At 39.9% G+C, this 57,671-nt stretch carries 55 protein-coding genes (2 of these 55 running past the window's edge); 23 read left to right on the top strand and 32 right to left on the bottom strand.

Annotation, left to right across the window (positions count from 1 at the left end):
- The 16 genes from dnaE to rpsB form a co-directional block, all read right to left on the bottom strand.
- On the bottom strand, positions 1 to 1,135 hold the beginning of the coding sequence (gene dnaE, locus ACRRSQ_RS01950) for a DNA polymerase III subunit alpha (protein WP_440874004.1). Its footprint begins 2,423 nt before the window's first position; only the first 1,135 of its 3,558 coding nucleotides appear in the window; it begins with the start codon at positions 1,133 to 1,135; the stop codon falls past the left edge of the window.
- Complete coding sequence (gene rnhB, locus ACRRSQ_RS01945) at positions 1,135 to 1,806, bottom strand: ribonuclease HII (RefSeq protein WP_440874003.1); 672 nt, start codon at positions 1,804 to 1,806, stop codon at positions 1,135 to 1,137. Before rnhB ends, dnaE begins: the two co-directional genes overlap by 1 nt.
- Entirely contained in the window at positions 1,803 to 2,975 is a 1,173-nt protein-coding gene (gene lpxB, locus ACRRSQ_RS01940) for a lipid-A-disaccharide synthase (RefSeq protein ID WP_440874002.1), read from the bottom strand. The genes rnhB and lpxB overlap by 4 nt, the downstream gene beginning before the upstream one ends.
- 31 nt (positions 2,976 to 3,006) lie before the next feature.
- Positions 3,007 to 3,777, bottom strand: coding sequence for an acyl-ACP--UDP-N-acetylglucosamine O-acyltransferase (gene lpxA / locus ACRRSQ_RS01935; protein ID WP_440874001.1), 771 nt, complete (start codon positions 3,775 to 3,777; stop codon positions 3,007 to 3,009).
- Positions 3,778 to 3,779: 2 nt separating this feature from the next.
- Positions 3,780 to 4,232 carry a 3-hydroxyacyl-ACP dehydratase FabZ gene (fabZ, locus tag ACRRSQ_RS01930; RefSeq protein WP_440874000.1) on the bottom strand — a complete coding sequence of 151 codons (453 nt, stop codon included), beginning with the start codon at positions 4,230 to 4,232 and terminating at the stop codon, positions 3,780 to 3,782.
- A 13-nt stretch (positions 4,233 to 4,245) separates the two neighbouring features.
- Positions 4,246 to 5,283 (bottom strand): UDP-3-O-(3-hydroxymyristoyl)glucosamine N-acyltransferase, encoded by a 1,038-nt coding sequence (lpxD, locus tag ACRRSQ_RS01925; RefSeq protein ID WP_440873999.1) that lies wholly within the window; start codon positions 5,281 to 5,283, stop codon positions 4,246 to 4,248.
- 125 nt (positions 5,284 to 5,408) lie between these two features.
- Positions 5,409 to 5,930: an OmpH family outer membrane protein gene (locus ACRRSQ_RS01920; protein ID WP_440873998.1), complete on the bottom strand. Its 522-nt coding sequence runs from the start codon at positions 5,928 to 5,930 to the stop codon at positions 5,409 to 5,411.
- A 51-nt stretch (positions 5,931 to 5,981) separates the two neighbouring features.
- Complete coding sequence (bamA, locus tag ACRRSQ_RS01915; RefSeq protein ID WP_440873997.1) at positions 5,982 to 8,450, bottom strand: outer membrane protein assembly factor BamA; 2,469 nt, start codon at positions 8,448 to 8,450, stop codon at positions 5,982 to 5,984.
- A gap of 40 nt (positions 8,451 to 8,490) precedes the next feature.
- Complete coding sequence (rseP, locus tag ACRRSQ_RS01910) at positions 8,491 to 9,846, bottom strand: sigma E protease regulator RseP (protein ID WP_440873996.1); 1,356 nt, start codon at positions 9,844 to 9,846, stop codon at positions 8,491 to 8,493.
- 1 nt (position 9,847) lies between these two features.
- Complete coding sequence (ispC, locus tag ACRRSQ_RS01905) at positions 9,848 to 11,074, bottom strand: 1-deoxy-D-xylulose-5-phosphate reductoisomerase (protein ID WP_440873995.1); 1,227 nt, start codon at positions 11,072 to 11,074, stop codon at positions 9,848 to 9,850.
- A gap of 2 nt (positions 11,075 to 11,076) precedes the next feature.
- On the bottom strand, positions 11,077 to 11,943 hold the full coding sequence (locus tag ACRRSQ_RS01900) for a phosphatidate cytidylyltransferase (protein WP_440873994.1): 867 nt from the start codon (positions 11,941 to 11,943) through the stop codon (positions 11,077 to 11,079).
- Positions 11,944 to 11,965: 22 nt separating this feature from the next.
- Positions 11,966 to 12,700, bottom strand: a complete 735-nt coding sequence (locus ACRRSQ_RS01895; RefSeq protein WP_440873993.1) for an isoprenyl transferase — start codon at positions 12,698 to 12,700, stop codon at positions 11,966 to 11,968.
- A 90-nt stretch (positions 12,701 to 12,790) separates the two neighbouring features.
- The gene (gene frr / locus ACRRSQ_RS01890) at positions 12,791 to 13,348 is read right to left on the bottom strand and encodes a ribosome recycling factor (protein WP_440873992.1); all 558 of its coding nucleotides are present in this window, start codon (positions 13,346 to 13,348) and stop codon (positions 12,791 to 12,793) included.
- Between the two features lie 48 nt (positions 13,349 to 13,396).
- Positions 13,397 to 14,140, bottom strand: a complete 744-nt coding sequence (gene pyrH / locus ACRRSQ_RS01885) for a UMP kinase (protein ID WP_440873991.1) — start codon at positions 14,138 to 14,140, stop codon at positions 13,397 to 13,399.
- Positions 14,141 to 14,297: 157 nt separating this feature from the next.
- Positions 14,298 to 15,134: a translation elongation factor Ts gene (gene tsf / locus ACRRSQ_RS01880; RefSeq protein WP_440873990.1), complete on the bottom strand. Its 837-nt coding sequence runs from the start codon at positions 15,132 to 15,134 to the stop codon at positions 14,298 to 14,300.
- A 94-nt stretch (positions 15,135 to 15,228) separates the two neighbouring features.
- Positions 15,229 to 15,957, bottom strand: coding sequence for a 30S ribosomal protein S2 (rpsB, locus tag ACRRSQ_RS01875; RefSeq protein ID WP_440873989.1), 729 nt, complete (start codon positions 15,955 to 15,957; stop codon positions 15,229 to 15,231).
- Positions 15,958 to 16,388: 431 nt separating this feature from the next.
- Here rpsB and ACRRSQ_RS01870 point away from each other — a divergent pair, with 431 nt between their 5' ends.
- The 3 genes from ACRRSQ_RS01870 to ACRRSQ_RS01860 all read left to right on the top strand — a co-directional run bounded on the left by ACRRSQ_RS01870 (position 16,389) and on the right by ACRRSQ_RS01860 (position 18,189).
- Positions 16,389 to 17,162: a TSUP family transporter gene (locus tag ACRRSQ_RS01870; protein ID WP_440873988.1), complete on the top strand. Its 774-nt coding sequence runs from the start codon at positions 16,389 to 16,391 to the stop codon at positions 17,160 to 17,162.
- Between the two features lie 26 nt (positions 17,163 to 17,188).
- Complete coding sequence (gene priC / locus ACRRSQ_RS01865; protein ID WP_440873987.1) at positions 17,189 to 17,806, top strand: primosomal replication protein PriC; 618 nt, start codon at positions 17,189 to 17,191, stop codon at positions 17,804 to 17,806.
- Positions 17,807 to 17,922: 116 nt separating this feature from the next.
- Complete coding sequence (locus tag ACRRSQ_RS01860) at positions 17,923 to 18,189, top strand: late competence development ComFB family protein (protein ID WP_440873986.1); 267 nt, start codon at positions 17,923 to 17,925, stop codon at positions 18,187 to 18,189.
- Between the two features lie 95 nt (positions 18,190 to 18,284).
- On the opposite strand, the gene ACRRSQ_RS01855 is transcribed toward ACRRSQ_RS01860, so the two are convergent.
- The 7 genes from ACRRSQ_RS01855 to ubiU form a co-directional block, all read right to left on the bottom strand.
- Complete coding sequence (locus ACRRSQ_RS01855; protein ID WP_440873985.1) at positions 18,285 to 19,565, bottom strand: uracil-xanthine permease family protein; 1,281 nt, start codon at positions 19,563 to 19,565, stop codon at positions 18,285 to 18,287.
- 46 nt (positions 19,566 to 19,611) lie between these two features.
- The gene (gene upp / locus ACRRSQ_RS01850; RefSeq protein ID WP_440873984.1) at positions 19,612 to 20,238 is read right to left on the bottom strand and encodes a uracil phosphoribosyltransferase; all 627 of its coding nucleotides are present in this window, start codon (positions 20,236 to 20,238) and stop codon (positions 19,612 to 19,614) included.
- A 324-nt stretch (positions 20,239 to 20,562) separates the two neighbouring features.
- Positions 20,563 to 22,170, bottom strand: coding sequence for a methyl-accepting chemotaxis protein (locus ACRRSQ_RS01845; RefSeq protein WP_440873983.1), 1,608 nt, complete (start codon positions 22,168 to 22,170; stop codon positions 20,563 to 20,565).
- A gap of 125 nt (positions 22,171 to 22,295) precedes the next feature.
- Complete coding sequence (gene rsuA, locus ACRRSQ_RS01840) at positions 22,296 to 22,985, bottom strand: 16S rRNA pseudouridine(516) synthase RsuA (protein WP_440873982.1); 690 nt, start codon at positions 22,983 to 22,985, stop codon at positions 22,296 to 22,298.
- Between the two features lie 199 nt (positions 22,986 to 23,184).
- Positions 23,185 to 24,333 (bottom strand): JmjC domain-containing protein, encoded by a 1,149-nt coding sequence (locus ACRRSQ_RS01835; RefSeq protein ID WP_440873981.1) that lies wholly within the window; start codon positions 24,331 to 24,333, stop codon positions 23,185 to 23,187.
- A gap of 8 nt (positions 24,334 to 24,341) precedes the next feature.
- Positions 24,342 to 25,226: a U32 family peptidase gene (locus tag ACRRSQ_RS01830; RefSeq protein WP_440873980.1), complete on the bottom strand. Its 885-nt coding sequence runs from the start codon at positions 25,224 to 25,226 to the stop codon at positions 24,342 to 24,344.
- 34 nt (positions 25,227 to 25,260) lie between these two features.
- The gene (gene ubiU / locus ACRRSQ_RS01825; RefSeq protein ID WP_440873979.1) at positions 25,261 to 26,256 is read right to left on the bottom strand and encodes a ubiquinone anaerobic biosynthesis protein UbiU; all 996 of its coding nucleotides are present in this window, start codon (positions 26,254 to 26,256) and stop codon (positions 25,261 to 25,263) included.
- Between the two features lie 240 nt (positions 26,257 to 26,496).
- On the opposite strand from ubiU, the gene ubiT reads away from it, so the two are divergent.
- From ubiT to ACRRSQ_RS01810, 3 genes are all read left to right on the top strand, one after another.
- Positions 26,497 to 27,057 carry a ubiquinone anaerobic biosynthesis accessory factor UbiT gene (gene ubiT / locus ACRRSQ_RS01820; protein WP_440873978.1) on the top strand — a complete coding sequence of 187 codons (561 nt, stop codon included), beginning with the start codon at positions 26,497 to 26,499 and terminating at the stop codon, positions 27,055 to 27,057.
- A gap of 182 nt (positions 27,058 to 27,239) precedes the next feature.
- On the top strand, positions 27,240 to 27,686 hold the full coding sequence (locus ACRRSQ_RS01815; protein ID WP_440873977.1) for a hypothetical protein: 447 nt from the start codon (positions 27,240 to 27,242) through the stop codon (positions 27,684 to 27,686).
- Between the two features lie 79 nt (positions 27,687 to 27,765).
- On the top strand, positions 27,766 to 28,062 hold the full coding sequence (locus tag ACRRSQ_RS01810) for an antibiotic biosynthesis monooxygenase family protein (RefSeq protein ID WP_440873976.1): 297 nt from the start codon (positions 27,766 to 27,768) through the stop codon (positions 28,060 to 28,062).
- A gap of 67 nt (positions 28,063 to 28,129) precedes the next feature.
- Here the strand turns inward: ACRRSQ_RS01810 and ACRRSQ_RS01805 are convergent, their stop codons facing one another.
- Genes ACRRSQ_RS01805 through ACRRSQ_RS01795 form a run of 3 tightly spaced genes read right to left on the bottom strand, consistent with a single transcriptional unit; the run spans position 28,130 to position 32,574 of the window.
- A complete protein-coding gene (locus ACRRSQ_RS01805; RefSeq protein ID WP_440873975.1) occupies positions 28,130 to 31,000 on the bottom strand; it encodes a response regulator in 2,871 nt (956 codons plus the stop codon).
- A 55-nt stretch (positions 31,001 to 31,055) separates the two neighbouring features.
- Complete coding sequence (locus ACRRSQ_RS01800; RefSeq protein ID WP_440873974.1) at positions 31,056 to 31,880, bottom strand: ion transporter; 825 nt, start codon at positions 31,878 to 31,880, stop codon at positions 31,056 to 31,058.
- 49 nt (positions 31,881 to 31,929) lie between these two features.
- Complete coding sequence (locus ACRRSQ_RS01795; RefSeq protein ID WP_440873973.1) at positions 31,930 to 32,574, bottom strand: MBL fold metallo-hydrolase; 645 nt, start codon at positions 32,572 to 32,574, stop codon at positions 31,930 to 31,932.
- A gap of 374 nt (positions 32,575 to 32,948) precedes the next feature.
- On the opposite strand from ACRRSQ_RS01795, the gene ACRRSQ_RS01790 reads away from it, so the two are divergent.
- A complete protein-coding gene (locus tag ACRRSQ_RS01790; RefSeq protein ID WP_440873972.1) occupies positions 32,949 to 34,286 on the top strand; it encodes a sodium-dependent transporter in 1,338 nt (445 codons plus the stop codon).
- A gap of 63 nt (positions 34,287 to 34,349) precedes the next feature.
- On the top strand, positions 34,350 to 34,754 hold the full coding sequence (locus ACRRSQ_RS01785; protein ID WP_440873971.1) for an MAPEG family protein: 405 nt from the start codon (positions 34,350 to 34,352) through the stop codon (positions 34,752 to 34,754).
- 8 nt (positions 34,755 to 34,762) lie between these two features.
- Here the strand turns inward: ACRRSQ_RS01785 and ACRRSQ_RS01780 are convergent, their stop codons facing one another.
- Complete coding sequence (locus ACRRSQ_RS01780; RefSeq protein WP_440873970.1) at positions 34,763 to 35,947, bottom strand: diguanylate cyclase; 1,185 nt, start codon at positions 35,945 to 35,947, stop codon at positions 34,763 to 34,765.
- Between the two features lie 185 nt (positions 35,948 to 36,132).
- On the opposite strand from ACRRSQ_RS01780, the gene ACRRSQ_RS01775 reads away from it, so the two are divergent.
- Both ACRRSQ_RS01775 and ACRRSQ_RS01770 read left to right on the top strand, forming a co-directional pair.
- Positions 36,133 to 37,212: a GGDEF domain-containing protein gene (locus tag ACRRSQ_RS01775; protein WP_440873969.1), complete on the top strand. Its 1,080-nt coding sequence runs from the start codon at positions 36,133 to 36,135 to the stop codon at positions 37,210 to 37,212.
- A 41-nt stretch (positions 37,213 to 37,253) separates the two neighbouring features.
- Positions 37,254 to 37,610 carry a VOC family protein gene (locus ACRRSQ_RS01770; RefSeq protein WP_440873968.1) on the top strand — a complete coding sequence of 119 codons (357 nt, stop codon included), beginning with the start codon at positions 37,254 to 37,256 and terminating at the stop codon, positions 37,608 to 37,610.
- Positions 37,611 to 37,668: 58 nt separating this feature from the next.
- On the opposite strand, the gene ACRRSQ_RS01765 is transcribed toward ACRRSQ_RS01770, so the two are convergent.
- The 5 genes from ACRRSQ_RS01765 to ACRRSQ_RS01745 all read right to left on the bottom strand — a co-directional run bounded on the left by ACRRSQ_RS01765 (position 37,669) and on the right by ACRRSQ_RS01745 (position 45,458).
- Positions 37,669 to 39,018 (bottom strand): DNA recombination protein RmuC, encoded by a 1,350-nt coding sequence (locus tag ACRRSQ_RS01765; RefSeq protein ID WP_440873967.1) that lies wholly within the window; start codon positions 39,016 to 39,018, stop codon positions 37,669 to 37,671.
- 151 nt (positions 39,019 to 39,169) lie between these two features.
- Complete coding sequence (locus tag ACRRSQ_RS01760) at positions 39,170 to 41,281, bottom strand: prolyl oligopeptidase family serine peptidase (protein WP_440873966.1); 2,112 nt, start codon at positions 41,279 to 41,281, stop codon at positions 39,170 to 39,172.
- A 176-nt stretch (positions 41,282 to 41,457) separates the two neighbouring features.
- Complete coding sequence (locus tag ACRRSQ_RS01755; RefSeq protein WP_440873965.1) at positions 41,458 to 42,468, bottom strand: glycosyltransferase family 2 protein; 1,011 nt, start codon at positions 42,466 to 42,468, stop codon at positions 41,458 to 41,460.
- The gene (locus ACRRSQ_RS01750; protein WP_440873964.1) at positions 42,458 to 43,768 is read right to left on the bottom strand and encodes an oligosaccharide flippase family protein; all 1,311 of its coding nucleotides are present in this window, start codon (positions 43,766 to 43,768) and stop codon (positions 42,458 to 42,460) included. Before ACRRSQ_RS01750 ends, ACRRSQ_RS01755 begins: the two co-directional genes overlap by 11 nt.
- Positions 43,769 to 43,991: 223 nt before the next feature.
- Entirely contained in the window at positions 43,992 to 45,458 is a 1,467-nt protein-coding gene (locus ACRRSQ_RS01745; RefSeq protein ID WP_440873963.1) for a sigma-54-dependent transcriptional regulator, read from the bottom strand.
- A gap of 316 nt (positions 45,459 to 45,774) precedes the next feature.
- Between ACRRSQ_RS01745 and ACRRSQ_RS01740 the strand changes: the two genes are divergently transcribed.
- The 13 genes from ACRRSQ_RS01740 to ACRRSQ_RS01680 form a co-directional block, all read left to right on the top strand.
- Positions 45,775 to 46,338: a response regulator gene (locus ACRRSQ_RS01740; protein WP_440873962.1), complete on the top strand. Its 564-nt coding sequence runs from the start codon at positions 45,775 to 45,777 to the stop codon at positions 46,336 to 46,338.
- 58 nt (positions 46,339 to 46,396) lie between these two features.
- On the top strand, positions 46,397 to 47,689 hold the full coding sequence (locus ACRRSQ_RS01735; protein WP_440873961.1) for a response regulator: 1,293 nt from the start codon (positions 46,397 to 46,399) through the stop codon (positions 47,687 to 47,689).
- A gap of 42 nt (positions 47,690 to 47,731) precedes the next feature.
- Positions 47,732 to 48,277: a heme NO-binding domain-containing protein gene (locus ACRRSQ_RS01730; protein WP_440873960.1), complete on the top strand. Its 546-nt coding sequence runs from the start codon at positions 47,732 to 47,734 to the stop codon at positions 48,275 to 48,277.
- A 2-nt stretch (positions 48,278 to 48,279) separates the two neighbouring features.
- Positions 48,280 to 49,236: a sensor histidine kinase gene (locus ACRRSQ_RS01725; protein ID WP_440873959.1), complete on the top strand. Its 957-nt coding sequence runs from the start codon at positions 48,280 to 48,282 to the stop codon at positions 49,234 to 49,236.
- 364 nt (positions 49,237 to 49,600) lie between these two features.
- Positions 49,601 to 50,377, top strand: coding sequence for a hypothetical protein (locus ACRRSQ_RS01720; RefSeq protein WP_440873958.1), 777 nt, complete (start codon positions 49,601 to 49,603; stop codon positions 50,375 to 50,377).
- 132 nt (positions 50,378 to 50,509) lie between these two features.
- Positions 50,510 to 50,959, top strand: a complete 450-nt coding sequence (locus ACRRSQ_RS01715) for a GNAT family N-acetyltransferase (protein ID WP_440873957.1) — start codon at positions 50,510 to 50,512, stop codon at positions 50,957 to 50,959.
- The gene (locus ACRRSQ_RS01710; protein WP_440873956.1) at positions 50,929 to 51,504 is read left to right on the top strand and encodes a gamma-glutamylcyclotransferase family protein; all 576 of its coding nucleotides are present in this window, start codon (positions 50,929 to 50,931) and stop codon (positions 51,502 to 51,504) included. Before ACRRSQ_RS01715 ends, ACRRSQ_RS01710 begins: the two co-directional genes overlap by 31 nt.
- A gap of 151 nt (positions 51,505 to 51,655) precedes the next feature.
- On the top strand, positions 51,656 to 51,985 hold the full coding sequence (locus ACRRSQ_RS01705; RefSeq protein WP_440873955.1) for a hypothetical protein: 330 nt from the start codon (positions 51,656 to 51,658) through the stop codon (positions 51,983 to 51,985).
- A gap of 80 nt (positions 51,986 to 52,065) precedes the next feature.
- The gene (locus tag ACRRSQ_RS01700) at positions 52,066 to 52,443 is read left to right on the top strand and encodes a septal ring lytic transglycosylase RlpA family protein (RefSeq protein ID WP_440873954.1); all 378 of its coding nucleotides are present in this window, start codon (positions 52,066 to 52,068) and stop codon (positions 52,441 to 52,443) included.
- 464 nt (positions 52,444 to 52,907) lie between these two features.
- Complete coding sequence (locus tag ACRRSQ_RS01695) at positions 52,908 to 54,185, top strand: WecB/TagA/CpsF family glycosyltransferase (protein ID WP_440873953.1); 1,278 nt, start codon at positions 52,908 to 52,910, stop codon at positions 54,183 to 54,185.
- Entirely contained in the window at positions 54,185 to 54,862 is a 678-nt protein-coding gene (locus tag ACRRSQ_RS01690) for a sugar transferase (RefSeq protein WP_440873952.1), read from the top strand. The genes ACRRSQ_RS01695 and ACRRSQ_RS01690 overlap by 1 nt, the downstream gene beginning before the upstream one ends.
- A 331-nt stretch (positions 54,863 to 55,193) precedes the next feature.
- A complete protein-coding gene (locus ACRRSQ_RS01685; protein WP_440873951.1) occupies positions 55,194 to 56,468 on the top strand; it encodes a polysaccharide biosynthesis/export family protein in 1,275 nt (424 codons plus the stop codon).
- A gap of 7 nt (positions 56,469 to 56,475) precedes the next feature.
- Positions 56,476 to 57,671, top strand: the 5' portion of a protein-coding gene (locus ACRRSQ_RS01680; RefSeq protein WP_440873950.1) for a GumC family protein. It continues 196 nt past the right edge of the window; only the first 1,196 of its 1,392 coding nucleotides appear in the window; it begins with the start codon at positions 56,476 to 56,478; the stop codon falls past the right edge of the window.

Below are 57,671 nucleotides of genomic sequence, written 5' to 3'. Positions count from 1 at the left end.
CAACAGGAATATTATTATCTTTACTCCACTGAATAAACTCCATTACGATCAAGAAGTAACCGGGGAAACCCATGTTGTTTATTACTTCTAACTCTATGGCTAAACGCTCGTCGTACGGTTTTCTTTTTTCGGCAAAATCTGGCGCGTCTTTATCAAATAAAAACTCTAGTCGCTCTTGCAGTCCCTCTTCAGAAACCTTAACCAGATAATCTTCAATCGGTAAACCTTCGGTGGGGAAATCAGGTAACACATATTCGCCTAGGGTGACGGTAACGTTACAACGTTTAGCGATTTCAACAGAGTTGGCTAATGCTTCTGGAATATCTGAAAATAATTCACACATTTCTTCGCTGCTGCGAAGGTATTGTTCACGGCTGTATCTTTTAGGGCGACGTTTATCGTCGAGGGTAAAACCATCGTGTATGGCAACGCGAATTTCGTGCGCTTCAAAATTCTCGGGGGTTAAAAATACCACTTCGTTGGTGGCAACAACGGGCAGATCGTACTTAACTGCCGCTTCAACCGCTAAGTGAAGGTAGTTTTCTTCATTTTCACGACCAGTTCGAATTAATTCCAGATAATAACAATTAGGGAAATATTGCTGGTAAAACGCCACCATAGTGTCGGCTAATTCAGTATTGCCTTTTATCAATACCTTACCAACGTCGCCTTCACGGCCACCAGACAATAAAATAAGTCCTTTGGCATATTCAATGAGCCATTCTTTATCGATAACGGCGCGCCCTTGAATATGACCACGCAGATACGCTTTTGAAATTAACTCGGTGAGGTTTTTATAACCAACATTATCACTGGCAATCACCACTAAGCGTGACAGTTCATCGCCTAGTTCTTCACTTTTCACCCAAAAATCACAGCCGATAATAGGCTTAATACCCGCACCATGGGCGGCATGATAATATTTAACTAAGCCACATAGGTTGGTTTGATCAGTTAAGGCAATAGCAGGCATATTTAGGTCAGCCGCTTTAGCAATAATCGGCTTAACTTTATTTAGCCCATCACACATTGAAAAATCGCTATGCACGCGCAAGTGCACAAACTTAGGTGAGTTTTCACGCTCGCAAGTTGTGCTCTGTTCAGATGATTCGCTAATAACGTTAAGCTGGGACATTAACCTTGGCCTTGAGTCGAAGAAGCGATCACCGCGGCAACAGGTTTAAAGCTCTTGCGATAGCAATCAAGCACACCATGTTCGATAATTTTTTCTAAATGTAGTTTGGTTGGGTAACCTTTATGTTTGGCAAAACCATATTCAGGGTGACGACTATCTAATGCGATCATTTCCTCATCGCGTGCCACCTTAGCTAGAATTGACGCGGCACTAATTTCAGCAACGCGATCATCACCTTTAACCACAGGTTCACAGGCTATTTGGCCATTATCGCCAATAAAAGTTGGACAACGATTACCGTCAACCAAGACATAATCTGGGCAAACATTAAGCCCCAATACCGCGCGTTGCATAGCAAGCATAGTTGCATGCAATATATTTAAGGTATCAATTTCTTCTGGTGTCGCGCGACCTATAGCCCAAGAAATCGCATGTTGCTTTATTTCTTGTGCTAATAATTCACGTTTTTTTTCTGACAGCTTTTTTGAATCCATCAGTCCTTCAATCGGATGCTCAGGATCTAATATCACCGCTGCAGTCACTACATCACCCACTAATGGCCCACGCCCTACTTCGTCAACACCCGCGATGCAATAGGCAACTGGGTATTCAAAGGTAGGTAAAATTTTCTTTGCTTTTTTTACCTTGGTCGTAGTTTTGGTAGTACTCATGAATTCATTAATTCCATAACAGCTTGTGCAGATTTTTTACTGGCGTCTTGTTTTAAAGCTAGGTGAATATCGGTAAAGGTTTGATTAAGAGACTCTTGATTTTGATACAAGCGTTCTTTCACTAATGGGATAATATTTTCAGGCGTCACTTGCTGTTGCAATAATTCAGGCACTAACGATTTTTTCACTAATAGGTTCGGCAGAGAGAACCACTCTAGCTTAACTAAACCTTTAAACAAGTTGTACGTTAAGGCACTAAATTTATAGGTGATCACCATAGGGCGCTTAATTAACGCCGCTTCTAATGTCACTGTGCCTGAAGCAGTTAATAGGCAGTCAGCTGCGGCCATGGCTTGTTGCGTTTGATTAATCAGTAGAGTAAAGGGTAACTCTGGTGCTATTTTGCTAGCGAGTTCAGTAAATTGCGCAGCACGCTTGTCACTGATCATCGGCACAATAAATTGTAAATCGGCATCATCTTCGAGCAATGCTTTAGCTGACAATAAAAAAGGCTCAATCAAACGAGATAACTCGCCACCGCGACTGCCCGGCATTAAGGCGAGAATTTTTTTATCAAGCGGTAAGTTAAGCGCTTTTCGCGCGTCATTTTTATCTGACACCATAGGAATGTCATCGGCTAGCGGGTGACCAACAAAGGTACATGGCACATCATGTTTGTCGTAAAATTCTTTTTCAAAAGGTAATAATGACAACACCATATTGGTGGCACTTTCAATTTTAAAAATACGCTTTTCACGCCACGCCCAAACCGATGGGCTCACATAATGAACCGTTTTAATGCCAATATCTTTTAATGATTGCTCAAGACGTAAATTAAAATCGGGCGCATCGATACCAATAAAAATATCGGGTTTATTATCAGTAAAATATTGGGTTAGCTGTTTTTTTACTGACAATAACCGAAAGATCCGGCCAAGCACTTCAAAAATGCCCATCACCGCTAACTCTTCCATATCAAATAAGCTATTAAAACCTAAGGCTTGCATTTTAGGGCCGCCAATACCAACAAACTTAGCATTGGGGTATTGTATTAATAACTCTGACATCAAGCCTGCCCCTAGGGTATCGCCTGAGTGCTCGCCAACAACCATTGCAAATGTTGGCGCTGTATCTTTACGTGCAATTGAAGTGTCGATATTGGTAACCACTAATACTTGTTAACAGTGCTAAAGAATAATGCTAGCGAATAATGCCTCGGCTAGAATTTTCGATGAAGTCTGAAAATAATTTCAATTCAGGCATCTCATTGGCCTGTTCAGCGATATTAGCTAATGCTTCTTCAACTGATAAGCTCTTACGATAGACTTCTTTGTAAGCTCGCTTAATCGATAAAATAACTGATTTATCAAATCCGCGACGCTTCATGCCTTCTGAGTTTAAACCAAATGGTTTAGCTGGCTGACCTGAAGCCATTACATAAGGTGGTACGTCTTTTAAAATAAGTGCATTCGCAGCAACAAAACTGTGTGCACCGATATGACAAAACTGATGAACGCCACTCATACCACCTAAAATGGCATGATCGCCAACATGAACATGACCGGCAATTGAGGCGTTATTCGCCATGATGCAGTTACTACCAACCATGCAATCGTGCGCAATATGGGTATAAGCCATAAACAAGTTATTGCTACCAATTTGGGTAAGGCTGTTATCTTGAATAGTTCCGCGATGAACGGTACAACTTTCTCGAAAAGTATTATTGTCGCCAATAACTAACTCGGTTGGTTCGCCGTCATACTTTAAGTCTTGGCAGTCTTCACCAATACTGGCAAATTGAAAAATACGGTTGCCATTGCCAATTTTGGTTGGCCCGTTGATCACTACATGAGAGCTGATTTCGCAGTTATCACCGATAACAACATCTTTGGCTATATAGGTCCAAGGACCAATTTTAGTGTTTTTGCCAATGACAGCACCGGCTTCAATAATCGCTTGTTCGTGGATCACGTTTATAATACTCTTCTTGCACACATTAAATCGGCAGTACAAACTACTTTGCCGTCAACTTTTGCTTCGCCATAAAACTTCCACATACCACGGCGCTCTTTAACAAACTCAACATGCAAATGCATAGTATCGCCTGGCACTACGGGCTGTTTGAACTTAGCGTTATCAATTGAGGCGAACAAGTACATTTCATTGTCTTTGCGGCCATCGGTTGTTTTAAAACCTAAAATACCAGTTGCTTGCGCTAACGCTTCTAAAATCATTACACCTGGAAAAATTGGCATATCAGGGAAATGACCGTTGAACACTGGCTCGTTAAAGGAAACATTTTTAATTGCATGTAACCACTTGCCGGCTTCGTAGTCTAAAACACGATCAACAAGTAGCATTGGGTAACGATGCGGAATTAAAGTTTGAATTTCCTGAATTTCAATTACGTTATTTTGTGATTCCAAGTCACTATTCCTTCTATTTTTCTAGGTTAGTGGTAAATTGCTTTAGTTGTTTTTCTAGTTCTGCAATTTGTTTAGCCATGCCATCTAGCTTTCTTAAGCGGACATTCATTTTACGCCAATCTTTATTATTAGTCACTGGTATACCTGATGAATAAACGCCTGATTCTTTGATCGATTTTGTTACCATCGACATACCGGTGAATACACAATTATCAGTAACATTAATATGGCCATTAATGCCAACAAGGCCGGCAATGGTACAGTTTTTACCAATAACCGAACTACCGGCGATTACGCTACATGCGGCCATTGCGGTATTTTCACCAATCACAACGTTGTGGGCTATTTGGATTTGATTATCTAAAATAACACCATCTTTAATTTCTGTATTTTCTAATGCACCACGATCAATAGTGGTACTTGCCCCTATTTCAACACGGTCACCTATAATTACCGTGCCTAGTTGCGGTATTTTATTCCATTGCCCTTGGTGTGGTGCATAACCAAAGCCGTCGGAGCCAATAACTGTATTTGCTTGAATAAGGCAGTCAGCACCAATAACTACATCATGGTATACACTAACATTAGCCCATAACCCAGTATTTGCACCTATCTTGGCATTTTTACCGATAAAACAACCCGCACCTATCGATACATTTTCACCAAGTACAACACCTGATTCAATAACCGCATTCGCGCCGATGCTGACATTTTCAGCAATAGTTGCGTCATCCGCAATGACAGCACTAGGGTGAATATTCGTCGCAGGCGCAGGCGTTGTATTAAGAAGTTGCGCAACCATAGCATAGCCCATATAAGGGTTCGCCATGACCAATGCATTGGTAGGGCAAGATTCAACACAATCTTGCGCAAGAATAACGGCACTAGCTTTGGTGTCGTCTAATTGCTGTCTGTATTTACTATTGGCTAAAAAAGCGATTTGCCCTGCTTTTGCCTGATTTAAAGTGGCAAGAGATGTGACAACTACAGTCTCATCACCTTGCACCGTTGCACCAATAATATTGGCAATTTCTGCGAGAGTATACGGCATTATTTATGATTCACTTTTTAAAAGCCCAAACAGCAAAAATTGATAGCCAAGCTATCAATTTTATAAAGTATAAAGCTCATTTAACGTTATCGCTAAATGAGCTTTGTTTAAACTAAGTTTAGAAACTACTTAAGTTTGCTAACTTGTTCGACAACTTCTTCAGTAATGCTGTGTTCTGGCTTAGCAAATACAACAGCTTTTTGTTCTAACACAAAATCATACTTTTCTTTTGCAGCGATGTTATCAATTGCTTGACGAACTAAAGCGATAATTTTGTTAGTTTCTTCGTTTTGACGAGCACCAGTTTTTTGTTGGAACTCTTTACCTTTTGCTTGGTATTCTTGAAAAAGTGTACCAATTTTAGTATCAAGCTCTTCTTTTTCTTTTTCGCTCATTAAAGAACCGTCACGCTTTTTCTTTTCTTGATAGTACTTAATGTCTTTTTCAAGTTGCGCGATTACAGCACGGTCATCTTTAAATTCCGCTTCTAAACTTTGCATAACAGTCGCTGTTTGAGGGATTTTACCCATCACTTCTTGGAAATTAACGACTGCGATTTTTTGATCAGCTGCCATTGCTGTGCTTGCAAGTAATAAGCCTGATGCAGCAGTTGTCATCACCATAGATTTAATAAATTTTTTCAACACGAACTCCTATTTTTTTCGTTTATAAGCCTGATATATGGGCTATTTATATAATTAAAAGGTTTTACCAATATTAAAGCTGAAAAATTCGGTATCATCTCCAGGCTCTTCTTTAATAGGTTTAGCAAAACTAAACAACATAGGTCCCATTGGTGATATCCACTGAATAGATAAACCACCTGACGCTCTAAAGCGGCCAATGTCTGAAAAGTCTGCAATTTTCTCAAGCTCAGCTTCATCTAAGCCTTCATAATAATCCATATTAAATTCAGTATCCCAAACGTTACCCGCATCGACAAAGAAACTGGTACGAACGCTGTTTGAAAAACTCTCATCTAAAAATGGTGTTGGTACAATCAATTCAAGACCGGCTAATACTTTCGCATTGCCACCAACAGATTGTTCAGATAAAACAATGTAATCTTCGTCTTCACCTAAACAAATTCCGCCACCGCCACTTGGATCTGGGCTACCCGGTATACATGTTGGGTAACGATATATCGCTTTTGGACCAACAACGTTGGTTTCAAAACCACGTAGTGTACCAGTACCACCTGCTCTAAAGTTTTCCCAAAATGGTAGTAATTGGTCGTTACCATTTACTGTGCCATAACCATTACCATAACCGGCTTCAAAACGGGTTAAGAAAGTCCAACGTTGATCACGAGTGATCGGGAAATACCATTTAGTATCTAAATTAAATTTAAAATACTGTACGTCAGAATTTGGCGTTGTAACTTTTAGCGATAAACTTTGCTGCGAACCTGCCGTTGGGAAAGTACCACGGTTTAAGGTTGAACGAGATATCGATGCATTCAAGTCAAACGTTTTAAATTCTAAACCGCCATCTGGATCATTAGGATCTGAGTATATCTCATAAAACTGTTGAATTTGTTCATAGGTTTGTAAACGGGTAATACCGTTATGCTTATAACCCACACCAAAATTCAAACGAATATATTCATCAATTGGGAAACCTAAGTTGGCACCAATACCGTAAGTTTTATTGTTATATTCAACTAAGTTTGCACTACCTGCGTCAAATTCGTTGTAGTACAACTGACCACCTAACGACACACCATCAACAGTAAAGTATGGGTCGGTAAATGACACACTGGCACTACGCGAATAACTGATAGTATTGACATTAAAACCTAAACGGTTACCTGTACCTAAAAAGTTATTTTGCTGAATACCGGCATTTAAACTTAGTTTAGTGGTTGAACCATAACCAACACCTGCGGTAAATGAACCTGACGGTTGCTCTTTAACAGTAAAGTCGATATCAACTAAATCATCTTCGCCCGGTAATTGTTTGGTTTCAAACTCAACATTCTCCATATATGGCAAACGCATTAACCAAGCTTTAGAGCCTTCCACTAAGCTATTTGATAGCCACGCGCCTTCCATTTGTCGTAATTCACGACGTAATACATAATCGGCTGTAACATGGTTACCAATGAAGTTAACGCGATTAACATAAATACGTTTACCCGGGTCAACTGAAATGGAAAGTTTAACGGTTTTATCTTCATCGTTAATTTCAGGAATGGTAGTTACTTTTGGATAAGCGTAACCATAGCGCCCTAAGAACTTACTGATAACTTCTTCGGTATAAGTTACCGCAGCACCATTATATAACTCGTCAGCACGTAAAGGGTTAATCGCACGAATTGCGCGGTCAAAACCGGCCATGTCGCCAACAAAGTCAACTTCACTAACAGTGTATTGCTCACCTTCAGTAACATTTAATGCGATATAAACACCTTTTTTGTCAGGTGTCATTGAAACTTGGGTTGAGTCAACTTTGTATCTTAGGTAACCACGGTCAAGGTAATGACTTTTAATGGTTTCCATATCCCCTTGTAAGGTTTGCTTTTGATAGCGATCTTGCGCCATAAAGTTCCACCAAGGAGAGTCATACGTTAACTCAATATTCTTAAGTAGCTCACCGTCGCTAAAAACTTCATTACCGACAATGTTAATTTGTTGAATGGCTGCTGCATCACCCTCTTCGAAAACAAACTTCAAGTTAACGCGATTACGCGGTAAGTGGGTAATTTCTGCGGCAACATCAGCATTATACTTACCGACACTGTGATAAAAGTCTTCTAAACCAGTTTCGATACCAGAGATAACAGTTTTATCTAACGTTTCACCAACACGGATATTACTACCGTCTAAGCTTTCGGTTAACTGCTCGTCTTTTAAGTCGCTGTTACCTTCGAAAGTAATATCGGCAATAGTTTCGCGTTCACGTACTCGGTAGATAACGCGATTGCCTTCTCTTAGCACTACGATATCGTTAAAGTGCCCTGACTTATACAAGGCTTTAATTGATTGGGAAATACGAAACTCATTAAGAGTATCGCCGATATTAAAAGGGATATGTGTTAGTGCAGCACCTAACGCTACACGCTGTAAGCCTTTAACTTCAATATTTTCAACTTGAAATTCTTCAGCAGCTACGTTAGTAGCTAATGTGCCCATTAATACAGCTAAGGCGATTTTTTTTATCATCATAAATATTAACTTTATATACTTCTTATTCTTAATATATTCACTAAAGTCGCGATAAATCGTTAAATATCGCAAGACCCATTAGCCCTAGTAATGCCATAGCTCCAAACTTAAATCCTATTTCTTGCACCTTTTCTGGCACAGGCTTACCTGTGCAAAGCTCTATAAGATAATAGAGTAGGTGCCCGCCATCAAGTACTGGCAGCGGTAAAAGGTTAATTATCCCTAAATTAATACTAATTAGTGCTAAAAAGCCTAGAAAGTAAACAACTCCATGACCAGCACTATTCCCTGCCCCTTGCGCAATAGAAATAGGACCGCTTAAATTTTTAACCGAGACATCACCGGTAATTAACTTACCGATCATGTCAAAACTTAATGTCACCATTTGCCAGGTTCTATTAATACCTTCACCAATAGCATCAATGGGTCCATAACTAATTTGTATCTTGTACTGCTCAGGCCACGGGTGAACTTTTGGCGAAACACCTAAATATCCAACTTGTTTGCCCGCAATATTTTTCGCCTGAGGTTTTACGGTTAACTCAAGCTCTTGCCCTTGTCTTGACACCAACAAAGACACCTGCTGATTAGGGTACTTTTTAATTTCAGTCGAAAAACTGTGCCAATCATCATTTAAACGTTCGCCATTAATCGCTAAAAGCTTATCGCCTTCTAACAAGCCACCTTTATTTGCTGGACTGTCTTTGGCAACTGCGGCAACTATATTATCAACTTTAGGTCGATAAGGCTTAATACCTAAGCTTGTTAATGCCGACTGCGATTCAGGTTTAAATTGCCAATTTTCAGTATTTAATTGATAAGACTTAACATAATCACTACCAACTTCTTTAGCTTTAACTTCAATGGTTGCGCTGCCAATTTCACCGACTAAGGCCAAGTTAACATCTTGCCAGTCTTTTGTCGCTTTACCAGCAACTTCAACTAGCTCACTATTATTGGGCAAGCTTGCTTGTGCAACAATTGATTGCGGCTCAACTTCACCAACAATGGGCTTTACTGTAGGAATACCAATTAAAAACATTAAATAGAATGCAAATATGGCAAACAAAAAGTTGGCAAAAGGTCCCGCTCCCACAATAGCAATACGGCGATAAACCGACTTCTTGTTAAAGGCTTTGTGCTTATCTTCCTCTTTAACGTCGTCAACACGCTCATCAAGCATTTTAACGTAACCGCCTAGTGGAATTAAGGCAATAACAAACTCTGTGCCCCATTTATCTGTTTTTCGCCATAGTGGCTGACCAAAACCAACAGAAAAACGCTGTACTTCAACACCACATTTTCTTGCCACCCAAAAGTGACCATATTCATGCACTGTAACTAAAATACCCAGCGCAAAAACAAACGACAATAAATTCCAAATAAAATCAAACACGCTATTTAGCATCCTTAGTTGCTATCGATATCGCTGACAGCAGCTCACGAGCAAACACCCTTGCTTGCTGATCAAGTAAAATGACATCTTCAATGCATGTTACCCTTTGTGAGACAAATTTTTTCATAGAAGTTTCATTTATTTCTGCAATTTGCGTAAATTTAATTTGATTGTTCAAAAAAGCTTCAACAGAAATCTCATTGGCGGCATTAAGCGCAGTGCAAGCACCTTGCCCATATTCACATGCATCTATTGCTAACTTTAGGTTTGGATATTTATCAAAATCGACGTCTTGAAATTCTAATGCGCGAATGGCAAAAAAGTCTAACGGTGCAACGCCAGCATCAATTCGTTCAGGATAAGCGAGCGCATGAGCAATCGGTGTGCGCATGTCAGGATTACCCATTTGCGCCAATACTGAGCCGTCTTTATACTGCACCATGGAATGAATGGTGCTTTGAGGATGCAGCACCACTTGAATGTCTTTAGGCTCAAGATTAAATAGCCATTTGGCTTCAATAAACTCAAGGCCTTTATTCATCATAGTCGCTGAATCAACCGATATTTTTCTGCCCATATCCCAATTAGGATGAGCACAAGCTTGATCTGGGGTCACATCGACAAGCTCATCTTTCGCTAAATGTCGAAACGGACCGCCAGAGCCGGTCAATAAAATTTTACTGACACCGCTGTCGGCTAATTGACAAAACCCTGGTTTGCGTTGTTCAGCTTCCGGTAAACATTGAAATATGGCATTATGCTCGCTATCAATTGGCAATAATTGCGCGCCAGATGCTTTAACCGCATTGATGAATATTTCACCTGAGGTAACTAATGCTTCTTTGTTTGCCAGCAATACACGTTTACCTTGTTTAACAGCAGCCAAGGTAGGCATTAAACCTGAAGCGCCAACAATAGCAGCCATAACCGTATCGCTGCGACTGTCTTGTGAAATATCGATAAGTGCTTGTGTACCAGAATATACGGCAATTGATTCAAGCTCTGCCTGTTGCAGCTTTTGTTTTAATTTCTCAGCAGCGTCAACTGCGACTAACACCACTTTTTCAGGCATAAATTCGACACATTGTTCAAAAATAGCATCAACGCTTGAATTTGCCGATAAAGAAATCACTTGGTATTTATCAGGGTGTCGTCGAACCACATCTAACGTGCTTTGACCAATTGACCCCGTTGAACCCAATATACAAAGCTGTCGTTTATTTGCCATAGTTACCAACCAACCAAGGCATAACAAAGTGCAAAAATAGGTGCGGTTGCGGTTAAGCTGTCAATTCTGTCTAAAATGCCGCCATGACCGGGTAATATTGAACCACTATCTTTGACTCCAGCTTGGCGCTTAAACATACTTTCGTTTAAGTCACCTAAAACTGAAATAGTGGTAATAATTACGGTCACGCCTAGGGCTAATTGGTATTGGCTTGCAGACCAGTGAAGTAAATAGCCTGAAATTACAACTAATAAACACGCAAATACCACACCACCGAAAAAGCCTTCCAAGGTTTTACCTGGGCTAACATTAGGCATAAGTTTGCGTTTACCAATTGACTTACCAACAAAGTATGCGCCAACGTCAGCACTCCATACCATAATAAATAACGCCATCATTAACTGCGCGCCATGATATGGATCTGCTTGATATTCATTGCCACGAATCACGATAAATGCCAACCACGTTGGCACCAGTGTCAACCAACCAAAAATACCGCGAACAGAGCGATGTGCAGACCAGAATTTACTGCATTTTGGGTAAGCAAAAGTAAGCACTGCTGAGAGCAGCCACCAAGCGACCGCTAGCCATAAAATATAAAGTGCAGGTTCACTTAACGATTCATGGGTCAGCCATAATGTTTCTGGTGGTAGGAAAAACCATAAACCAGCAATAAGTAATATATTGGTGGCTACAAAAGCGAGTCGACGCCTTTTGTTGGCAAAGCCCATTAAAGGCCCCCACTCCCATGCACCAATTGCCATTACCGCTAATAATAAACCCGCAAAGTATGGCAGTGGTAAATAAAAAATTGCAGCAATAGCAGCTGGTGCCAAAATTACCGCGGTCAGAATTCGTTGTTTTAGCAAGTCAAAACCCTTTTTTTGATTATCATTTTTTGGTGACTTGTTCACCTGTTTGACCAAAGCGACGCTCTCGCTGATCAAACACTTCAATAGCCTTCATAAACTGTTGTTCATTAAAGTCAGGCCATAATGCGTCTGTGAAGTAAAATTCAGCGTATGCTGCTTGCCACAGTAAAAAGTTACTAATGCGTAAATCACCACCAGTTCGAATCAATAAATCTAATTCTGGAAGGTCAGCCAAACTGGTATAGTCGTTTAAGGTAGATTCCGTAATATCTGCAACGGTTATTTCATCATTAGCCACTTTTTCAGCCAATTGACGCGCTGCATACGTAATATCCCAACGACCACCATAATTGGCCGCTATAGATAACACCATACCACTATTTTGCAAGGTTAACTGCTCGGCAGCATGAATATTTTTTTGTAGCTTTTCAGAGAACCGGCTTAAGTCGCCAATCACCTGAAAACGGATGTTGTTTTTATGTAAGCGTTTAACTTCACGTGTTAAGACAAACATGAATAAATCCATGAGTACCGTCACTTCTTTTTCAGGTCGACGCCAGTTCTCACTACTAAAAGCAAATAACGTTAACGCTTTAACCCCAAGTTTTGCCGCAGTTGTAACGGTTGAACGCACAGTTTCAACACCGGCTTTATGGCCGGTTACGCGCGTTTTCCCTTGCAGGTTTGCCCAACGACCATTGCCGTCCATTATAATGGCAACATGCTCAGGAATGTTTATTTCAGATTTTGACATGATTGACCGAATCACAAATTTTCTAACTTACAAAAAAGCCGTAGCAATTATATGAAATAACAAACTACGGCATTCATTAACGTATAAACGTTAAATTTCCATTAATTCAGCTTCTTTAGCTGACAATAACTCATCGACTTGCTTAACAAAAGTATCAGTAATTTTTTGAATTTCATCTTCACTTTGATGACATTCATCTTCACTAATTTCTTTCTCTTTTAACAAGCTCTTAAAGTCAGAATTGGCATCGCGGCGAATATTACGAATGGCAATTTTACCATTTTCAGCTTCATTGCGAACAACTTTAACTAAGTCTTTACGACGCTCTTCAGTTAATGGTGGTAAAGGAATACGAATAAGCGTGCCATTAGATTGCGGGTTTAAGCCTAGATCTGACTTTAAGATCGCTTTTTCTACCGCTGAAATCATGCCCTTATCAAATACGGTGATCGCTAAATTACGCGCATCTGGTACGGTAATGTTGCCCACTTGATTAAGTGGCGTATCCATTCCGTAATACTCTACAGAAATGTTATCTAATAAAGAGGCATGTGCACGACCTGTTCTAACTTTAGTTAGGTTATTTTTAAGCGCTTCAATGCTTTTGCCCATACGATCTTGAGCATCTTCTAAAATTTCATCTATCACGTTAGTATTCCTTAATAAATCTTCAATTCTTAATTATGTCGCGTACAATTATTTTGCTAAATTTTCAGCGTGGTCGATAATTGTGCCTTCATTTTCACCCATAACCACCGCTTTTAACGCACCTGGTTTATTCATGTTAAATACACGAAGTGGCATGCTGTGATCGCGTGCTAATGTAAAGGCAGCTAAGTCCATCACCTGTAACTCTTTTTCTAATACTTCTTGGTAAGTTAGATGAGGGTATAATTCTGCGTCAGGGTTTTTCACAGGGTCATCTGAATAGATGCCGTCAACTTTAGTGGCTTTAATTACGGCGTCAGCTTCAATTTCAATGCCGCGTAAACACGCCGCTGAATCTGTGGTAAAAAATGGGTTACCTGTACCGGCACTAAAAATGACAACACGACCAGACTTTAATAAGCCAATAGCATCTGCCCAGTTGTAACGGTCACAGACACCCGCTAAATCAATCGCCGACATCAAACGCGCGTTAACAAAAGCACGGTGAAGTGCGTCACGCATTGCTAAGCCGTTCATAACAGTTGCTAACATGCCCATTTGGTCGCCAACAACACGGTTCATGCCCGCATCAGCTAAGCCTTTACCACGGAACAAATTACCACCGCCAATAACAAGGCCAACTTGAATGCCCATTTCAATAAGTTCTTTAATTTCTTGTGCCATACGATCAAGCACTTTAGGGTCGATGCCAAATCCTTCCGCCCCCATAAGGGCTTCACCACTAAGTTTTAAAAGAATACGTCGATATGTTGGTTTTGGGTTGATGCTCATAAAATAAACATTCCTGTAGATAAAAAAAAGCCGTGGTCGAATTTGACCGCGGCTATTTTAATACGTTTAGCAGACTATCGAAAGTCTAAATAGAAAAAAGAATGCTTTCGCCGTCTTTTATTCACTAATTGCTGAAATAATATTCAAAAATAAGTGATTAAGACTTAGCAGCAGCAATTTGTGCTTCTACTTCAGCAGCAAAATCTTCTTCTTTCTTCTCGATACCTTCACCTACTTCTAAGCGAACGAAACCAGTAACAGTTACGCCTTTCTCTTTAAGCACGTCACCAACAGTTCTCTTTGGTTCCATGATGAAAGCTTGACCAGTTAAAGAAACTTCACCAGTGAATTTCTTCATACGGCCAGTAACCATTTTCTCAGCGATTTCTTGAGGCTTACCTTCGTTCATCGCGATATCGATTTGAATAGCTTTTTCTTTTTCAACAACGTCTGCAGGTACATCTTCAGGGTTGATGAATTCTGGCTTGCTTGCAGCAACGTGCATTGCAATGTGCTTAAGTGTTTCAGCATCACCTTCACCAGCAACAACAACACCGATTGTAGCACCGTGCTTGTATGAAGCTAATGCAGCGCCGTCTACGTATGCTACGCGACGTACGTTGATGTTTTCACCAATTTTAGTAACAAGTGCAATACGCTCTTCTTCGAATTGTGCTTGTAATTCTTCAATTGAAGGCTTTGACGCAGCAGCAGCTTCAGCAACTTTGTTAGCAAATGCTAAGAAGTTGTCATCTTTAGCTACGAAATCAGTTTGACAGTTAACTTCAACTAAAACGCCATCTTTAATGATGATTTGACCTTCAGCAGCGATGTTACCCGCTTTTTTAGCAGCTTTCGCTTGGCCTGATTTACGCATGTTTTCGATTGCTAGTTCCATGTCACCGTTAGCTTCTTGCAAAGCTTTTTTACAGTCCATCATACCAGCAGCGGTACGTTCACGTAATTCTTTAACTTGTGCAGCAGTAATTGCCATGTGAGTATTCCTCAAAAATTCAAATAATGTTTTATCTAAGATGCAGAAGTTTACACTTCTGCATCAAATGCTAAATTAGGATTAACTAAAGCGATTACTCAGCTTCAACAAAACCGTCTTTTTCAGCTTGAACTACGATGTTTTGCTCACGACCTTCAAGAACAGCGTTTGCTGCTGAATCTAAGTATAAAGTCACAGCGCGAATCGCATCATCGTTACCAGGAACAATGTAATCAACACCATCTGGGTTTGAGTTAGTATCAACAACAGAAATTACTGGGATACCTAAGTTGTTTGCTTCTTTAATTGAGATGTGCTCGTGATCAGCATCGATGATAAATAAAGCATCAGGTAAACCACCCATGTTTTTGATACCACCAAGACTTTTGTCAAGTTTTTCCATTTCACGAGTACGCATCAAAGCTTCTTTCTTAGTTAGCGCATCGAATGTGCCATCTGTGCTTTGAGCTTCTAAATCTTTTAAACGTTTGATTGATTGACGAACTGTTTTCCAGTTAGTCAACATACCACCTAACCAACGGTGATTAACGTAGAATTGATCACATTTTTCTGCAGCAGCTTTTACCGCATCACTTGCAGCACGTTTAGTACCAACAAATAATACTTTACCTTTCTTAGAAGAAACGTTGTTTAAGAAAGCTAATGCTTCGTTAAACATAGGTACAGTTTGTTCAAGGTTGATGATATGAACCTTGTCACGAGCGCCAAAAATGTAAGATTTCATTTTTGGGTTCCAGTAACGGGTTTTGTGACCGAAGTGAACACCGGCTTTAAGCATATCGCGCATAGAAACGTTTGGCATTTTTTTTCCTTTATGGGGTTAAGCGTTCATACATCCAATATACACGACCCTTGGCCTGAATTTTCAAGCGGAGCACCCCGGTATATCTTAAAAAGATGTATGTGAGTTTATAGTTAAAATATTGCAATTTTTGCAATACCGTTTAGTCGCTGATAAATGTTTATTTAACTTAGTAAACAAGACGATTTATTCAGCGGCGCACTTTATACCACAAAAGCGCGATATTCACCAGCATTAAATCGCATGATTTAGCAAACTAGGCGCTCCAGCAACTAACGGTCAGGGTTTACATTTTGGCAATTTTTTCTACCAACAAAATCGCTATTAGATAGTTTAAAAAGATTAGTCTCATTACAAAAGAAAACCATTGTCAGCATTGGTAATACCAGTGGTTATGTTACACTGCCGCTTTTATTTTCTCGGTAGATTTTATGGAACTAACTTTAGATATCACATTATGGATTGCCTTATGTGGTGTCGGCTTTATTGCTGGTTTCATCGACGCGATTGTAGGTGGCGGCGGTATGTTAACTGTGCCTACATTGCTAACCATGGGCTTACCCGCTCATGTTGCATTAGGTACCAATAAACTTGCCGCATCTTTTGGTTCTTGTACGGCTTCTATTACCTTTTACCGAAGAAAATTATTCGACCCTGCTTTTTGGCGCTACGCCATCATCTTTACCGCTATAGGTGCCGTTATCGGCACATTGGTGGTTAATTACCTTAGTACCGACTTTCTCGAAAAGGTACTGCCTATTCTTATCGCGTTAACGGCTGTGTATACCTTATTAGTGAAAACCGCAGTAGACAACGATGCAGGCTTACCTTTGCCAACGCCGCTTATTAAAGCCAAGCAAATCATTCAAGGTTTAATACTCGGCTTTTATGATGGCATCGCGGGCCCTGGAACAGGCGCTTTTTGGATGGCATCAAGCAATGCGTTGTATAAAATTAATATTTTGTTGAGTTGCGGATTAGCGCGTTCAACAAATTTTGTTAGTAATTTTTGCAGCTTACTTACCTTTATTTACTTAGGACATGTTAACTTTCTGCTTGGTATTTCAATGGGCATATTTATTATGCTTGGCGCTTGGATCGGCGCACGTTCTGCAATAAAGTACGGCGGCAAATTTATTCGTCCAATTTTTATTGTCGTTGTTATCATAATGTCGGTAAACTTAGCTTATCAAGCCTGGTCTTAAGCCACTTAACAATCGAGCATCATTGAATGAGCCTTTTAGCGTTACAACGTTTGCAGACAGTCGTCGATCAACTGGCTGAGCAAGCAGCACGTGTTGACAAAAAAAATGCCCACACCAAAGCGCATCGATTGCTCACCGATAATGCCCTGTTTTCAGATGACTTATTTGTAACTTACAGTGATAAGTTCATGCCTTATATTGACGAGATCAATCGTAAAATACATGAACTGAATCGGTTAATTGACAAAAACAAAAAAGAGTTTGCGTTTAACCAACTGCCGCTTGTAGAACGCCAAATCAGCTCATTAGTCACGGCACTAAATGCCAATAAAAGCATGCACGTTGAAGCGCAATACCGACTGAATGCGTTCAAATCAAAGCGCTTTAAAAAAGCAGCACAATCGGTGATGCAATCTAGTCATGAACTGCATCAAAAGCTTGCCGAAACACGAGAGTTTGAGCGCAGGCTTGCCCAAATGATCACCGACCGCGAACATCAACGTACACAAAACAGCCAAAGCGTTGCCCAACAAAACCTAACCAAAGAAATACTCGCCTTACACCAGCGTATTGGTCGTTGTCGGCAAGCAATTTCAAAAATTGAACGTCAAATCGAGCTTTCCGAGAAACGCTATACGCGTTAATGCGCTCAATCGCGTGATTATTATCAACAAAGCTTTATTAACAATACTGAAAAGTTAGCAATTTGCCTTTTCTCAGGTTAGGCTTAAGTTATTGTAATTATAAGCAAGGACAATCCATGAGAATTTCTGATGACATTCATAATTATTATGAAAACCTAGTGGTCGCTCAATTTCAACAATTAAAGCTCGAAGACAATTATGATGACGACTTTATCGCCGATCTTACCTGCGTGGTACTGAACCAGTTACCGACACGTTATATTCGTCATGAAGTAGATATGTCTTTTTACTTACCCGCATCAGAGCGTTTTGAAATGGAAAGTAAGGTAAAAATCGCCATTAATAAAGCGCTTGAATTTATGAAAAACAATCACATTAAATAATGCAAAAAATACCATAAAAATTTAGGGCAGAAAAAAGCAAGTAACGAGTGGAACACATCAGTTACTTGCTTTTTTGTTTTAAAAATAATGTGATGTTAGTGATTTACCACGTCTTTGACGATTTCATCTTCAACATCGAGATTTTCATTGGTATCACCTTTTGGCAGTACCGCATTTAAAACAATTGCAACTAAACCACATAAGCTAATACCTTGAACACTCCAATCAGCATTGCCAATCACCATGCCGCCAATACCCAAGACAAGTGTCGTTGAAACAATCACTAAGTTGCGTTGCTCTGTAAGATCAGTCTGTGCTTTGATTAAAATGTTCATACCAACACTACCGATAGAACCAAACAATAGAATAAGAATACCGCCCATCACCGGTGCTGGAATGGTTTGTAGTGCAATACCAAACTTGGCCACAAAGGCTAAACCTATCGCAAAAAATGCCGCCCATACCATGATCATAGGGTTAAACATTTTAGTTAGCATTACCGCACCAGTAACTTCTGAGTAAGTCGTATTAGGCGGCCCACCAAATAGTGAAGCGGCTGATGTTGCTACACCATCGCCTAAAAGCGTGCGGTGTAGGCCTGGTTTTTCGACAAAGTTTTTATTGGCGACATTGCTGATCGCTAAAATATCTCCAACATGTTCAATCGCCGGGGCAATAGCCACAGGGATCATGAATAAAATAGCGCCTAGATGAAATTCAGGTGTGGTAAACGCTGGTACTGCAAACCAAGTGGCATTACCGATGGCAACGGTATCAATCATATTGGTGAAGTAAGCCATGATATAACCAACAAAAACACCGGCTAAAATTGGGACTAAACGAAAAATCCCTTTTGCTAAGGTTGCTACCAATAACGTGGTTAATAATGCAGATAAAGAAACGATTAACGCATCGACGTAAGGGAATAACTCAACAGCACCATCGCCTGATTTCCCCATCGCCATATTAACCGCTAACGGCGCTAAACTAAGACCAATAACCATGATAATTGGCCCGGTAACCACAGGTGGCATTAGCTTGTGTAAAAAGCCAGCACCTTTTATCGCCACTATCGCCGACAAACACATATAGAATAAGCCAGCAGCAAATAATGCGCCCATTGTTGCCGGTAGTCCCCACGTTTGTACTGAGTAGGTAATAGGCGCAATAAACACAAATGAAGACGCAAGAAAAACCGGTACTTGGTTTTTAGTGATAATTTGAAATAATATCGTACCAATGCCTGCAGTAAACAAAGCGACACTAGGATCTAGTCCTGTAATAAGTGGCATTAAGACTAAAGCACCAAACGCAACAAAAAGCATTTGCAGGCCAGCTAAAACTGTTCGCCAGTCTTGCTTAAATGGATTGTTCATAAGAACCCTTAAATAAAAACGTTAGAAATATCAAACGATAGAAAAATTAATTAGTGCCGAATATTTTATCGCCGGCATCGCCTAGCCCAGGAATAATATAACCAGCTTCATTTAAGTGGCTATCAACCGAAGCGGTATAAATATCAACGTCTGGGTGTGCTTGATTCACTTTTTCAATGCCTTCTGGTGCGGCAACTAAGACAAGTGCTTTAATATTTTTACAACCGGCTTTTTTTAAAATATCAATGGTGGCATTCATTGAGCCACCTGTAGCAAGCATAGGGTCAATAATAAGTGCGATACGTTGGTCAACATCACTGGCTAGCTTTTCAAAATAAGTCACCGGCTCGAGTGTTTCTTCATCTCGGTATAAACCAACTACACTAATTTTTGCGCTTGGTACTAGCTCTAAAACACCGTCAAGCATACCTATGCCAGCACGTAAAATAGGCACAACCGTAATTTTTTTACCTTTTATACGTTGCCCTTGAATTTCACCATCCCAACCTTGCATAGTAAATGATTCAATTTCTAAGTCTTTTGTCGCTTCATAAGTGATTAAGTTGCCTACTTCTGCGGCAAGCTGACGAAAGTCACGTGTGCTAATATTTTTCGCTCGCATTAACGTCACTTTATGCTGTACCAATGGGTGCTTTATCTCAAAAACGCTCATATTATTTCCCGTTAATAATTAAATCATGAGTATAGTATAACTTGCTTATACGGCTCGCAATCTTAGCTAGGGAGTAGAGGACAAATAAAACAACATGTAACTCTAAGTACAAGGAAAGTAACATTTACAATATCGTACATTTACATTTGAGACCAATTTGATTAAATAACCTGAGTTGATTATGTTTTTAGTTAGATTGGTATGAACCCTACTCTGCTTGAAAGACAAACAATAAAAAGCCACTTAACACCTTAGGTATTAAGTGGCGCAGATCATAAAGACTTTTTTACCTAAACAGTTTGCTCTACAGCAAAAAAAGTTCGGTTATAGTTTAAATTTCGATACTTGTTGATTCAACTCGTAAGACAGCTCTAATAGATGTTCGCTAATTTGCTTACCGCGAATCGCATCATCACTTGAACGCTCGGCAACTTCACTAATATTAACAACATTAATGTTAATTTCATCTGCGGCTAAATTCTGCTGCTGAGCAGCACTGGCGATTTGGCAATTAAGCTCATCCAACTCTTTAATTTGCTCGGTTATTTCAACAATTAAATTAGAGACATCAGCAACTTCTTCCGCCTTTTCTTGCGCTTGCTTACTAACGTCATTCATCGAATTAACCGCTTGTTCTGCATCGACCTGCAAACCATTTATCGTTAATTGAATTTGGTCAATCGACTCACGTGTACGAGTCGCTAACGAGCGCACTTCATCAGCAACAACGGCAAACCCGCGACCTTGCTCGCCTGCTCTAGCCGCTTCAATGGCAGCATTAAGTGCCAATAAATTAGTTTGTTCCGCAATGCTAGTAATAACTTCAAGTACGCTGCCAACTTCGTGGGTTTTTTCACTTAACGAGCCAATCATCGACGTATTTTCAATCACTTGATCACGTAAGTTGTTAATGCCATCTTTAGCTTGCTCAACTAACACTAAACTTTGACTTGCGCTTTTGTTGGCCGAAACCGATTTATCGGCAGCAGACTGGGTATTTTGTTTCACCTCATTTGCAGAAGCATCGAGTTCATTAATGGCAGCCGCAACCGAGTCAGTACCGTTTTTCTGACTAAGTACCGCTTCTTTAGTTAAGTCTGCAATTTCATCCACCGATTTCGCTGAATCAATTAAATGTTCACTCGCTTTTGATACCGCAACAAAACTGGTTTTAAACTTGCTGAGCATGCTATTAAATGCCATGCTCACCTCGCCAAGCTCATCTTGGTGATTCACTATAATTTCTTTATTTAAATCAAGATTTTTTTCGGTATCTCGAATGGTTTTACGTAATCGTTTTAAACGGGTAAATACCAATTTCTGTACGACTAGGCTCAGTAGTAGAAAACTAATCACAGTAACGATTAGCTGTAATATCGATGCTTTGGTAATAGAGGCAAGAATTTTTGCATCAACACTCGATAGGTCATAAGCGATTTTCACCGCGCCTAAAATTTCGTTTTCTGTCGCTTGGTGACAAGCTAAACAGTCAGTGCCGCGATAATCTTTGCTGGCTTTAATCGGCATAATAAATTCCATTATGCGTTTATCGCCATCTTCAATTAAGTTAAAGGCTTTGCTGCCGTTTAAACCAGCACGCTCAAAATCGGTTGTTGCTGCTTGGTCGTTATTACCTGCACCAAATATTTTGACCGTTTGTGGGCCACGAATAATTCGAGCTTCGACAATGTCTTCTTGGCTAAGGATTTTTTGCTGAATAATGCCTCGATTGGCAATCGTCCCTGTTAACATCATGGTATTAACTGAATCGAAATAGTTAACCGCTAAGCTTTCTAAGTTTCGCTCAACAAAGCTTTCAGCGAGCTCTTTTTCGTCACCATAAAAGAAAAATATGGTGGTACTTAAAAAAAGTATGCCGATAAGGCTAAGAGAGAGATGAATTTTTTTCGCTAGAGATAATTGTTTCAGCATGCAACGTCCTATATTTTTTAACCAAAAACACCAAGTCTATAATGGAGTATTTAAATTAACATGGGTAGTTCATTGTCGATAACTTTATTGATCTAGGTAGGAAAAAAACAAAAAACGTAAAGCATCTATACAGATAACACTTCTTGTTCAGTTAAATAACGCCATTGACCTGGTGCTAGATCATCATCAAGCTTAATTTCGCCAACTTGCTCACGGTGTAAGCCAACCACTTTATTGCCGACCGCTGCAAACATACGCTTAACTTGGTGATACTTTCCTTCAGTTATAGACAAGAGCACTTCTTTATCGGCAACAATACGTAAAACTGCAGGGCGAGTTAACGATTTTTCACCTTGTAATTGCACGCCTTCTTTAAATTCGTCAATAACTTTTTCTGCGATAACGTCTCGAAGCCATACCCGATAAGTTTTAACACAGTGCTTTTTCGGCGAAATGATATTGTGCGACCAACGCCCGTCATCGGTGATTAACACTAAACCTGTGGTATCAGCATCTAGTCGACCGGCGATGTGCATATCCCATGCTTTATCAACATCAATAAAATGGAATAACGAAGGGTAAACTTCATCAACATTTGAACAAATGGTGTCTTCTGGCTTATGCATCATGATATAGCGTGATTGACGAGCGGTTAGGACCTCACCTTCAACGGTAATAGTATTGTTTTCATGTACTTGACAGGCACCATTTTTAACCACTTCACCATTAACGATAACTAAACCTGTTTTTAATAGTTTTTTCGCTTCGGTGCGGGTCAATTCGGTACTTTTACAAATAAATTTGTCTAAACGCATAATGTGGAAGTTCTCGGTATTTAACTGCGCCGGCTATTATCCTGATCCCGATAAATTTAGCAATTGTTCAGGCGACTTTCATAGCGAGAAAATAATAATTTGATCGATAACAGGCAGCACAGCTTAACATTATAGAGTTTAACATTACCCATCTTAACGCAGTGTAGCTGTGCTTGCCTTAAACCTGAAGTTAAAGGAACTAGGTTTGAGAGAAATACCAATAACCGGTATTAATATGCTCGGTCAGAAAAGCTAAAAACTCTGCGTTATCTTGCCACGGCGCTAATTGCTCGGGGCTTAGTTCAACGTTATCGCACAACATTTGAACCACAGGCGCAATGTCTGGCGCAAAGTTAACTTCAACACCATCAATATAACAAAGCCCTTGGCCTACACTTTCAGTAAAGTAAAAGGCGCGTAAGCCACCTAATTTATGTAGACTATTTTCTTGCATGGCAAAATTTACATCTTCAAAAGAAAACGGTATTTCTGCGCTTAATAAATCTAGTTCGTGTTTCGCTTGCGTTAAAAAGCAACCGGCAAATTGCCTAAACTTTTCATCGTCATCAAGGAAGTGCTGTAACTGGTTTTTAATTAATACGTAATCGCTGCTGTCAATGCTGCCGGTATGCTCAGACGCCGTTCGTCCTGCATCAGATATCAGCTCTAAACCTTGCTCAGAGTCGATCAAGTGATCGGCTAAACCGCTAAATAAGTGACTGGTTGAGTTCGTGCGAAAACCAACAGAAAAACTTAAACTGTTTTCAATTGTCACCCCTTCATGTGGAAACCCCGGTGGAATATATAAAATATCACCCGGTAGTAATTCAACATCAATCATTGGCTCGAACGGGTCAACATGTAAAAGTGCTTCGTGAGCGGCAAATTCTCTATGCTCGCCCAAATCGCCAACCTTCCAACGGCGCCTGCCAGAGCCTTGACAAATAAAGACATCGTAAAGGTCGATATGCGGACCAACGCCACCACCTGGGGTAGCGAAACTGACCATCAAATCGTCTAAGCGCCAGTGTGGAATAAAACGAAACGGTTCAATCATTTTAGCGGCATCTTCTGACCAATGGTCAAGCGCCTGAACGATTAACGACCAGTCTTTATCACCTAATCGAACAAAGTCGTCAAACGGACCAAACTCCGCTTGCCATTGTTCGCCCTTTTTATAAACAAGGCGTGACTCTACTTGCTCTTCGCCGGCTAAGCCTGCAATTTCATCTGCGCAAATTGGATCTTGAAAATTTAAAAAACCTTGGCGAATAACCACCGGTTTTTTTTGCCAATAATTCGCTAAAAACTCAGCTTGACTAAATTCGGTTAAATTTAACGTATACATAACAACCTCTATTGTTGGGCAATCGACATGCCGGCTATTTTATGCCAGTAACCATTGCACTCGTTTACCCCATCAAGCGGGTATTGTTGTGGTTGAGAAAGTTGACGCTTAAATTGCTCAAGTTGTGCAAAAGCTTGCTCGCTATCTGCGCTAACTCGGGCAATATCAACGCCGATGTCTTTCATCGCATTCACTTCATTAACCAAGTTGTATTGGTAGCCCGACATGGTTTGAATGCCATTAAGCACAAACACTTTTTCACCTTCTCGGCTATTCATTTTTCGCCCGAGCGGATAATTAATACAGCAAAACTGGCAATCATCTTTGGCTCTATCTTCTGAGCGAGCAGTAAAACAACGTGCCGAATAAGCAAGCGGCATATAACCCCACGAAAAAACTTCACATTCAAATTGGTCGCGAATATTTTCTTCTTCTGCTTGCGCTAATAAGGTTTTTAGCCAATCGCCTGATAACTCAACAGGCATAACCCAACGGGTCATGCCCTGTTTTAACAATACTTTAATAGTTGATAAGTTATAGCAATTAATCGCAGGGCCAACGACAAACGGTAATTTTAACTCATGCATTAATTGCACGGCACTTAAATCGTTTGCCTCAACTAACAGTTCACCGTTATCGCAAAGTTTACGCATTACCTGAATTTCAGCAGGCGCTTCAAGCAATGCCATGGTCGAAATCACCGTTTGCTTGCCTGAACTTGCCACATCTTTAGCTAATGCCAACCAGTCGTTTGCACGTAACTCACGACGTTTTGAACAAACAGTCTCACCTAAATAAATAATATCAGCACTGCTTTCTTTAGCCTGTTGATAAAAGTCTTCTACTTGTTGTTTTGGCCAAAAAAACAGGCTAGGTCCAAGAGAGAATTTCATGTAATTTCCTAATATAAAATGTCGAACAAATAGATTATTGCCACTTACGGTGATAAGCACCTAACGTGGTTTGCGAGCCTTCTGATAAGTTTGCCAAAGTTTGCATCCACGCATTTTCTACCTGATAAGCATCTGGCTGCTGTTCATACCGGTCAATTGCACTGCGCCACGTTTTTGCCACTTGTTCTACGTAAGCAGGGCTTCGCTGACGCCCTTCAATTTTAACCGAGGCAATGCCCATTTTATAAAGCTCTGGTATTAGCTCTAAGGTATTTAAACTGGTGGGTTCTTCTAAAGCATGATAAACATTATTGTCGACTTCAAAGCGCCCTTTGCACAACGTTGGGTAGCCAGCGTTTTCATCAGGTTGGTAACGATCGATCAATACATCATTTAATCGGCTTTCTAAACCTTGTTCGGTTTCTTGCCAACGTACGTATTTTGCAGGAGAACATGCGCCGACAGTATTTGGCGACTCGCCCGTCATATATGACGATAAATAACAGCGACCTTCAGACATAATGCATAAACTGCCAAAGGCAAATACTTCCAGTTTTACTGGGCTAGTTTTGGCCAATTGTCGCACTTGCTGAACAGATAAAACTCTCGGCAGAACAACACGTTCAACGTCAAAATTATTTTTAAAAAACTTAATCGCTTCTAAATTAGTGGTGGATGCCTGTACCGAGACATGACGTTCAACATCAGGGTATTGAGTTGCGGCATAATCTAACACACCAAGGTCAGCAATAATGAGCGCATCGCAGCCTATTTCAACGGCGTTATCTACTGCCTTTTTCCAACGTTCTTCACCGCCTGGGTGAGCAAACGTATTGATGGCAACGTGTAATTTTTTTCCATGTTGATGTACATAGTCTGCCGCTTTGGCAAGTTTGCCATCATTAAAATTGAGGCCGGCAAAATGACGAGCATTGGTGTCGTCTTTCATTCCAATATATACAGCGTCAGCACCGTTTTTTATTGCCGTTTTTAGTGCAGGTAAATTGCCCGCTGGACACAACAATTCCATATAAGTATTCATTTAGTTAAATTTACAGTGGCGACATTTTAAGGGGGTTAACCTGCAACTTCCTTGACCTGCATTAAGAAAAATGACCTTGCACAATTTGAAACACAAAGGTAAGAGTTTGTAATATTTGTTGGCAACACGGCAGTGCTTGTTATGATGATAATTAAAAGTTGATCTACTCCAACTAAACACACGGTTAGCTATGCTAAATTAAGCCAAATTTTTGTATGAAGAATTATTATGACTAAAGCTACAACTAAAGCGTTTTCATTGCCTAAAATTCCACTACCGGTGCGAGAAAATATCATTTCGTTGATACCAAAGGTATTAAAACCAACCTTTAAGTTAGTCCCTTTTACCGTACAGAAAAAAGTACTAATCCCCGCATTGCATTCAGTTTTTAAAGAAGCAATGGAAGATGGCGATTTCGAATTTTTACAAGATAAATGGCTACGTATTCATATTACCGATTTAGACATTAACTGGTGGTTAAGCTTTGCCGACGATTCGCTCGTGATGGCGTCTCCTGCACAAATGGTGAAAGAAGATGTCTGTTTTAGCGCAAGTGGTGACGACTTGGTATTGATCGCCGGACGAAAACAAGACCCAGACACGCTATTTTTTCAACGTCGCTTGAAAATTGAAGGCGACACTGAACTGGGGCTTGAGGTGAAAAACTTGATCGATGCAATAGATATCGAACAATTACCAAGTAGTGTACATAGCGCCGTTGAGCAAGTGGCAAACTGGCTTGAGTTAACACAAACTGAATTGTCAGCTCAGCAAACACAACTAGCATAATTAACTACATGTTTTATAAACCAATGTAACCAAGAGTTATAGCGTTTACACAACTCGCGTAACTGTTACTGTTTGGCTAACCATAGGAACAATTGTCAACTAGTTAGCCGCTACTCTTATTTTATAAAGCAAACTACAATGGATAGATTATTAGTTAAAACTCGACGCACAGGACCCTTTAAATGCCGGACAAAAAAATAAACCTTTTTTTAGGTTGTGCAATTGCCCCACTCGTTAATTCAATGGTTTTTCAGTTGTTAATTATTGTTATGGGCATTGAATTGGCATTGGGACAATACGGGCTTCAAGATATTCAAAATGCCTTTGGACATATCGGAATTTTTCTTTTCATCGGTGCGCCAATTGCTTACATTATTTTTCTCACCTTTGGTTTACCGACTTATTTTTTATTGAAAAAGTGCCGACTCATTACCTTTGCATCGGTCACTTTAGGCGGTGCAATGATGAATAGTTTGCCGTTGATCATTTTTTCGATGTATAAAAATGTTGTGCACAATATCGCGCCATATAATAACCCATTAATCATTTATCTCGCGTTAATCGTCTCGGGCTTTGTTGTTGGCGTTGTCTTTTGGTTTACAGCGGGTCTGCATAGACATTACAAATAAAAATAGCATATTGCCGCTCAACCTTTTACAGCGCTAAACATTGTCGTTAAGCTACTACTTTTAACCACAAGGAAGAGTTATGTTCGCAGTAATATTTAGAGCAAAAGCTGGCAGCCAAGATCAAGAATATGGTGACATGGTTGCTAAAATGCGCACTTTAGCGTTTGAAAAGTATGGTTGTATCGATTTTGTAGCCGCAACAGAAAATGAGCAAGAAATTGCCATTTCTTATTGGCCAGATGAAGAAAGCATTATACGTTGGAAGAAAGACGCTGAACATGGACTAGCGCAATCATTAGGCCGTGAAAAATGGTATCAGTCTTACCAAGTTGATGTGGTCGAAATTAAACGTTCTTATCAGTTTCCTGCAAACTAGCTTTATCGCTTTAGTCTTTCTCATTATCGGTGTCTAAACAAACTCAGCAATGGTGTTAAATCTTAAGCTATTGCTGAATAAGCTCTTCACTAATTTGCTCGCAAAGCAATTCTGTTAATACCGCAATACCAATAATATCTTTGTTTTTAATGCCCTGCTCTAAGGCAATAGCCTGCTCTGACAGTACCGCAAAGCCAAACATTTGCGCGGCGCCCGCAAGTCGATGTGCTTGCTCAGATAGCATGGCGAGGTTTTCGTTAGCTAATGCTTTCAGTAGCTGTTTTTTATCTTCTTTTAAACCTGAGATGAACTGTATTTTAAGATCTGAAATATTCAGTTTATCCGCCTCAGCTTCAAGCTCGGCAATCGGTTTTTCGACTTTAAAGTATTTCGCGACTGCGCGAATAAAGACTTTGCGCTCTACTGGCTTTTTAATGCAACTGTCAAAACCTAGCGAGGTATACTGAGCGAGATCTTCAGCCATTGCGTTAGCGGTAATGGCGACAATAGGTTGTTGAAAACCCTGCTCTCTTAAAACTTTATAAGCTTCAATGCCATCCATTTCAGGCATTTGAATATCAAGTAATAATAAGTCTGGCTGATGCTGTCGGCATAGCTCTACTGCTTCGCGACCGTTTTCTGCACTATATACTTCCAAGCCTAATTTGGTTAATAATCTGACAAATAATCGACGGTTATCAACATGATCTTCAGCTAGCAATACTTTGCCGTTTAGCTTTTTAGGTTCAACATATTCACGGTCACACTCTAATGCTGATAATACGCTTAATTCGCTTTGTACTTGAATACAAGGAACGATAACCGAGAAGACACTGCCTTTATGTATCTCACTTTGCACGCGTATTTCACCGTGCATTAATTTCACCAGCTTGTCAGACAAACTTAAACCAAGCCCTGAACCACCAAAATTGCGTGCAATACTGCTGTCGCCTTGGGTAAAACTGCGAAATATCTTATCAACCTGTTGGCTGTCTAAACCAATGCCAGTATCAATAACTTTGAAAACAATATTTTTACCTTGATGAGCAATATCTATTGTCACTTTACCCTTCAAGGTAAATTTAACCGCATTTGAGCATAAGTTAATCAGCACCTGCTTTAAACGGAAATGGTCAACACTAATAACAAACGGTTTCGGCAAGTTATGCACTATTTCAAAACTTAACCCTTTGGCGGTCGTTCGTTCAAAAAACATTTGTTCAATTTGATGGATCAGCTGGTGTAAATCGCCATCAGTAATATTAAGCTCTAGCTTATTAGCTTCTATTTTACTTAAATCTAAAGTGTCGTTAATTAACTCAAGCAAATGCACACTGTTATCATGAATCACTTCCACTTCTTCAAGTAAGTATTCTTCGGGAACATCACCATGAACTATCGCCTCGGCTTGGCCAATAACAGCGGTAAGTGGCGTTCGTATTTCATGACTCATATTGGCAAGGAACTGACTTTTTACCTGATTAGCTTTTAATAACGCTTGCATTAAGTCTTCAAGATCTTTGGTGCGTTGACTGACTTTAGCTTTAAGCTTCTCTTTAATATTTCTTTCAGCATTTCTGCGATAAAAGAAAAATGCCGCTAGCGCCAGCAGTATAATACTAATAATGGCAAAATTTCTCAGCTGATCTTCTTTTTCTAACTCAAGTGTTTGTAGTTTTTTCTGTTGTTGTAATTGCACAACCTGTTGTTTTAATTGTGTAGAGTCAAATTTGGCCAGTTGCTCATTAAGCGCTTCATTGGCAAGTTTATTACTGTCAAAAAGGTAGCTTTGGTGCACAGATAACGACTGCTGATATTGGCCCGATGCTGCATACAACAAAGCAAAAAGCGCATTATTTTCAATCATCTGATTTTGATAATTCATCTCCTTTGCCGCTTGTTGCGACAAGGTTAAATGTTGCAACGCCAATGCCCATTCACCAAAAGCAAATTGCGCTTTAGCTAATGAATACTGTGCGCCAGAATACGCGGCTTTGTGTCCCACTTTTTCTGCAATAACAATCGCTTGTTTTGCATAGTTAATGGTTAAATCGTGCTCATAGGTTTGATTATATAACTCGGCTAAATTGTGCAGTTGCGCGGCCGAGTTGTACAAATCATTCTGCTCTTTATAAAAATCTAAAGATCTTAGCAAATAGTCTTTCGCTTGTTGAAACTGCCCGGCTTGCTTATAGGTTGTACCTAAATTCCCGTAGACTTCTGCTGCACCACTAAAGTCATTAAGAATAATACGTTTATCAATAACTTCATGAAATATCTCGATCGCAATATCAAACCGCTTTAGTCGTAAATAAACCGTGGCAATATTATGACGAACATCATTTTTATCTGCCTCGGTACCAAATTTTTGATACAAAGGCTCTGCCAATTTAAATTGCTCCAAGGCTTGCTTAACGTCTCCCATATTGCTGTAAACTAAGCCGAGGTTATTGAGCAAGTGTGCTTCTTTTAAATGCTCGCCATCGAGTTGATATTGGGTTAACGCCTTATTATATGCGTCAAGCGCGAGTGCATATTCGCCTTTGTAGTAATGAAACACACCCACCATTTTTTGCGCCAACGTTTGTTGTTCACGTAAATAGTTATTTTCAGCAAACAATAGCGCTTTTTGCATAACGTGCAGTGCTTGGGAAAGCTCACTTGCGCGAAGGTGCAGCATCGATTTTTCATATAAAAGTTCAAATGATTGCAAGGCAGAAAGTGAAGGAGATAATGACAACTTATCGATTTGCGTTAGTGCTAAGGCTAAATCTTTATTTTCTTTAATTGACGTTAATTGCTGCTCGAAACTGTGCTCTAGTTGGGCGTGGGTGGTTAATGGCGAAATAGCAAACAAAACAAAAAGCAAATATACGTTTTTAACCACAAGGCTTCGTATCACTCGTACTTTAAGCTCGTTTGCTATTTTTACTATCATTGATAGTCACTCATTATTATTTTTTAAAGACATCAGTTGTTAATATATAAAGATATTACCGTAACTGCGATAACATTTTTTTTATTTCACTTAATTCTTGTTCTAATTTTTCAATTTGCGCTCTACTTGCTGGCTCGCCGCCTTCAGAAGTTTCGCCATGAGACTGGGCGCGAAAGTTTTCATGCTCTTCGCTCATTACTTCTAAAATGGTACCGACCATCATATTTAAGAAAATAAAAGCAGTAAGAAAAATAAAGCTTAAATAGTAAATCCAACTCAATGGATGCACAGCCATAGTTTCGTACATCACATCGGTCCAATCTTCAAACGTTGCCACCCTAAATAAGGTCAACATCGAAATTGAAACGTCGCCCCATAAGGTTTCGTTGATTTGATGAAAGGTCATGCTGCCAATAGCTGCGTAGATGTAAAAAATAACAAACATCAATAACGCAATATATCCCATACGCGGAATAGCTTTCAGTAGTGCATTAATTAATAAACGTAGTTCCGGCACCATAGACACTAAACGAAGTACTCTAAATACACGTAATAAACGCGCTAGTAATACCCCCGAGCTACTTGTTGGTATTAAACTACCAATGACGATGATGGTGTCAAAAATATTCCAACCATTTTTAAAGAACTGCTTTTTATCTGGGCACGCTAAAAATCGAATGGTGAGTTCAACAACAAAGAAAATGGTTACCGCAGTATCAAGCAATGCCAATATTGACATTGCTGTAGGCGATAAGTTGTGAGTTTTTGCACCAATAAGTAATGCAGAAAGTAAAATAACTGCAATAACAGCACCTTGGAATAAGTTGCTGGAGTCAATTTTTTTCAAACGCGCTTGCCAGCGCATTATGGATGAAGCCATGAAAATTCTTTACCTAAAATTTAATCAAAAAGTTAAATAGAAACAGAGTTTATACCAAATGATCCGCAACAAACGGATTAGATTGTCGTTCTTGACCAAAGGTACTCATAGGTCCATGACCCGGAATAAATTTCACATCGTTACCAAGTGGAAATAAGTTTTCGCGTATCGATTTAATTAACCTTGGGTGGTCGCCTCTTGGAAAGTCTGTGCGACCAATTGAACCACTAAATAAAACATCGCCCACTTGCGCAAGTTTTGACTCACGATGGAAAAACACCACATGACCAGGTGTATGCCCAGGACAAAAATAGACTTCTAGTTCAAGATTACCAAAGGTCACTTTATCACCTTGATCTAACCAGCGATCGGTTGTAAATGCTTCTGCATGAGCAAAACCAAAACGGTCTTTTTGCTCTTCAATTAAATCAATCCAAAATTGATCTTCTTTATGTGGCCCTTCAATCGCAATGTTAAAATGACTCGCCAAGGCATGTGTCGCGCCCGCATGGTCAATATGCGCATGGGTTAATAATACTTTAACAACATCGACTTTAAGTTTGTCAACTTCAGCTAAGATAAGTTCAATATCGCCACCGGGATCAATTACCGCAGCCTGCATGGTTTCATCACACCAAAAAATTGTGCAATTTTGTTGAAAAGGAGTAACAGGGATAATTTTAAATTGTAACATAGCTGAGTTTTCTAATAATTAAAGGAGAAATATTCACAGATTGTACCACCAAGTTTTTCAAGGCACTATCAACTTAATAACCGTATTATTGTTGAAAACGCTTTATTTGAGCATTAGGTTTCCACCTATGCTTCGACAATAGCCCAAGTTTAACTACGACACCTTATGGCTAACAACTTAGTTATTAACAGCAACGCCTTCAACAACAAGCGTTTACTTTGTACGAAATTTAACCTCGAAAGTTCAACAGCCCCTAATTGTTTAAATAAATTAACAAAGTTGGTAAATAATAATGCAAAAGGCTACACGAAAAACTTTGCAAAAAAAATGTAACTCGGTAAGCTTTCTTGCAAACTCCTCAGTATTCCTTTCATATGGCAACAATTAGAGACTCATTTCATTCACGTTTAGGTTTTGTTTTAGCAGCCGCAGGCTCGGCTATTGGCTTAGGAAATATTTGGGGCTTCCCAACGCAAGCCGCAAACAATGGCGGTGGTGCCTTTGTCTTGGTATATCTTATTGTTACCATTTTATTAGCCTTACCTGCACTATATGCTGAGATTTATTTAGGTAATCAAACCCAAAAAAATCCTGTCGGCGCGCTAAGCGAAGCCTGCCAACGTTTTATGCCTAAGGCTGGAAAAGCGGCCGGCTTAATCGGTTTGATGGGCGCGATTATGATGCTGAGCTTCTATACCATAGTTGCTGGTTGGATGTTGGCCCATGCACTCGCGGCGCTTACCGAAATGCTGGGCATGGTCGAACTTTCAACTTGGTTATCGAGCTCAAGCATGACGCGTGACTTGTTATTTACGCCTATTTTTATTGTTCTAGGCGCAGCGATTGTACACCAAGGTGTTAATGCGGGGATTGAAAAATGGTCGTCGCGCTTGATGCCTATTTTATTGTTCATGCTGATCGGACTGATTGTCTATATTTTACAGCAACCGGGCGCAATGGAAGGTTTAGCGGTTTATCTTATTCCTGATTTTAGCCAAGTTACCGATCCTAAATTGGTGATCTCAGCCATGGGACAAGCATTCTTTTCTTTATCAGTTGGTGTTGGCGGTATGATGGTATACGGCTCTTATATGAAAAAAGGCAAAGACCTAGGTAAGCTCGTAGTTTCAATTGCAGCATTAGATGCCTTTATTGCCTTTTTAGCCGGTTTGTTAATTATCCCAGCACTTTTTGTCGCGCAAACGGCAGGTGTAGAAGTATTTAACAACGGTAAACTCATTGGTGAAGGTCAGCTTATTTTTAGTATTTTACCTACCTTATTTAATAGCATGGGTGAAATGGGCTTGGTAATTTCATTTGTCTTTTTTGCATTGCTTAGCATCGCGGCATTAACCTCAACCATTTCAGTTACCGAAGTACCGGTAGCCTATTTAGTTGAAGAAAAAAGCTACCACCGCACTAAAGCAACTTGGTTGATTTCTGCACTGGTATTTTGTACTAGCTTATTAGTTATTGTCTTTTTTGATGTCTTGTTTGAGCTAGTTATTCAAGTCTTAACCACGCTAATTCAGCCACTAATGTGTTTATTTTATTTCATCGTTGTTGGTTGGATTTGGCAACGTGGCAATAAACTTCGCGACCAAGCCGCCATAGAGGCAAAACCGGCATTAAAGTGGTGGGCGAATTATTTACGTTTTGTCTGCCCTATTTTACTCAGCGTTGTTTTTGTCAATGTCGCTATCATTAACTAGTAAAGTTCAGTAGATTAGAAACACTGTAAAAAAATAAGCATTTATTAGCTTTTAGGAGTGTTGATGATCTTTGCGATGGCGTTATTGGTATTGCTGACGTTTGTTATTGCCTTAATAACCGTAAGCGCACGTTTTGCCAGTGTGAAAAATGGTACGGTAAAAGCTAGGTATTTTCGTTTAATGCAAGGGCAAGAGGTGCCCGAGTTTATTACTAAATCAGGCCGGAACTTCAATAATCAATTTGAAGTCCCAACACTGTTTTATGTGGTCTGTTGTTTATATATAAGCTTAGGGTTAGAAACGCAGTTCAGCACCATAATCGCTTGGCTATTTGTGATACTGCGCATTATTCACTCTTACATTCACCTAACTTACAACCATGTTATTCATAGATTGCTGGTCTTTGTTGCAGGGTTTTTATGTATCATTATCTTGTGGGCAAATTTAGTGATAACGCAACTTAATTAGCCCGCTGTTTACTGGCTAACATTATTACGGCCACTTTTCTTAGCACGATAAAGTGCTTGGTCAGCGGCCTTTAATACTTGGTCAAAGTTTTGTTTTGATTCTCGCATTGCGACACCAATTGAAATAGTGACACTGACCGTTTTTAAGTTGTCGCTTTTACCTTTATTTCGCGCTTGCTTACTTTGACGCTGTTGCTGACGGATCACCATTTTATAGTCGGCAACCGATTGTCTTAATTGCTCTAATTCATGCAAGGTTTGATCGATATGTTTACGCGGAAAAACCACGGTAAACTCTTCTCCGCCATAACGAAATACTCGCCCACCACTTTTCACTTTTGCCAGTTTTGACGCCACAAGCTTCAAAACCTGATCGCCAATATCATGGCCATAGGTGTCATTAAACTTTTTGAAATGGTCAATATCTAACATAGCAACCGTGTAATTTCGCCCTAATGACAATACCAACTGTTGCAGCGCTCTGCGTGACGGCAGCTCAGTTAATTCATCGCGATAAGCAAGAAAATACGAATCAATTAACACCACAATCAAGTAATGACAGAAAAACAAAAAGAAAGTGACCGCCCAAGGTAATTGCAATACTTGATAATAATACAAAGACCAGATTAATAAGGTCGCAGCAATTGAAGGCGCAAATAAGGTTGTCGACTTATAACTTTGCCAACTAATAAGCAAAGCAGCCAAAACTAGCGGGAGTTCAATGGCGACATATTCAAGCCAATGATACTTCGCCAAATAATGGTGCTCAATTAATGCAGCGCCTTTTAACCAAGCATATGCCGCCACTAGTACAGCAACAAACATCGCGATGCGATAAAAGCTATGAATCGATAAAATACCGCGATCTTTTATCAAGGTTAACGTCGACATGAAAAAGACACCTAACAACATTAACCAGTCACTTTGCCGGCTATTACCTTGATAAGTGGTAAATAATGACAAATCGACGCTGTCAAACCAGCGGATATTAAAATAAAGCGCTAAATAAATCAGTAGCCAAAAAATAGTTAATAATGAATAACGACTTCGGCTAAATTGAGCAGCCAATAAAAAAGTAATGCTGCTAACGATAAATATTAGCGTGGGAGATATCGCTAGCCAAGGCTGCCAATATGTTGGAAATTTGAAGAAGAAAACAAAAACCAAGCTCACTAGTACGGCACTTACTAGCATAGCTTTAAACCTTTGCATAAATGGGATCAAGCTTAACTCCTCTCTAGAGCATTAATTATATTTATTCTCAAAGCATTGCGTTATTATGTAACAGCTTTGTATCAATTCTTGCGTTATTTAGGTAATAATTATCTATCAAAGCAACGTATCTTTATATGTTTTTATCAATAAATTAGTGCTTATTTATGACTTTTGAACCATTAATCAAACTTGGTTGCCAACAACTCGATTTTTCATCGAAGAATCGCGTTAGATTCACCAATATTGTCGCTATCATCACATTCTTTATTTCAGCAACATATACAATTAACTATCTGTTTATTTTACAAAACTATACTGTTGCATTTATCAACACAATTTTCACGTTTAGCTATGCAATAACCTTGCTATTAAATTACTTCCTGTTAAGAAGAGCGGCCAAGGTTTGGTTTTTCTTTATTCTTATCGTACATATTTTTATTTGTACCAATTTATACGTCACCAATGCGAGTGGATTTCACTTATATTTTTTCTTAGTGCCAACTGGTGCATACCTGTTATTTGACCTTGACCAAAATAAAGAAAAACTGTTGTTGAGTTTAGCTGCGGTTATCGGCTTCTTTTATTGTGAAAACACATTAAATACCGCACCACTCATTGAATTGTCGGCACAGGCCAATCAAATGATGTATCAGTCGGTGATATTTTTTAACATGATAGAAGTCATTGTTGTCATGTCACTTTTTACCAATCAAATCGCCATAAACGAAGCCCAGCTCACTCAACAAGCGACAACTGATGCTTTGACTGGCGTTGCCAATCGTCACTACTTTTTTACTCACGGACATAACATGTTGTTTGACGCACAACAGCTAAAACGCCCTTTTACTATTGTATTAGTTGATATCGATCACTTTAAAAATATCAACGATACCTTTGGTCACTTTGACGGCGATATATGCTTAAAAGAAATAAGCCAGCTGATCAAAAACCGCTGTCGAAGCGCCGACTTATTCGCCCGTATAGGCGGCGAAGAGTTTGTATTGGCATTGACCGACACCACTAAACAAGAAGCATTAATTTTAGCCGAACAAATTCGCACCACACTCGAGCAGCATGTCATTAACTTGTCGCAGAGGCAAACCATTAGCTGTACCGCAAGTTTTGGCATTTCATCGTTGAGCGAAGAAAATGAGCCATTAAAAGCATTATTGGTTAATGCTGATAAAGCACTGTATGAAGCAAAAACTCGCGGTAGAAACCGCAGTGTGGCTTTCAGTTATTAAATAAAAATGACGTTAACTAACACAACCTTGGCGAGGGATTTATGACAGCATCTGTAAAGTTAAACTACGTGGAATTTCCAGCGCGTGATATTGAGGCAAGTAAACGCTTTTTTGAAAAAGCCTTCAATTGGTCATTTCAAGATTATGGTCCTGATTATACCTCGTTCTCAAATCAAGGACTTGATGGCGGTTTCTACCGCTCAGAATTAACCTCTGTTGCCGCAACCGGCGCCGCCTTATTGGTGCTTAAAAGTGATGACTTAGCACAAACGCAAGCAAAGGTTGAGTCTGCCGGCGGCAAAATTTCAACGCCCATTTTTACCTTTCCAGGTGGCCGACGTTTTCATTTTATAGAACCTAGCGGTAATGAACTTGCAGTTTGGTCGTTGACTGATTAATCGGCGCTCTTAAAACCTAATTAAAACGGCTTTAGTCAATAACAGCCGCTGAATTTTCTTACTCAAGCTGCGCGGCTTTTACCTCAAGCGTTTCACTCTCGTTTATTTGCAATTCAACCTGTTCAATTTTCTCAAAGCGATTTGAAATTTTATTGGCGGAAGTATGAATTTGCTTAACGTCGGTTGCGGCTTGGTCAATATGTTTGGCGAGATTATCAAAACGATTTCGAAAACGAGAAAAGTCGGTCGCTAAATCAGACAAATGCGCTTGAATAATATGAATTTGCTGACGTGTTGCTTCATCTTTTAATACCGAACGTGCAGTCGTTAATATTGCCATTAAAGTCGTTGGTGACGCCAACCACACCCGCTTTTTATTGGCATAATCCACCAAGTCACTTTGATGGGCATGAATTTCAGCAAATATCGCCTCGGCAGGAATAAACATCACTGCGCCATCCGCCGTTTCTCGGTCAATTAAATATTTATCGCTAATGTCATTAATGTGCTTTTTAATGTCGGTTTTAAATTGTCTTTGCGCGGCTTTTCGCTCGAGCTCACTGAGTTGGTTATCCGCCATTTTACGGTAGCTCTCTAGTGGGAATTTTGAATCGATCACCACATTGCCGGTCGGCTCAGGTAAAAACATCACACAATCGGCTATTTTCCCGTTTGATAGGGTATGTTGCAGGGCAAAATGTTGCTCAGGTAAAACATTGCGAATAAGCGCGTTAAGCTGCACTTCGCCAAAAGCGCCGCGCGAGCGTTTGTCAGCAAGCACTTCTTGCAAACTGACGACATTAGTTGATAGCTCGGTAATTTTTTTCTGAGCATCGTCAATCAGCGCTAAGCGTTTTAAAATATCATTAAAGGTTTTGGTGGTTTTATCAAAGCCATCAGCAAGGCGTTTTTCCACTTGCCCGCTAATATCTTGCAAGCGTTTGTCAGTTGATTGGGTTAACGCGTCAATGCGTTTTTCCATTTTGTCACTGCTTTGGCTCATCGCTTTAGCCAGCTCTTCTCTGTTAGCTTGGCTGGCTTTATTTAAATGCTCAACGAGTTGGTCAACCGCTTTATGTTGGTTTTGATTAAATTGGTCTTTTTGCTCAGACAACTGCCTTAATAGCTTGATGCGAATATCTGCCTGTTGCTGGCTAAAAAAGCTTTTTAATTCGGTTTGTTGATTAACCAGTTGTAGTTGATTTAAGGAGAGTTGCTGCTGAATTTGTTGGTTAAATTTGTCGTTTAACTGGCCAGCAAAGCTGAGTTGCTCTAGCAAGCTGTGTTGGTTTTGGCGAACATCATGGCTAAGTCGTTGGTTTATTATCACTAAAAAGACTACCGCAATAATTAAAAAGGCGACACTGCCTAATAGCAATAATTGAAAGTTTTCTAAAAGAAAAGCCATAAAAATTCCTTAAACCGATAACTAAGCAGCAAAGAAAAACCAAAACCACTGTAAATATTATCAGGTATTAAAGCACTTTTATGGCTTAAGGTTAACTACTTTTTAACAGTAGCTAACCGATTAGCTCGTTGGTTATACAAGAAACGATAACTTATTGCGCTTTCGTGTATTTATTGATCCACTTAAATACTTCTTGGTACCACACCACTAAATTGTCAGGGTTGCGAATATGATGATCTTCGCTTGGGAACATCACTAATCGGCTATCAATGCCTTGACGCTGCAATGAAGTAAATGCGCCTAAACTTTGCGCGTAAGGCACGCGATAGTCTAATTCACCTTGGATCACTAACATTGGCGTTTTCCAGTTAGTGACAAAAGCTGACGGATTAAATTTGTTGTAATCATCACGCGCCTGCGACCAAACCGGGCCGCCTAAGTCATGCTCTGGAAACCATAACTCTTCGGTGGTGCCGTAAAAACTTGGCATATCAAATAAACCGGCGTGATTCACTAAACAGTTAAACCCGTCAGGCCAGTTACCTGCGATCCAGTTCATCATGTAACCGCCGTATGAAGCGCCAAGTGCACAGCTGCGATCTTCGTCTAACCATTTTTCTTGCTCAACAATATGAGCAAAACCTTTTTGTAAGTCTTCAAGTGGTTTTCCGCCCCAATCGCCAGCAATCGAGTCAGTGAACGCTTGTCCGTAACCCGTTGAACCGTGGAAGTCGACCATAACCACACCATAGCCTTGCGCCGCCCAAAGCTGCGCATTCCAACGGTAATGGAACATATTGCCAAAGCTGCCTTGCGGGCCACCATGTACTAAAAACGCCATCGGGTATTTTTTACCGGCTTCAAAATTAGCAGGCTTTAATAAATAGCCATGCACGGTTTCGTCATTCCAGCCTTTAAAGTTGAACTGTTCAAAATCAGCAAAGTTAATGTTGGCCAGCTTGTCTTTATTCACTTGCGTTAGTTGCTGCAAAGCTGAGCCGTCGCGGTGAATAGTAAAAATATCTTTGGGTGAATTTAAGCTATGACGGGTGAAATAAAGTTGCTCGCCATGAACCGCTAAATCAGCAACGCTGCCATCGCTATAAACTTTGCGTACATCACCAAATTCTGGGTGTACTTCAAATACTGACTTTTGCCCAACATCTTGTGCGGTAACAAATAAACTGCGGTTATTCGGCGAGAAGATCATGCTGCTTACTGAGCGATCCCAGCTGCCTGCCACTAACTTGGTTTGTCCGGTGTGATTGTCTTTAATGTTAATTGAAAATTTATCTGACTCATAACCTGGGGTTTTCATCGCTAAATAAGCTAAGTAGCGGCCATTGCTTGAATATAATGGCTTAGCGTCCCACGCGAGATTTTCTTTGGTGATATTTTCAAAGCTATTGTCTTTTAAATTCACTTCAAAAATATCAAAATTGGTTGTCCAAGCGTGATCTTTAGCAGGTGCTTTTGCTGAAAACGCCAGCTTAGTATCTTCAGGGTGAAAAGCCACTTGGCTAATACCGGCAATATCGCCGTGCCAGTTAGCAACAATATCGGTTGCTGTGGTTATTTGTGTCGCGGCGCTAATTTTTTCAGGCACATCAGCAACAAATAAATGTTCGTTATATTCGTCTAACCAATGATCCCAATGACGCACCATTAATTGATCATAAGTGCGTACTTGATGTTTTTTCGCCTCGTCAGCTTTTCTTGCTTCAAGTGTACATTCAAAGGTTTTACAGCCATTTTTAACACTAAGCTCTAGCGCCAATTTTTTACCTGACGGGCTAATAACAAAACCATTAACGGCAAGCGGCAAATTAGTCATTTGCATCGCTTCACCGCCAGTTAACGGTAATTGCCAAACTTGCGATGAACCACTACGTGAGGAAAGAAAATAAATGCTGTCACCGCTTTGAGAAAAGGCAACATTGCCTTCGCCTTTTGCATGCGAAGTTAATTGGGTTACTTCACCACTTTTTAAGTTTTGCGCGTATAAGTGATTATCAGTTGAGCTGCTGCCCATTTTCAAACCATAAACGATAATATCGCCTTTAGGGGAAACTTTAACGTTATGTAATTGGTTTAACTCATTTAGTTTTTCAACGGTAAAGGCTGACTGAATAGTAGGTAATTGATTGGCTACTAACGCGCCATTATCAGCCGCAGCGTTAAACGCAGCCGCCGGTAAACACGCTAAGCTAGCTGCAATCAATGCCGCCGATTTAGCCTGTTTTACAAAGGTATTTTTTATCATGATGATTCTCTAATGGAAATTTTGTTAATTATTACGATTAACCATGTTTTAAAGATGCGCTATTTTGTAAGGCATTGTAGAGGAAATAGCTAGCGATAAGGTTAATTTAGCGCAAAGCAGATGTAAAAAAAAGCGTCCAATAGGACGCTTTGCTTTAAGTGGTGAAAAATCCCGCTTTAGCTAATTTTTCGTTGCCCTAAATTTTCCATCGCCAGCTTTTCAATGCGCAAATACAGCGCATTCGGTAATAGCTTTAACCAAGCACTGGCTAAGGTTAAAAAAGTTCTGCTTGGCTCGTGCAGTAAAATTCGAACATCACAAATAAGCGCCTGATGCACTAATTTTAACGCGGTAAACTTATGTGAGCTTTGTACGGCGCGTCTGGCTAAATAGCGCAGCTGGTAGGCTTTAGCAAGCTGATAGTATTTTTTGAAAAAGCGCGGCGCATTCACGCGGTTTAAACTAACCGCATGTTGCCAACTGGCAAATTGTTTGCCTAAGTTCGCCGATAAACCGCCTTCATTTACACGATAGTAGGTTAACGCTTGTTTGACTCCTTCAAACTTCCATTGGGTGGTTAAAGCGATACGTGTCCAAAGCTCTATGTCTTCAGACTGCCTTAGATTTTCATTAAAATACATTTTGCGGTATTTATCACGCCCTTGACCAAAATAACTAATGTCAGTAAGCAGCGAGCGTCTGATCACCGGCGCAGAGCCATTGCCGATAGGGTTACGACAAAAAATATCGGCGCAGCTAACATTTTTCAATTTAGGGTATTGGCCAATGCCTAATAATACGCTGTCGTCATCAACAAAAAGTGACGGCGAATAACTGATGCCCACCTTAGGGTTATTGTTTAAATGTTTGATATGCACGGCCAGTTTTTCAGGTGCCCAATAATCATCGGCGTCAAGCAATGCCACATAAATGCCACGCGCCGCGTCAATGCCGGTATTTCTTGCGCCAGATAATCCACGATTGGCTTGTTTGATCACCCGAATGCGAAAGTCGTCAAACTGTTCGATTAACGCTAAGGTATTATCAGTGCAGCCATCATCAACGAGAATCAGCTCAAAGTGCGAATAACTTTGCGCCAAGACCGAACGAATACTTTGCTCGATATATTTTTCAACGTTAAACATAGGAATAACCACAGAAACTACCGGTATAGTACTAATTTTCATGAGACTTTCTCCGAGTAAATGATAAAACAAATGAATAAGACTTTTGCTTGCTCGCAGGCATTAGATAAATAGCGAGACACCAAAGTAGGCTGCTAATAAGTAAGGTCATGGCAAGCGACATCGGTTGGCTCGGCATAACCAAGGCCAACATCAATAAATTGATCAGTAAACACACCAGGCGCGCGCGGGTTTCATCGCTATAATTTGCTTGTGCGCGCATGAAGCTGCAGTAGCTATCTACGATAACGCTAGGCAGCGCAACTAAGCACATCACGGTAACCACGGGGATCACTGAAAACCATTTCTCATCAAAAATGAGCGGCACATAAATGGGAACCATCAAGGCTTGGGCAACAAAAATCAGCCCTACTAAGGTGGCAAATACATAAATTTTTTGCTGCTGATTATTGAGTTCACCGCTGCGCTCGAGCTTGCATAAAAACGGATATAGCGCGCTATTAAAAACATTACCTAATGATTGGCTTAAACCAACACCGGCATTTTTAGCAAAACTGTATAAACCAAATAATTCTAGCGGTAATAATTTACCCGCGATAAAAGTATCGGCATGCATACGCGCAGTTCGCAGCGATTCGCTGTTAAATAAATGCCCTGACGCTTTTAAAAGCTCACCTAGGGTTGCCTTGTTAAAGGCAAAACCATAATGTTTTACTGGCGCAAAATAAAAACAGCCCAGCCATAACACCGCAAATACCAACTTACCGTAGGCAATCGCCATAATATCGCCCTGCGCTAAGGCAAAAGCGGCGATAGATAAATTTTCAGCCGTGACACATAAGCCACTTCGAATACTGAACCAGCGCATTTTATTTTCACGTTGCAGTAAAAAAATATTAATGCTGACAATTGGATATAAAAGATAGATCAGCGCCATAACTTTCAGTAATTTGGCAATATCAGGGCTGTTATAGAGTGAGGCAAAAAAATCGGCAAGTAGAAACTGAGCCGTTGCGAGTAATAAGCAAATGCCCCATTGAATGGTGGCGCCATTGGCGGCATAACGGGATAATTTTTCAGGAGCGCAGCGGATTATTTGCGCGCCAACTCCAGCGCGTAAAAATAGCGCCAGCATGTCGTGAAAAGCTAACGCCAACATGGCCGTGCCATAAGAAACCGGCGTTAACGCTTTGGCAAGTACCACAATAGTGACAATGCGAGAAAGTTTAGCAAGCAATTCAGCGCTTAACAGCCAAGCTGCGTTTGAGCACAACTGAAATAGTGGCTCAAAGCTTTGCTTAAACACTTTCGCTATGGTTTGCTTAAAGGCTGAAAACTGCATAAATATCACCGTAATCATTCAACGTTTTTGAAGATACAGTGACTATTACAAGTTCTATTCCAGTTTATAACACTTTGCTAATTTATTTTTAGTTAGTTGTTTTTATTTACTTTTATTGAATTTTATTTAAAAACAGATAAAACATTTATTTTACACCAACCCGATATTTTCAATTCGTATTGCAAATTGCCAATAGCAAAAATCGCGTTTTGCAAATTAAAAATTACTCGCTTGGCACCACTTGCCATTGCTGTATTTTACGATACAAGGTTGACGGGCTAACCCCCAATTCACTCGCCGCTTTAACAATGTTGTCTTGGCAAATATCTATCGCTTGTTCAATGGCATTTCGCTCTACTTCAGCCAAAGAGAGTATTTTACCGCTAGCTGGTGTTTGGCTTGGCTCAATAGATTGATGCCCTATCGCATTAGCTTGGCTACTTGAGTCCCCTGTAGGTGTTGAAAGTACTACGGGTTGACCATTATTACTCATGCTCAGCTGTTGGTTTAACACGGTATCAGACAATAATGGCCCTTCTGACATCACCACGCAGCTATGAATAATATTTTGCAACTGGCGCACGTTACCCGGCCAGTCATAACTGCGCACTAACGTTTCAGCGCTTGATGATAAGCCGACAAAAACTTTGCCTTCTATTTCACTAAAGTGATTAATAAAATGCTGGGCCAGCTGCACGGTATCGTCGCCACGGTCTTTTAATGGCGGTAGATTTAATGAAATAACGTTTAGGCGATAATACAAATCTTCACGCAATTTTTTCTCGGCAATGGCGACATGTGGGTCGCGGTTAGTGGCACAAATAAAACGAATATCAACCTTTTCTTCTTTACCACTACCGACTTTTTGAAAAGTACCGGTTTGAATAAAACGCAATAATTTGGCTTGCAGGTTAATGTCCATTTCCCCTATTTCGTCAAGAAATAAACTGCCGCCATTCGCTAGTGACGCCGCGCCGTCACGATTAGAAACAGCGCCTGAAAACGCGCCTTTAATATGGCCAAATATTTCAGACTCCATCAATTCAGACGGTATAGCTGCACAATTTAGCGCAATAAAAGGCCCATTTTTACGTTTACTTAATCGATGAATGGCATGCGCGGCCACTTCTTTACCAGAGCCACTTGGCCCAGTAATAAATACAGAGGCTTGGCTAGGCGCACATTGTTCAATGGAAGAATAAAGAAATTGCATGGCAACCGAGTCGCCAATAAAACCTTCAAATTGCTTTTTGCGGTATTGCTGATATTGCTCGATAGTGCGGCGCATTAAGGTGCGCTCCGCTAATACTTGTTGCAATTGCAGGGCTTGTTTTAATTTAACAATCAGCTCGTAATTGTCCCACGGCTTTCGTAAAAAGCCCCAAATATGACCGTGATTTATCGCCGATAACACCATTTCAATGTCATCGTAGCCGGTTAAAATAATGCGTACCGTTTCTGGGGCAATTTGCGCGACTTTAGCCAATAATTCGTTACCGGTCATGTTTGGCATTTTTATGTCTGAAACAATGACATCAACCGGCATTTCTTCAATAATTTCTAACGCTTTTTCACCGCCAGATGCCGTTAATATATCAGCATCTAACTTGCCTGAAATACGCTTTAACGAGCGTAAAATAGCTGGTTCATCATCAACAAATAAAATTCTCGGCTTGTTCAAATATTGCATATTCAATCCCTTAATTTTTACAACAACCGTATAACATGGCGAGGCGATCAAAATTATTGTTATTAGGTACGGTTAAATTACAAACACGGTTTAAATAGAAATTATTGCAGATAATCAAAAAATTACCGCTAATCATCATAATATATTGATCATTTATTTTTAGCTAATACTGCCAATCATCATTATTAAAATACTTTTTAATAAATGAAAGCAAAATATTTAAAACAAAGCGCGCTGTCACAAATGTCGCAAATGTCTTATTTGACAATAAAAATTGAACTGCTATAAATAAGGGATAGTCGTTAGGAAGGTCATTATGGAAAAGTCATTAACCACAGGCGATATCGCAGATTATTGTCAGGTTAATTTGCGTACCGTAATTCGTTGGATAAACGCAGGTAAAATAAAAGGTTACAAATTACCCGGCCGTGGCAATAACCGGGTATTAGTCTCTGATTTTTTAACTTTTTTAAACCAGCACCACATGCCGATCCCCAAAGAATTACAAAACAAAGCGGTGCCTAGCATTTTAATTGTTGATGACGAAACCAGTTATGCCACTGCCATTGAGCGGGTGCTTAAGCGCCAGCAATATCAATGCACCATCGCCAATAGCGGTTTTGCCGCTGGCGTTATTTTAAATAGTCAAAAACCGACTTTAATGACCTTAGATTTGAGCATGCCAGGCACTAACGGTTTTGATGTTATTGCCTTAGTGCGCAGCGAAGAAGCATTACGAGATACCAAAATATTGGTGGTTTCAGCACTAAGTGATGAAAAACTTGCACAAGCTAAAAAAGCGGGCGCTAACGATACATTAGCCAAACCATTTACCAATGAAGAATTAGTAGCAAAAGTTTCATCGTTATTAAACGCATAATACATTGATTTGTTGATCCAATAAGATTCAGCAATAACCTAGGGATAAGGGCAAACTTATGACAGAAGCAGACACCGAGCAAGCAAGCTATCAAGGCATGTCTATTTTATGTGTCGACGACGAGCGTATTATTCTGCGCTCGATGCAGCGTTTGTTTCACAATAAAGCTTACCAAGTTTTTGTTGCTGAAAATGGTCAAAAAGCTTTAGACATTTTGGCGAAAACCCCGATTAACGTAATAATTTCTGATATGCGCATGCCCGAAATGGACGGCCCAACCTTGCTTGAAAAAGCCGCCAAGCTTTATCCTGATACTTACCGAATTGTACTCAGTGGCTATGCTGACTTTGACTCGACCATTGCCGCGGTCAATCTTGGAAAAATCAATCGCTTTATTAATAAACCTTGGAATAACAGCGAGCTAGTTGCCGTGGTTGAAGAATGTTTAGAGCGTATAACCTTAAAAAAAGAAAATGCCCTATTACGAGAAAAATTAAACCAGCAAAATGCAAAGCTCAAGCAATGGAACGGCAAGTTAGAAGAAAAAATCGAACTGCGCACCAAACAAATTCGCGTTGCCCTAAGCCGCAACGAACGCAATAAAAAAGCCTTAGAAAAAATGCTGTTTAACTTTATCGCCATTAACCCGAACTTAAACGCTGACTTTGCTAAAAACGTCGGCAGCTTAGCTGGCCGCATTGCTTTAAAAGTTGGTTTAGAAAAAAGTGAAGCTTATGAGATTCGTTTAGCCGGTTATCTTAATGAACTTGGCTTATTAGGCTTAGATCCTAAAATTAGCAGTGAACCTTTTTATGCGCTTAATTATGAGCAAAAAAATGCCTTTAATGAGCAAGCTAAAATTAGCCAACAAATATTAGCGCCAGCACAGCATTTAAAAAATGTTAGCGATATTATTCAACATCAATTCCTGCCCTTAGATGAAATTACACAACTCAATAATGTTGTTAGCCAACAAGGCTGTAAAATTTTGATGTTAGCACGTGATTACTGGCGTTATGCGTTTGGTAAATTAACCGACAAAAACCTGACTTATGAAGAAATATATGCTGAACTCAACAAAAGCCGAGCAACAAAATACGCTGACTACTTACTGGACATTTTAAAAGAACACCCGGAATTGGTAGAAGACGCTAAACTAGAACAAGGGGTTAACACTAGCCAATTAGAACCGGGCATGTTGCTTAAATACAGTTTATATACCAACAATAATTTACTCATTTTAGCCGAAGGGCATGAGTTTACTGAAGCATCTATCAACCAGTTAACGGAATATGAGAAAAATCAAAAGCACATTTTGTCAATCGTCATAGAAGCAAGTAGGCCAGTTTAACAAACTCGTTAATTTACTAGTAAATGAATAAAGGAGCACAACATGCAAGGATCTATATTTACTGCGTTTTCAGAAATGATCATCGAAAAAATGGGCATGAGCGCATGGAATGAATTACTTGAAAGCGTCAACCCTTCATCTGATGGGGTATATACCAGTGGCATGCAATACGATGATTCTGAATTAATGGCATTGGTGGCTGCCCTTTCGAAAAAAACCAATACCGAGGCAACCGAGTTAGTTAAAGCGTTTGGCGGTTTTCTTTTTATCCACTTATTTAAAGCCAGCCCTGCTGATGTTTCCCATATTGATAACTTAAAAGACTTCCTTACCTGTATTGATTCGGTGATACACAAAGAGGTGCAACGCGTGTATCCGCATGCCTATTTACCAACCTTTAACTACGAGGAAACGCCAGAAGGTGATTTAATCATGTATTACCATTCAAAGCGCAAGTTATGTCATTTATCTGAAGGGCTAATTGAAAGTGCCGCCAATCATTATCATGAAAACATTCGCATTGCTCACCCTGAATGCATGCACCATGGCGCTGAAAAATGTAAATTAATCATCTCTTTTGAGGATTAACCATGAGCGATAATAACAAGGACGAATTAGCCGCATACAAAACAGCCTATTTAAGAGAGAAAAAAGCTCGGCAAGTCGCCGAAAAACTACTTGATGATAAAACCCGTGAGCTTTACGACAATGTGCTTGACCTTGAAAGTGTGGTTGCCAAGTTAAAACAAACGCAATCGCAGTTAGTGCAATCAGAAAAAATGGCCTCACTAGGCCAATTAACCGCTGGTATCGCGCACGAAATTAATAACCCTATCGGTTTTTCTTACAGCAATTTATCCTGCTTGTCTGACTATCTGAAAGACTTCTTTTCTTTAGATAATATTATTCAACAAGCAGATCCCGCTCCAGAAAATGCAATGAGTACTTTGGCTGCATACCAAGCCCAATATAAAGAGCTAAATGCTGGTTTTATTGTTGAAGACTCGCCCTTTTTACTGCAAGACACCCTTGAAGGTTTAGAGCGGGTGAAAAATTTAATCGCTAACTTGAAAAAAATTTCCTACAAAGGTAACGATGAATTTACCAGCTGCGATATTAATGAATGTATTAACGACTGTTTGAAAGTGGTAAAAAACGAACTTAAATATTCAATGAAAATCGACCTTCATTTAGGGCAGTGCTCAACCATAAACGGACAAGCACCCGATTTAAATCAGGTATTTATTAATTTGTTTATTAACGCTTCTCACGCGTGCAGTTACGATGGCGTGCTCACCATTACCACCGAAGAAAAAGATCAGCATGTATTTATTCACGTAAAAGATAACGGTAAAGGCATTCCCGAAGATAGTCTAAAAAAAATATTCGACCCTTTTTATACTACTAAGGTTGTCGGTGAAGGTACCGGTTTAGGTTTGTCTATTTCACACGGCATTATTGAAAAACATGGCGGAGAAATATTAGTGAAAAGCACCGAAAATGTCGGAACGTGTTTTACCATCAAGCTGCCAATTGCATTGGACTAAGCGAAAAACGATAAGTCAAAAGCGATAAGCCACAAGCGATAAGCGATAAGCGATAAGCGATAAGCGATAAGCGATAAGTCAAAAGCGATAAAGCGTGAAAGTCTAGTTTGCAAATTGCAATGCAACTATAGCTACTCAGTTTTATTTATAGAAAAAGTACCAGCGTTAAATCTTGTTTGTATAGTTTTTATGAATATCAGCTCACCTCCCCAAAAAATTTTTCCCATAATAAATTAGTAAGTTATCAGACTAACTACGCTTCTTTATTGCCAAAGTTCACCCTATTCTCTCCAGAATTTCACAGTTGGATTAGTTTTTGCAAACCTAGTAGTTAACACGACTAATGACTAAGGTGGTATAGCAAATGAATAACTCAACACTGGTTTTTAGTATTGCCTTAAACGGTTATCAATGGCTTTATCGCAAGCAGCTTAACTCGCACAAACGTTTTGCCCAAAAATATGGCTATCAATATATTTGTGTAAGCCGCCCTTTTGTTTCAACACTTGGTGTGGAATGTTGTTGGTTAAAACTAACTTTAATGCGCGAGGCCTTTCGAGCTGGCTATAACAATGTGATGTTTTTAGATGCCGACGCCTTTGTGCAAAAAAGCTGCCCGGCAATTAGTGAAGTATTTAGCCACAATAAATACCTTTATATGGCTAAAGGCTATTCCAAAAGGTTTAACTCTGGAGTGATCATTGCGCAAAATCACCCGAAAACTAGCCAGTGGTTAAGCACCATCATTAACAGTCGCTTTAACAATATTAAGGCTGAAAACTCAGTTGGTTGGGGAGAAAATGGTCATATCATTGAACACAGTAAAAACTGCGACTTTATCAGTGAATTAAATCATAAATGGAACAATACTTTCGATGAGCAATTAAATGATTTTATTCGCCACCAAAACTATGGCCCGCTGCGCACCAGTGCCCTTGATAACTTTATTCATAAAGTGATTTTTTCACTATCTGCTCGCGCATTATCGGTAATTAAAGTATTTAGATCACATGATAAACACACCGATTTATTAGACCAAGAAACCAAAAAAATCCTCACGATTTACCCTGCTTTTAGTCAAATACCTTTGGTCGGCCTCAAGCCAGGGAGTAAAAAAATCACCAGGTTTAATTTTAGTTAATTCATAAACATAACTCTTTGGTTTAAATATAATAAATCATTGAAGTTATGGTGATAAAGCGATAGTGTTAATGGATGGAAAAAGACGAGTGTGATTGAATAAAACCATAACCATTAATATACCGAGGGAGCCATGAAAACTGTAGTTTGTGAATTGTCTTTACATGATAGAACAGGCTGGGAAAGCCTTTACCGAGGCTATGCTGACTTTTATCAAGTACCGATGAACCAAGAAATACTGGATAATGTATGGTCGTGGATTTTTGATGAAAACCAGCAGTTTTACGCACTGATTGCAAAAGATGAAGCCGGTCATTGTTTAGGCCTTATGCATTACCGAGCGATGCCATCTCCTGCTCGAGGAAAATTTGTTGGTTTTCTTGATGATCTTTTTGTTGCCCCAACAGCTAGAGGCACCGGCGCAGTTGATGCATTATTTGAAGCGTTAAATAATGCTGCAACAAAAAACGGTTGGCCATTTGTGCGCTGGCTAACCGCCGATAATAATTATAAAGCCCGCAGCGTTTATGATAAGTTAGCAGAAAGAACCCAGTGGATAACTTATCAGATGCCGGCAAACTAACCGTTTTAGCATTTCATTCAAAAAAGTATTGCCCCAAACACTCAGGAGATAATTTGAAGTATTTTGCTTATGGCTCAAACATGTCATTGCTCAGGTTACAAGAGCGAGTACCAAGTGCTAAAAGATTAGGCTCATTTTACCTTCAACAGCATCAACTGTGTTTCCATAAAGTCAGTGACGACGGCTCTGGCAAATGTGACGCCTTTCAACCCCATAAAAGTGACGATGTCATTATTGGGGCATTGTTTGAAATGCATGCCAATGATAAGGCCGCGTTAGACCAAGCCGAAGGGTTAGGTTATGGTTATAATGAAAAAAATGTTCATGTGCGCAATCATGCCGGCGACACCGTTGAAGCTTTTCTTTATTACGCCATAAAAATAGATTCTGCGATGAAACCCTATTCTTGGTACGCAAACCATGTTATCACTGGCGCTTTGGAAATAAATGTACCAGTGAATTATCTAGAAAGAATTAAAGCGGTGGAAACGATAGAAGATCCGGATAAACAACGAGACGCCAAGCAGCGCGCCTTATACCGGTAGCCCTAAGCATCTTTTATAAAAACCGAGCCAAAAGTTAACAAACTTGCGCCGTAAAAGCGCTTAACCTAACTTAGCTTCCGTTAAACGTGCCTAACTAATACCTAAACTAAAGCCTGAACTAAAACCCGAATTAACGCCAAAAGAGAACCTTGTGAAACATTCAACCTTGCAACCTACAATACATTTTCGCTTTCATCAGCTCGACAAAATGCAAGCTTATACCCTTAAACACGAAATTATCGGTGCTTACTTTCAAGAAGAAACCCATAATAGCTATACCGGCTACGCACCACTAACCCAAGAAAACCTTGATGACATTAATGATTTTTTTGTTCGTCAGCAACTCAGCGTGCAGGCCTGTGATATCTTTATTTCAATCGATACCCCGTTAAGTGAATGCAGCGTAGAGCTGCCTGTTATTGTTAATAAAATGCTTAAATATATTGACTGTAAGTTAACCCTTGCCGTTAAAAACAGTTAGAAAGAGTCAGCCACACAAACTTACATTACTCAAGCTGACAGTATGTCATCATTGACTTTTTAACTTAGCCAAAACCATTGATGAAAACATTTATTACCCTGCTTGTAGCTTTATTGCTTGCAAGTTGCTCTAGCATTACTGCCAATAGTCCTAGCCATTTAATTGGCCATAAAGAAACAGGCAAAGCATCCTTTTATGCGATGAAATATCAATTTAGACAAACCGCCAGTGGCGAGCGCTTTAATCAACTGGCGAATACCGCGGCTCATAAAACCTTGCCCTTTGGCACAAAGGTCAAAGTTACCAATACTAAAAATGGTGCAAGCATCGTGGTGAAAATTAACGATCGCGGCCCTTTTATTAAAGGCCGTATTATTGATTTAACCCGCTCAGCCTTTAGCGCTATCGGCAATACCGACTCAGGGGTAATTTCAGTGACCATTGAAGTGGTAAACTAGGGTTTGTTGAACTTTTGAGGTTAAATTTTGTTCAAAGTAAACGCTTTTTGTTCAAGGCGTGAACAACACAGCATGGTTGTTCCATGTAAGTTGTGAACAACGATGAAGAAATGGCGTTTAGTTGAACCCCAAGGGCAGCGTTTCTAGGCATTTAACCATCATTATTGCGCTTTCATGTGGAATAACCACATAGCAATCACAATGCTTTGTCTAAATACCTATAAACTGCTGCAAAAATAAACACGAAAGATCAACAGACCCTAATCATTTAACTTACATTGCAAATTGCGAAAAAATTTCAATTTGCAATGTAAATGCCTTTAAATACCCTCAAAAAAATTTAAGAATCACACGCCTAAAACCCATATAAGTCACAATTATCAATCACTTAAAATAAAAATAAAGACTTTGGCACGACACTAGCAATGTAAGCATTATTCATTTAGTTATTGCAGGTGTTTGTTATGAATCAGCTAGTAAGTTCAAACAGCCAATTAGACACACATAGAAAAAAAATCTATCAAGGCTCGGGCTTTGATCATGTCATCGCGGTGTTATTGCTCATCATCACCCTACCGGTGATGCTAGTAAATACCTTGATTGCCATAGTGAGCAATGCGCCAGTATTTACTACTATCGGCAAAACCGATGCTCTTGGCCGCGCCATTACGCTGCGTCACTTTAATAAAGGCATTTTTTGTCAAAGCGCACTTTTGCTCGATATTTTGCAAAATAAATTAGCGTTTTGCGGCATATCATTAAAACACCAAGTTTCGTTTGAGATGCAAGACATTGTTAAAGCGCAGTTTGACTGCAAGCCCGCGTTATTTAGCTTATACGATTTACACCAACAAACCGGCCTTGCTGTGCAAGACGCCGACGAGCTGTTATTGAAACAACTCACCAGCACTAAAGCAAACTGGGTAGCCTTGTTTACTAAAAGTGTATTGTGCTTAGTGGTATATCGCTCAAATAAAGCGCTCAAACGCAGCAAACGTATTTCGTTATTTGGCTTGCCGTTAAATAACATCATGATGCAAGAGGCGGTGCATTTAGTTACTCATACCGAAAGAGCATTGCAATCAGCCCCTAAATTAACTTTTTTTATTAACGTTAATTCAATCAATTTAGCACTTAAAAACGCGACTTTTTATCAGCAGTTACAACAAGCTGATCACCTACTGGCTGATGGTTCGGGCATGCGCTTAGCAGCAAAGTCTGCCGGCTATTTATTAGAAGATAATAACAATGGCACCGACATGCTGCCGCATTTATGTAAAAGCTGTATCGCCCATAAAAAATCACTCTTTTTATTAGGCTCAGCGCCAGGCGTAGCCGATAAAACCGCAAAAAATTTACAAGCACAATTTCGCGGTCTTAACATTGCAGGCACAGCTCATGGCTACTTTTCTGACAATGAAACAGCACAATTAATTGCCGATATTAATGACAGTGGTTGCGACATTTTATTAGTTGCAATGGGCTCTCCTATGCAAGAGCAATGGTTGTTAGCCCACAAACATAAATTACATTGCCAAAGCGCACTCGCCGTGGGCGGCTTATTCGACTTTTATTCAGGCCGTATCAGCCGTTCACCTATGTGGCTTAGAGAGCTTGGGCTTGAATGGTTATGGCGACTTGCTAAAGAACCTGTTGCCAAGTTCAACCGCTATGTTATTGGCAATCCGTTATTTTTATTTCGTATTTTTATTCTTGGTTTAGCTAGAAAAGGGGTTAAATAATGTCTATTCAACTAACAACTCAACTGGTAAATAGTATCAATGTAACACCAAAAAAAGCAGCAGTTAAACGCTTTGGTCACCGCGGAATTCCGGTATGTGTGCAGCAGCTTGTTGCTGGCATTGGCTTATTGATGATCAGCCCTTTACTGCTTTTAGTAATGTTACTGATCAAACTTGAAAGCCGCGGCGATATTTTATTTTCGCAAATTCGTGTCGGTGAAAATGGTCGTCACTTCAAAATGTACAAGTTTCGTTCAATGTATTTAAAAACAGATGCTAAATACCAAGAGCCAGATCCTAGCCAAAGCTCACGTGATGGTGTTTGTAAAAAATACGTTAACGACCCTCGCATTACGCCTATTGGCCGTTTTATTAGAAAATATTCTATTGATGAGCTACCGCAATTATTCAATGTAGTCACTGGCGATATGTGTTTGGTAGGTCCGCGCCCTGCGCTTGCGATTGAAACCTATCAATACCAATTTACTGAGCAGTCACGTTTATTTTCTAAACCAGGCTTAACCGGTTTATGGCAAGTATCTGGCCGCGCAGACACCGACTTTGCCGAGCAAATGCAGTTAGATAATACTTATATCAATAAGCAAAGTATTTTGATGGACCTAAAAATTCTAGCGCTGACTATTCCGGCTGTGATCACTGCCAAAGGCGCTTATTAAAAGCTGCAAGAAATAAGCTAGAAATGGTAAGTTAAAAGCAACAAGCATAAGTTCGACTACGTGCGAGCTTATGCTTTTAGCTTTTAGCTTTTAGCTTTTAGCTTTTAGTATTTAGTTTTTAATCAGCTGACACTGCCATAATAATCCCCTTTTTTACCATGATGCAATTTGCAAAATAAGTTTTTTGTGCGTTGCAAATTAAAAACTCCCACAATAGATAAAATCATCCAAAAACAAAAATAGCTTTACATTTCAATTAATTAAGAAATAAATTTAAGTTGGTACGCTACCTGCAATATCACTATTAATACCCGCATTAAAGGAATAACTCATGTTAAGTAGTCAACGTTTTAACTTACAGGTTTTAGCCAAAGTATCGCTGCTAACTTGTGCATTAGGTTTAACAGCTTGCGCCAAACATAACATTGAAACAGCGCCAAGAAACGAAGTGCGCTTTTATGGAACGCCGGGGGAAAATGGCGACGCTTTTATTCATGAGCAAGCGCCGCAAACACTCTTTTCACAAAACCTAGATTGCAGTGAATTTCAGAATATGGGCGCGGCCTTAAATTATCGGGTCGATAAAGCGTTAACCATAAAAGACAATAGCCCGTTAACAGGTGAAAACGATCCTATACTCAGTCAAGGCTTGTTACTTAGCCCCGGCGATTTAGTGGAAGTATTGATTGAAGACGGTGAAGGTTTTAACGGCCGCTACATTATTGATAATGCAGGCTTTGTAAAGTTACCGTTAATTGGTTCGATCAGCGCAGCTGGCAAATCGATCAATATGGTCGAAACTGATATTGAGTTGGCGTTAGTTCGCGCGCACATTTTTCAACCAGCAAGCGCTATGGTCACCATGCAAGTCTTAAATTGGTCGTCAATTGAAGTATCGGTTGCCGGCGCGGTATTTCAGCCAGGGCGCGTAGTCATTAATAAAAAAGATTTGCAATCAACTTTGCCTGATCAAGTTAATGCCTTTGGTGATTATTCAACCACGCGGTTATTATCAGAAGCCATTCGCGCTGCCTCTGGTATTCGCCCTGATGCCAAGTTAGATCAAGTTATTTTGATCCGCAAAGGCTGGCAAGTACAAGTTGATATGACCGGAATGCTAAGCGGCGAAGTGGTAAGAGATTACCCGCTGGTATCAGGCGATCGCGTTATTGTGCCAAGCACCGGCTGTTTTCAAGCGCATTTAGTCAGACCAAGCCAAATTACACCAAAAGGATTTCGTGTATTTATGTCAAATTTAATTGATTCTGCTGGCGATAACTCCAGCGCAGCAGTCGGTCGTTATTCAACAAACTTACCTTACGGCACACGTTTATTGCAAGCGGCGGTATCAGCTAACTGTGTTGGCGGTAAAGACTGGACCAATGCACCACGCCGCGTAGTACTTTCAAGCAAAAACCCGATTACCGGTGAAACTCAAGTGATTGAACGCTCAGTTGAAGAGCTGATCACTATGCCCAGTAAAGGCGAAATTAATCCGTATTTAATGCCCAACGACGCCGTTGCTTGTTACGACTCGAACATCACCAATTACCGTGATATCGCGCGTACCATTGCCGACATTCTTATTCCATTTAAATTGTTATAGGTGATGTATGAAATATCCTTTAGCAACAACTAGCCCATACCAACGTTTTCGCGCTAACGTTTATCGTATCCTTAAGCGTCCGTATTTAGTGACTGCGTTGATATCTTATAGTCTGGTCGGTTTATTAATTGCCGCCTATTTAGCCAAAGCGCCAAGTTATTCAAGTGACATGGAATTAGTATTACCTGGCACAGGAAATAGCAGCAGCGTCACTTTAGACAATGTTGGCCAAGTGGTATCGCAAACCAGTACCCCTTTTGCCGGTGGTGGTTTTAACCCACGGGTAAATTACAAAGAAATGTTAGCCAGCCGCGCAGTACGTGAGCGCGCAGCGAAAAGTTTAAACATCAGCATGGAAGCCTTAGGTCAGGCAAAAATAAAACTGACCGAGCAAACCTCAATTATTGCCCTAACCACTAAGGCTGGCAGCAAAACGCTAGCACAAGAAAAAGCTTATGCGCTATACCACGCATTGCAATTTGAATTAGATGCATTACGCGCCGATGAAGTATTTCGCCGCGACCAAAGCATTAAGCAAGTACTTGATCAATATCGCGTACGGGTTAACAGCACTCGTAATGCCATTGTTGATTTTCAGCAACGCTCAGTGGTGGTATCGACCAATCAAATGGACAAGCTGGTGCAAACCTTAGCTGGCGTGAAAGAGCGTCAAGTGTATGTCAAAGCCGAAGGTCAGCAATTAGAAGAATACATTAACCAGTTAAGCCAAGAGTTAGGTGTGTCTCCTAAATTGGCAGGGCAAGCGTTTATTTTGCAATCAGACGTTGAGTTTCGCGCTTATATGAATGAGCTTGAGCAAAGCATAACGCAATTAAACGAGTACAGTTCGCGCTGGGGCATTAATCACCCGAAAGTGGTTGCTCAGCAAAAGCGATTAACCTTTACCCGTACTGCCATTAACAATCGCAGCACTGAATTATTTGGCATTAATACCACAGAAATTTTTAATAATTTAAACCTTGATTTAAATCCAAAACGTTCGCAATTGTTTGCCGATTTAATTGACGCTTATGCTAATCAAAAAGGTCAAAGCTCAATGCTGGCTGATTTAAAACGCTCAGCGGATCATTTAAGCGATCAGTTAAAAATTTATTCACGTGAAATTGTTGAACTGGAAAGACTGCAACGCGAATTTAACATGGCTGAAGCGATTTTCACCTCAGCCGCGGCACGCTTAGAAGC

The organism is Thalassotalea sp. PLHSN55 (assembly GCF_052030545.1).
Taxonomy (GTDB): domain Bacteria; phylum Pseudomonadota; class Gammaproteobacteria; order Enterobacterales; family Alteromonadaceae; genus CANMXU01.
The sequence above is the reverse complement of the archived record's forward strand: the minus strand, read 5'-3'. Positions and strand labels throughout refer to the sequence as shown.

Bases quoted from the DNA above. Each gene is read 5' to 3' on its own strand.
- ACRRSQ_RS01815 (WP_440873977.1), top strand. From the start codon at position 27,240: ATGCCGGACAAAAAAATAAACCTTTTTTTAGGTTGTGCAATTGCCCCA.
- ACRRSQ_RS01785 (WP_440873971.1), top strand. From the start codon at position 34,350: ATGATCTTTGCGATGGCGTTATTGGTATTGCTGACGTTTGTTATTGCC.
- ACRRSQ_RS01700 (WP_440873954.1), top strand. From the start codon at position 52,066: ATGAAAACATTTATTACCCTGCTTGTAGCTTTATTGCTTGCAAGTTGC.
- ACRRSQ_RS01725 (WP_440873959.1), top strand. From the start codon at position 48,280: ATGAGCGATAATAACAAGGACGAATTAGCCGCATACAAAACAGCCTAT.
- ACRRSQ_RS01800 (WP_440873974.1), bottom strand. From the start codon at position 31,880: ATGGCTTCATCCATAATGCGCTGGCAAGCGCGTTTGAAAAAAATTGAC.
- rnhB (WP_440874003.1), bottom strand. From the start codon at position 1,806: ATGAGTACTACCAAAACTACGACCAAGGTAAAAAAAGCAAAGAAAATT.
- ACRRSQ_RS01715 (WP_440873957.1), top strand. From the start codon at position 50,510: ATGAAAACTGTAGTTTGTGAATTGTCTTTACATGATAGAACAGGCTGG.
- ACRRSQ_RS01765 (WP_440873967.1), bottom strand. From the start codon at position 39,018: ATGGCTTTTCTTTTAGAAAACTTTCAATTATTGCTATTAGGCAGTGTC.
- priC (WP_440873987.1), top strand. From the start codon at position 17,189: ATGAGCCTTTTAGCGTTACAACGTTTGCAGACAGTCGTCGATCAACTG.
- ACRRSQ_RS01780 (WP_440873970.1), bottom strand. From the start codon at position 35,947: ATGCTAGTAAGTGCCGTACTAGTGAGCTTGGTTTTTGTTTTCTTCTTC.
- ACRRSQ_RS01775 (WP_440873969.1), top strand. From the start codon at position 36,133: ATGACTTTTGAACCATTAATCAAACTTGGTTGCCAACAACTCGATTTT.
- ACRRSQ_RS01855 (WP_440873985.1), bottom strand. From the start codon at position 19,565: ATGAACAATCCATTTAAGCAAGACTGGCGAACAGTTTTAGCTGGCCTG.
- ACRRSQ_RS01690 (WP_440873952.1), top strand. From the start codon at position 54,185: ATGTCTATTCAACTAACAACTCAACTGGTAAATAGTATCAATGTAACA.
- tsf (WP_440873990.1), bottom strand. From the start codon at position 15,134: ATGGCAATTACTGCTGCACAAGTTAAAGAATTACGTGAACGTACCGCT.
- ACRRSQ_RS01760 (WP_440873966.1), bottom strand. From the start codon at position 41,281: ATGATAAAAAATACCTTTGTAAAACAGGCTAAATCGGCGGCATTGATT.
- ACRRSQ_RS01805 (WP_440873975.1), bottom strand. From the start codon at position 31,000: ATGATAGTAAAAATAGCAAACGAGCTTAAAGTACGAGTGATACGAAGC.
- ACRRSQ_RS01750 (WP_440873964.1), bottom strand. From the start codon at position 43,768: ATGCAGTTTTCAGCCTTTAAGCAAACCATAGCGAAAGTGTTTAAGCAA.
- ACRRSQ_RS01730 (WP_440873960.1), top strand. From the start codon at position 47,732: ATGCAAGGATCTATATTTACTGCGTTTTCAGAAATGATCATCGAAAAA.
- ispC (WP_440873995.1), bottom strand. From the start codon at position 11,074: ATGGCAAATAAACGACAGCTTTGTATATTGGGTTCAACGGGGTCAATT.
- ACRRSQ_RS01755 (WP_440873965.1), bottom strand. From the start codon at position 42,468: ATGAAAATTAGTACTATACCGGTAGTTTCTGTGGTTATTCCTATGTTT.
- ACRRSQ_RS01745 (WP_440873963.1), bottom strand. From the start codon at position 45,458: ATGCAATATTTGAACAAGCCGAGAATTTTATTTGTTGATGATGAACCA.
- upp (WP_440873984.1), bottom strand. From the start codon at position 20,238: ATGAGCGTTTTTGAGATAAAGCACCCATTGGTACAGCATAAAGTGACG.
- ACRRSQ_RS01735 (WP_440873961.1), top strand. From the start codon at position 46,397: ATGACAGAAGCAGACACCGAGCAAGCAAGCTATCAAGGCATGTCTATT.
- ACRRSQ_RS01835 (WP_440873981.1), bottom strand. From the start codon at position 24,333: ATGTATACGTTAAATTTAACCGAATTTAGTCAAGCTGAGTTTTTAGCG.
- lpxD (WP_440873999.1), bottom strand. From the start codon at position 5,283: ATGCCGTATACTCTCGCAGAAATTGCCAATATTATTGGTGCAACGGTG.
- ubiT (WP_440873978.1), top strand. From the start codon at position 26,497: ATGACTAAAGCTACAACTAAAGCGTTTTCATTGCCTAAAATTCCACTA.
- ACRRSQ_RS01740 (WP_440873962.1), top strand. From the start codon at position 45,775: ATGGAAAAGTCATTAACCACAGGCGATATCGCAGATTATTGTCAGGTT.
- ACRRSQ_RS01870 (WP_440873988.1), top strand. From the start codon at position 16,389: ATGGAACTAACTTTAGATATCACATTATGGATTGCCTTATGTGGTGTC.
- ACRRSQ_RS01810 (WP_440873976.1), top strand. From the start codon at position 27,766: ATGTTCGCAGTAATATTTAGAGCAAAAGCTGGCAGCCAAGATCAAGAA.
- pyrH (WP_440873991.1), bottom strand. From the start codon at position 14,140: ATGAGCATCAACCCAAAACCAACATATCGACGTATTCTTTTAAAACTT.
- ACRRSQ_RS01770 (WP_440873968.1), top strand. From the start codon at position 37,254: ATGACAGCATCTGTAAAGTTAAACTACGTGGAATTTCCAGCGCGTGAT.
- ACRRSQ_RS01695 (WP_440873953.1), top strand. From the start codon at position 52,908: ATGAATCAGCTAGTAAGTTCAAACAGCCAATTAGACACACATAGAAAA.
- rpsB (WP_440873989.1), bottom strand. From the start codon at position 15,957: ATGCCAAACGTTTCTATGCGCGATATGCTTAAAGCCGGTGTTCACTTC.
- rsuA (WP_440873982.1), bottom strand. From the start codon at position 22,985: ATGCGTTTAGACAAATTTATTTGTAAAAGTACCGAATTGACCCGCACC.
- ACRRSQ_RS01720 (WP_440873958.1), top strand. From the start codon at position 49,601: ATGAATAACTCAACACTGGTTTTTAGTATTGCCTTAAACGGTTATCAA.
- ACRRSQ_RS01790 (WP_440873972.1), top strand. From the start codon at position 32,949: ATGGCAACAATTAGAGACTCATTTCATTCACGTTTAGGTTTTGTTTTA.
- ACRRSQ_RS01895 (WP_440873993.1), bottom strand. From the start codon at position 12,700: ATGTCAAAATCTGAAATAAACATTCCTGAGCATGTTGCCATTATAATG.
- ubiU (WP_440873979.1), bottom strand. From the start codon at position 26,256: ATGGAATTGTTGTGTCCAGCGGGCAATTTACCTGCACTAAAAACGGCA.
- ACRRSQ_RS01685 (WP_440873951.1), top strand. From the start codon at position 55,194: ATGTTAAGTAGTCAACGTTTTAACTTACAGGTTTTAGCCAAAGTATCG.
- bamA (WP_440873997.1), bottom strand. From the start codon at position 8,450: ATGATGATAAAAAAAATCGCCTTAGCTGTATTAATGGGCACATTAGCT.
- ACRRSQ_RS01830 (WP_440873980.1), bottom strand. From the start codon at position 25,226: ATGAAATTCTCTCTTGGACCTAGCCTGTTTTTTTGGCCAAAACAACAA.
- ACRRSQ_RS01845 (WP_440873983.1), bottom strand. From the start codon at position 22,170: ATGCTGAAACAATTATCTCTAGCGAAAAAAATTCATCTCTCTCTTAGC.
- ACRRSQ_RS01860 (WP_440873986.1), top strand. From the start codon at position 17,923: ATGAGAATTTCTGATGACATTCATAATTATTATGAAAACCTAGTGGTC.
- ACRRSQ_RS01795 (WP_440873973.1), bottom strand. From the start codon at position 32,574: ATGTTACAATTTAAAATTATCCCTGTTACTCCTTTTCAACAAAATTGC.